Source organism: Nocardia sp. 852002-51101_SCH5132738, assembly GCF_001665695.1.
Taxonomy (GTDB): Bacteria; Actinomycetota; Actinomycetes; order Mycobacteriales; family Mycobacteriaceae; genus Nocardia; species Nocardia nova.
The window spans coordinates 114,908-158,835 of record NZ_LZML01000148.1; the positions used below are offsets into that span (position 1 = coordinate 114,908).

Below are 43,928 nucleotides of genomic sequence, written 5' to 3' on the forward strand. Positions count from 1 at the left end.
GCGGTAACGCGTCGGATGATATCGATCCGTACCCGGGAGGGGATGTCCGGCGCGAACTGCGAGAAGTACACGCGCATCCACTCCTCGTTGCCGCACAGGAACGGATAATCGGAACTGACCATGTACCGGATGGCGAGCATCGGCAACGGAGCGTCCAGCGGCTTGAATGCGGCATTCCACAGGCCCTCTTGGGGACAACCGGGATAGAACTGTCCGACCATAAGTCCGGACCGGATGAAGAGATTTTTGTACTCCAACTGCACGCTGTCGATGGCCTGAAAGTCTGTGACCTCGGGAAGTATGAGCACGACGGTCTTGAATACCACCTCGGGCCCCTTCTCGGGCGGCAGGCCAGGGAAGATTCGCGCCACCTCCGTAAGGATTTCGCCCATCGCATCGCGGTCGATGGCCGCGCCGCGGACGAACGATACGAGGAACAGGTCTTTGCTGATCGAGGGGCCGGTGAACGGGCACACGGGCCCGTTTCTGCCCAGGTCTGGATGAGCCTTACTCAGCCAATTGCGCGCCCATGACCTCACGGTTTCGAACTCTTGTTCGGTCGCAGTGTCCGGTTTCGGATCGGACAGGCGGGAGAGTGTGATCGGCTCCCGGGGCATGGTCACCACATCCTCAGTTCGGGTGAGCGCCAGCACTGGCTCTCACTGTTGGTGTTGGTCGCCGCGCGGCGTCGAGCGACTATTCAGAAGTCTAGCGTGCACATCGTGTTATGCAAGTGGTCACTTCGACGGATGACTGTGGTGTGTATGTCGAACGGGAGCGCGCCGCTGCGGGGGCCTCACTCGTCGATCACCGACGACCACGGTCGGCTTTCGTCGGTCCCGCGTTGGGGTGCCGCGAGCGACGAGGTTTCGCAGACGCCGCTGCGGGAGTTCCCGAGCTTGGTGGCGACCGAGCAGAGGGAGCGGCCGTTGGCGTAGCTTGACCTAAGGCGTCTAGCGGCGAAACGTGGCCGACGAATCTGTGAAGGTGGCTGGCGGTCTGGTCCGATCGCGGTAACCGTCATCTCCACGCAGCCCGCATTTCAACTCCCCGCGTCAGCAATACCTCTCGCACTGTGCTGAACGAGCTGTTTAGACGTTGAACAGTCTCGCGATTTCAATGCCGCTGCCCACCCCGCGGACGGATGGTCACACCGGCCTCCCGCAGCAGCTTGGTCACGGTCCGCTTGGCCATGTGGTGTTCGGTCCTCAGCTGAACCAATGATGCGCCGGCCTCGTACTTCGCGACGATCTCTGCCCGTTCGGTCGCGGTGACGTGCTTCTTGCGGATCGCTCTCGGCGGCGCGGCCGGTGCTTGGAGCACTGGTTGGTTATTGCTCTCGGCGTGTTGCGATGTCAGGACCAGGCGTTCCAGTAGGTGTGCTTGTTTCGAGTAGTTTCCTGCGAGGTCCACCACAGGCCCCTTACCTGAGCCCCAGGTGAGGGGCCTTTTTCATGCACGAGGGTAGAACTGAGGTCGTGACGCGGTATGCATACGACGCGGGGGCCGGCGCACTTGTCGCGACGTGGGGAACCGGCGGGGGAGACGTGGCCGAGACCATCGCGCCCCTGTCGCGGACGGTCGAACCCGAGGTCGCGCTCGCGCTGGCGGCGGCGCTGACGAAACTGTCGGAGTATCAGTGGCGCACCTACACGCATCCGGCGTCGGCGGCGGGGGATCCGGAGGTGCCGAACAGTGTGGCGTGGCATCGGGCCGAGGAGCGCAATCGGTTCCGTGAGGTGGAGGCGGCTGTCCGGGAACCGAATCTGCCGGACGAGGACGGGATGATGGCGGTGTCCTACAGCGTGGTCGAGGAGTCGGCGCATCGGATCGGGCGGGTGGCGCATCTGATCGGCGATGCGACGCTGGTGGACGCGCTGGTCGCCGAGGTGCGGACCGAACAGGCGGCGATCGAGGCCGCGGAACTGGGCGATCTGTCCGGGCGAGCCCGGCAGGCGGTGGAGTTGTCGCGGGCGGACATCTCGCCGGTGCAGGTGCACGCGGCCGATGCGCTGCTGTACGCCGACCCGCTCGCCTCCCTCGACCGGTTCACCGATATCGACCCGGCCGCCGCCGCGGTGGCCGCCGCGCGCTGGCTGTACCTCGCCGCTGAGGTCGCTTCCGAGGCCGCCGAGGTGCATCCGGTGCACGTGGTCGCGGAGGCCGACAATCTGGAGGCGCTGCAGGTGGAGACGCCGACTCTGGTGCTGGAGCGGTTGTGTGCGGGCGAGAGCCCGACCGCCGTGGTGGTCGACCTGATCGCCGACGCGCTCGCCGCCGCCGAGGGCCGGGTGCGCAACCCGGTCCGGATCGTCGAGGCCGCCGAGGCGATCGAAAGGCGCTTGCGCGGAGAGGAACTCGACGAGGAGGGCCTGACCGCGCTCACCGACGAATTCCGGATCTCCTGCCTCGATCCGGGCCGTCCGGCCGTCGATCTGCTGGAGGATTTGCTGGACGCGATCCGCGGCTGCCGACTGCTGTACTGCGAGGAATACGAGTCGGGGTTCGAGGACGCGGTGCGGGCCGAGGCCGACGATCAGCGCCCGCCGGTGCTGTAGTCCCGTCGGGCATCGCCACAGCGGCCCCTCACCGTGCATCGCAGGTGAGGGGCATTCCGATGCGGACGAGGGTGGCGGCGTCAGCCGAGAATTCCCAGCTGCTGCAGGTGGGTTACGTCGTCACGAACGCCCCAGTGCTCGACGACGCGCCCGTGCTGGTCGAACCGCATCCAATGCATCTGGCGGAACCGGAACGTTCGGCCGGTGGGGGCATTGCCCATGAACTCGCCGACATGGGTTCCGCTGTACCAATTGCGTCCGACGACCACGTCGCCCGCTGCGGTGAAATCCTCGAATTCGGTTCGGCCATCGGGAAATGCGGACCGCAGCATCGACACCAATGCCTTGACGGGCGCGGTGCCGTGGCGGTGAGCCTCGGGGGCGGTGTGGTTGACCATGTTCGGATCGAAGAGCTCGTCGATCAACTCGAGTCGTCCCTCGTCGAAGATTTCGCCGTAGATGCGTCGCATCGCGGCGATGTTGCGTTGCTCGATGGTGCCGGCCGTTGCCGTGTCTTCTGTTGCCATGTCTCGATCGTGCGATCCGAACGAGTGGCACGGCCATCCCTACTTCCTGGGATTCTGCGGTGCCCGGGGGGACGCTACCGTTGCTCCGTGGGTGAAACACGGCTGGCGCGGGAAGTGGTGCGCCTGAGCCACCAGGGACTCGGGCTCGACGAGCTTCGCTACGCGCTCGATGCGGCAGTGGGCCGCGTGGTGTCGTGGGATATGGCGGCCTGGTCGACGACAGACCCCGCCACGCTGTTGTTCACCAGCTGCGTGGTCAGCGGACGGGAGGAGGACCCGCGGACCGAGGCGGCCCTGTTCGACAGCGAGTTCCGTGTCCCGGACATCAATACGTTCGGGGCGCTGGCGGCCGCGTCTCCACCGGTCGCGACGTTGTATGCGGCGACGGGCGGTGAACTGCGGCGCTCGCCGCGATGGCGCACGGTGCTCGCGCCGCTCGGCGTGATCGACGAGATCCGGGCGGCGTTTCTCGACGGTGGGAGCTGCTGGGGAACGCTGGTCGGATACCGGACCCACGGAAATCCGTTCGGACCCGATGATGTTCGGGCGATCGCGCAGGTTGCGCCACTGATCGCAGACGGCTTGCGCCGCGCGATGCTGCACACCGCGGTGGACCGTGCGATCGACGAGGTGGCCGGCCCCGGTATCGCGATCGTCGATCCGGAGGGCACACTCGGCGACGTCACCCCGGCGGCCCAGCGCTGGCTTGCGGAAATCGCCGAACCCGGGGCGGTTCCCAGCGTTTTCCGCTCCATCGCCGCGGCCGCTCGATCGGCGGCCGCCGGATTGTGCGAGCGCCCCGCGCACGCGCGATTACCCCGACGCGGCGGCGGGTGGATTCTGGTGCACGGATCGGTGCTCGCCGGTTCGGGCCAGATCGCGGTGATCGTGGAGAGCGCCGCGGAAAACCACCTCTCCGACGTCCTGGTCCGCGCCTACGGCCTGACGTCGAGGGAGCGCGAAATCACGGAGCTGGTGCTCAGGGGCGCGTCGACGGACGCGATAGCCCGGCAACTGTTCATCTCGGCGTACACCGTCCAGGACCACGTCAAGTCGATCCTCGCGAAGTCGAACATCCGCAGTCGGCGGGATCTCGTCGCGACGTTCTACGGACGCCACTACGCGCCGCTGACTACGGCCGGCGCGATTCCGAGCCCGTACGGGTGGTACTTACCGACGGAGCCGGGTACGGAATCGGAGGCTCGTTCCGCTCAGGCGCCGGGCTCGCCGTAGGCCGCCGCGATCTCCTTCGATCCACTCCACCGGCTGTAGGTGGGCGATTGCGGCCATCCCTCGGGTGAGTCCTGCCATTCCTCCTGGCGGCCGTAGGGCAGCAGGTCGATCAGGGCGAAGGTGTAGCCGAGCTGTTCGGTGCCGCGGCCGTCGGTGTGCCAGGTGCGGTAGACGGTATCGCCGTCGCGCAGGAAGACGTTGACCGCGAAGCCGCCGCCGGGAGGTGCGCCGACGTCCGCGCCGAAGGAGCTGTTCGCGGTGGAGTACCAGCTCATCGTGTTGCCGACGCGTCGCTTGTAGGCCAGCGCCTCGTCGATCGGCCCCTGGGTGACGATGACGAAGCGGGCGTCCCAGTTGTCCAGGAACTCCAATCGGGTGAATTGCGAGGTGAATCCGGTGCAACCGGGGCATTGCCAGGTTTCGCCGGGAAACCACATGTGGTTGTAAACGATCAGCTGCGACTTGCCGTCGAAGACGTCCGCCAGCCGGACCGGTCCGTTCTCGCTCTCGAGGGTGTAGTCGGGCATCCGCACCATCGGCAGGCGGCGGCGCGCCGCGGCGATCGCGTCCAATTCCCGGGTCGCGGCCTTCTCCCGCCTTCGCAGCGTGTCGAGTTCACGCTGCCAGGTCTCGGCGTCGACGACGGGTGGCAGTGCTGTGGTGCTCATGGGTCCTCCCTGACCTTTTCCCGGATTGCGAGCTGTAGATACAGACGCGATGCCGCGCCGGAACTCATCGGTCGCGGCCCGTCGATTCACGAGCGGGTGCGGCGGAAGGTGGTGCGATAGTCCCCGGGGCGCTGACCGGTGTGTTCGGCGAACAGGGCGGCGAAGGTGCCCGCATCCCGGTAGCCGACGGCGCCGCAGATATCTGTGACGGTGCGGTCGGTGGTTTCGAGCAGGTGCCGGGCGCGGCGCACGCGTGCGGACTGCAGATAGTCGAGCGGGCTGCGCCCGGTCTCGTCGGCGAAGCGCCGCAGCAGAGTGCGAGTGCTCACGTGGAACGCGCTCGCCAGTGCGGTGAGGTCGTAGCGGGCGGTGAGATTGCGGTCGAGGTGACGCATCACCTTGCGGGAGAACGTATTTCCGGGCTGTGGCAGCAGCCGCGCGTCGACATACGGGGTCTGCGACGAGCGAGCGTCGTCGACGAGGGCGATCCGCGCGGTGGTCCGCGCGACCCGCGCGCCGCTGTGACGTGCGATGAGGTCCAGTGCGAAGTCGTACATGGCGCTGAAGGCGGCCGTCGTCGTCACACCGCGGTCGGTGACGACGAGTCGATCGGGCCGGATATCGGCCTCGGGGCACTGCTGCGCGAGTTCGTCGGCGAACAGCCAGGCCGTGGTCGCCTTCCGGTCCGCGAGCAGCCCGGCCCGGGCGAGCAGGAACGCGCCCACACAGATCGATACGACGGCTCCGCCCGCGGCGGCATGGGCGCGGATCGCCGCGATCTCGGCGGTGAGCGGTGGCAGCCGGGCATCCGGGTCGAGACCCGGAACGAGTTCGAAGCCCGGCACCACGAGGATATCGACCTCGCGCAACGGCGAAACCGACAGTGCCACACCGCCCGACGCCACCACCCGGCGCCGCGGCGAGATCACGGTCACCTCGTAACCGGCGCGATCAGGACCGGCGACATGCGCGGCCATCGTCAGCAGATCGGGAATCCCGAACACCTCGGAGGCGAAGCAGCCCGGATACGCCAGCACCCCCACTCGATACGCGCTCACGACCCGCCTCCTCGTCCGATGGCGAGAATACCTCCGAATATGGCGATCCCGCCGATCGCTTTCGCGCCGATTCCGGCCGAGGCTGACCACATGGATACCGACGACAACCCGATCGCCGCTTTCGCACCCCGCCTGGTCGACGTGGACGGGGTGAGCAAGACCGTCTACACGGCCGGATCCGGCCCGGCCGTGGTGGTGATGCCGGAGATGCCGGGCATCAGCCCCGACGTCCTCCGGCTCGCGCGCTGGATTCGCGACGCGGGGTTCACCGTCTACCTCCCCTCGCTGTTCGGCGCCGACGGCGCCTATCCCACGGTCGAGGAGGGCGCCGAAGTAGTCCGCCGTGCGTGTGTGAGTGCCGAATTCCGCGCGTTCGCGGGCGGCGGCACGAGTCCCGTCACCCGATGGCTGCGCGGGCTCGCGCGGCTGGCCCACGACGAATGCGGCGGTCCGGGAGTCGGCGCGCTCGGCCTGTGTTTCACCGGCAATTTCGCACTCACCATGACGCTCGAACCGTCCGTCGTCGCCCCGGTGGTGAATCATCCTTCGCTGCCGTTGGACGATCCCGCCGGCATCGAGGTGAGCGACGAGGACGCGGCCGCGATCCGCGACCGCATCCAGCGCGACGGTCTGACGGTCCTGGCCTACCGTTTCGACAACGACCGCTGGTGCACCGGCCGTCGCTTCGCCGCCTACCGGGCGCTGCTCGGCGACGCCTTCGACGGCCGCGTGCTGCCGGGCGAATCCGCCAACCCCGCCCCGCCGCCGTTCTTCCGCGACGTGGTCCAGACCCCGCACAGCATCGTCACCGCACATTTCGTCGACGAGCAGGGCCACCCCACCCGCACGGCCCGCGACGAAATTCTCGAGTTCCTCAGCGCCCGCCTGCATACCTCCGCGGAGTAGCGCCGCGATGGCGGGCGTACCTTCCGGCCGCCCTCCCCGGTAGCCGACCGCGACCGGCATCGGCGTGTTCCGTCGAGGCCTGCCGATGTGGGCGTAGTTGAGTACAGTCCCGGGTACTCGAAAGGCGACGGGGAGCGCAGACGCGGCGGAGGGGGCGACGCATGCCGGATGTACGAGGCGACGTTCGCAGGATCCAAAATCTGCTGCGCCGGGTGACGGTGCCCGACGAGCGACCGCGGGTGCTGCCGGTGCTGTTCCGCTACCGCAAGACCAGGCGAACGCCGCCGCCGATCGTCTGCCTGATCAGCAGCGCCGCACCGCTTTCCGCGGATGGCCTGCTGCGGCGCTGTGGTGACTGGCTGGCCTCCCCGGGCAGCCGCCGCGCGGTTCCGCGTGCGGTGGTGCAGATTCCGAAACTCGAGCCGTCCACGCCGGACCACCCACCGGAGGGCCCAGACGAGCTGGATCCGCGTTTCCTGGCCCTGCTGCAGGAGCTCTACAAGTGCTTCTCCAGTGACGACACGGCCATGGGGCCCATACCCTTTCCGCGCTACCGCACCGCCGATTGGCTGATGCGGCAACGGCTCGAGGGGGCCGCGACCGAGGCGTCGGCGCAATTGCGCGAGCGGTTGCCGGAACTGCTGCGCCGTGGGCCGGCCGCCGAGCATTCGACCACGGCACTCGGCGCCATCGGAGGGACCGTCTCCCGGGTGCTGACGGTGGTGCTGTCGATGTGGCCGATCGTGCGGTTGTGGCTGTTCGTGAGTTCGCATGTGCCGGGGTTGTCGCCGGTGAGCTATTGGTTCATGCATCAGCGCTATCTGACGCCACGGCTGTCGAACAGTTTCGTCGGATTCGGGGTGCGTCTCGCCGAGCCGATGCGCCGCCGGGAGAATAACGAGCAGATCGCGAAATTGCTGGTCAACGCCTTTCTGGAGGATCTGCGCGTTGCTTATCGCCGGAGGCTGTGGCGTCCGTCGAGCTGGCGTCGCACCGCATATCCGGTAGCTCTGCTCGATGGCGTCGAACCGGGGGACAGTGCTACCGGCCTGATGCGCTACGTCAACGAGATCCGCAACGAGACCGGGCTTTTCGATCCGCTCGCGCTGATCTCGCGCATCGAGGATTCCGTCGAGCACCCGCACCTGCACTTCGAATCCCTGGACTCTCGCGATGATCCGCTGAGCTCCTGGCAGGCCGATATCGATGGGCGCCGTCGCCGCCGCCGCACGGACAGCTGGTATCTCAGCCTGCCCCTACCGGATTCGCTGTCCGGCACGCTCGAACCGTTCGAGCACGCCGAGCTGGCGCAGCCGCCGGCGCCGCCGTGGGCGGCGCGACGGTCGGTGGTCACCGTGATCGCCCTGCTTCCCGTTGCCGCCCTGGTAGCCGCGACGGTCTCGGCCGTCCAGCCTCGCATCGCCGTTGGATGCACCGCGTGGCCGTGGCACGCGGGTGTCGATGTCGTGGTCCGCGGAACCGAATGCATCGGCCTGAGTGCCGGTGCCGCACAGGTTTTCGCCGACGACGAGGAACTCGCCGAGATGGAGCGCGAGGTGTTCCGCCAGAACACCGTGGCCGCGCGGTTGCGCCACGACAATCCCCGTCGTCCGCTCGTCACCCTGATCTACTTCGCCGGGATGACCTATACCGACCGCAACGTGCGCTACCCGCACGCACAGGCCGAGGAACTGGCGGGCCTCGCGGTTCAGCAGCGGCGGGCGAACAAGCAGAACGGCGAATCCGAACCGCTGCTGCGCATCGTGATCGCGAACGGCGGATCGACCATGCGATACGCGACCTGGGTGGTCGAGCACCAGATCAGCCGGCTGGTGCGGTCGGATCCGACCGTGGTCGGCGTGATCGGACTCGACCGGAGCACGGCCGAAACCCGCAGAGCCATCGCGCGTTTGGGTGAGCTGGGGGTTCCCACGATGGCGACCACCCTGTCGGCCGACGGGCTCGACGCCGTGTCGCCCACCTACTTCCAACCCGTCCCTGACAACCACGCCCAGGCCGAACTCGTCGCGGAGTACGCCGCGGGCGCGAGGAATGCGGACGGCACCCGCCGCTACGACAAGGTGACGGTCTACGCACCGACGGATCGCGACGACATCTACGTGCGGACTCTGGCCGACGACCTCGAAGCGGTACTGGCGCAGCGACATATGCTCGGCGACGTCTACACGTGGTCCGAACAGCAGCAGATCTACGGTCTGCCGCTGCCGTGCGCACCGGCGGACCCCGACGCGCCGCGGACGCTGTTGTTCTTCGCCGGCCGCAATCCGGATTTCGGGCCGTTCGTCAACGTGGCCGCTCAACACTGTGGTGACGCCCCGCCGCCGATCCTGGCCAACGACACCGCGACCCGCGCGGTGTCGGACAAGCTGGTGCAGAATGCCGCGCCGATCGGATTTCCGGTCCGATACGTCGCCAAGGGGGTACCGGCGCTGCTGGCGGGCAGCAATTGCGTGCGCGACGGCGCGCCGGACCGCATGGAGCACGCGGGCCTGAGCCTGCGCAGCCTGTGCGCGGAGCTGACGCAGTTGCGGCGCGACCTGCCGCATTTTCACGAGAGCTGGCCCGGCGACCGCACCGGAATCACCTTCGACGTCGCCGAACTGTTCCTCCGGGCCGTGCAGCGTAATCGGTCCCGGCCGGAGCGGTCGGCGGCGGACGGCGCGATCGACCGCGCGGCCATCGGCCTGGAACTGCGGCGTCCCGATCTCGACGCCGACACGATCACCGGCAAGCTGCGTTTCGACGGCCCGGGCGGAATCGCGACTGGCGCCTCGATCGGCGTGCTCGTCACCTCGGATCTGAACGATCCCGACCTGCCGCCGAAGTGCCTGGTGATGTATCCGATCGCACCCGAGCGCCGCACACCCACCGGCTGTCCCGCGGGCACCGAGAGTGACGGCGAGAAGTGGGAACAACCCACGGGCTGAGGCACCGCGCCGGTCAGGGCGAGCAGGGCGGTGCCGGGCCGGTGCGGTAATAAGGATCCATGGAGGCCTTCTATCGACCCGATCCCTCGGATCCCGTGCTGTTCCACTCCACCGAGCTGACCCGGGGTCCGTGGTCGCCGGACGCGCAGCATGCGGGGCCGCCGTCGGCGCTGCTCGGGCATGTGATCGAGCGCTGTGAGCCGCGGCCCGGTTTCCGGGTCGGGCGGGTGGCGGTCGAGATTCTCGGGCCGGTCCCGATCGCGCCGCTGCGGGCCGAGGCGCGGGTGGTGCGGCCGGGGCGCAGCGTGGAGTTGATCGAGGCCACCGTCGCCACCGACCGTGGACCGGTGTTGAAGGCGAACGCGTGGCGGCTGCGGGTGGCCGATCCGGAGGTCGAGGTGCCGCCGGATGCGGTGGCGGCCGGCGCGTATCCCGGGCCGGACACCGTGGCACAGAGTGGGGAGTTCCCCAGCAATCAGCCCGTCGGATTCCACACCGGAATCGACTACCGCTTCGTCGCCGGCTCCTTCCAGCAGCCGGGTCCGGCGGTCTGCTGGATCAAGCTGCGCTATCCGATCGTCGCCGGAACCACTCCCAGTCCCCTGGAGCGGACTCTCGCGGCGGCCGATTCCGGTAACGGCGTGAGCGCGGTATTGAATTGGGAGCGTTACCTTTTCATCAATACCGACCTCACCGTCACGCTGCATCGTGAACCGGTGGGGGAGTGGGTCTGCCTGGATGCGGTGACCTATCCGGAACGCAGTGGCATCGGGATGGCCGAATCCCGGCTCTACGACGAGAAGGGTCCGGTCGGCCGCAGCACCCAGACTCTGCTGATCGGCGACCGGTAGGCGGGCGCCGGATTCTTCCCGCCACGGGCGACCCCGAATCTCTCGGCTACCGTGGCGACGTGGACGAGTGTGGCGCTCGCAGGGCCGGAACCTGTTGATGTCGAGGGTGTTTCGCTGGACAGCGGCCGTGCTGGCGGTGGCGGCCGTGCTCGTCACCTCCGGTGCGGCGGTTCCGTCGCCCGTCACGGGCATGGACCGCTTCTACCGCCAGCGGGCCAACTGGAAGCCGTGTGGTCTCGACACCTTGGACGCGGTCGGCGGTTCCTGCGCGGCAGTGCGGGTCCCGCTGGACTACGCCGACCCCGACGGCCGCACCCTGAACATCGCGATATCCCGGGTGCCGGCGACCGATCCGGACCGCAGGCGTGGCGTCCTGCTGGCCGATCCCGGCGGGCCCGGGGCCTCGGGGCTGGACACGATCGATCTGCTGGGAGACGTTCTGGCGCCGGAGGTTCGGGCGCACTACGACCTGATCGGCATGGATCCACGCGGTGTCGGGCGGTCCGGCGGCGGCCGGAGCTGCGGCTGGCCGATCGGTGAGATGATTCGTTCCGCCGGGGTCGGGCTGGACGGATTCCTGGCCGACACCGCTCGCGCCGCGCGTCTGGCGATGGCTTGTCTGGCAGGCGATTCCGCCGCGCTGCGGCAGGTGACGACCCGCAACACGGCTCGCGATATGGAGGTGATCCGGCGCGTCCTCGGGGAACCGGCGCTGAGCTATTACGGCGTCTCCTACGGCACCTATCTGGGTGCGGTGTTCGCGCAGATGTTTCCGCGGTCGGTCGATCGCATGGTGCTCGACAGTGCGATCGATCCGGACCGGTACTGGACCGGGATGGTGCGTGACTGGGGCGCCGCCGACGAGGCGGCACTCGACGACTGGGCCGGATGGGCCGCCCGGCACGATCCGGACTATCACTTCGGTACGACGGCGGCGCAGGTCCGCGCCACCGTCCGACAGCTGGTGAACGACCTCGCTCGTCGGCCGGTCACGGTGAACGGCTTCGCCGTCGACGATCATTGGCTGCCGTTCCTCCTGCACAACCTGCTGGGCAACTTCCGGCTGAACGGGAAGGCCGCCGACACCGTCGCCGAGTTGCGGGCCGCGGTGAGCGGAACGCCCGTCACCGACCACACACCCTGGCTGGCGGATACGCTGGATACCCTTCGGCACTACGAGGATTCGGCACTGGCGTTCGTCGCCTGCGGTGACGATGCCGCGCCCGCCGATCCGGCGCGATACTGGTCGGAGATCGAGGAACGTCGCGCCACACAGCCGATATTCGGCGCACTGGCGGCGAACATTCAACCCTGCGCCTTCTGGCCCCCGCCCGTGGAAAGCGCTACCACGGTGCGGAATTCGGTTCCGGCGCTCATCGTGCAGGCGACCGGTGACCCGCGCACGCCGTACGATCACGCCCTCGCCCTGCATCGTGATCTGAGCTCGTCCCGCCTCGTCACATTGGCGAACGTGCGGATTCACATGACTTTTCGTCCCGGCCTCAGTCGCTGCGTCGGCGCGGCCATCAACGGGTACTTCGCCGACGGGGTATTGCCGGCGGCCGATGTGGTGTGCGCGCCCGACACCGAAGCGGAGCCGTAACGCCCTGGCCTGAGGTCCACCTCGCTCGAGTGGTCGCCCGGACGCGGAAAGGCCCGGCTTCCGCGGAAGCCGGGCCTTTCGCTACGCGAAATCAGCGCGGCGCCATGCGGATTGCGCCGTCGAGCCGGATGGTCTCACCGTTGAGCATCGGGTTCTCCACGATGTGGCGGGCCAGGGCCGCGTATTCGGTGGGGTCGCCGAGGCGGGCGGGGTGGGGGACCTGCGCGCCGAGGGCCTTGATGGCCTCCTCGGGCAGGGTGGCGAACAGCGGGGTGTGGAACAGGCCCGGCGCGATGGTGACCACGCGGATGTTCACACTCGCCAGGTCGCGGGCGATCGGCAGGGTCATGCCCACGATGCCGCCCTTGGAGGCGGAATAGGCGGCCTGGCCGATCTGGCCGTCGAAGGCCGCGACCGAGGCGGTGTTGATGATGACACCGCGCTCCTCGCCCTCGAGCTCGGCGGCGGCGATGCGTTCGGCGGCCAGCCGGATCACGTTGAACGTGCCGATCAGGTTGACGTTGATGATCTTGGTGAAGTCGGCCAGCGGGAACGCGCCCTTCTTGCTGACCGTCTTGATCGCATTACCGATACCGGCGCAGTTCACCGCGATCCGCAGGGTGCCCAGTTGCGCGGCGGCGTCGAGCGCGGCGCTCACCTGCTCCTCGTTGGTGACGTCGGTCGCGGCGAAGACCACACCGTCGCCCAGCTCCTTGGCGATCGCCTCACCGTTGGAGGACGGCAGGTCGATGATCACCACCTTGGCGCCTTGGCCGTGCAGCTCCTTCACCGTGGCCAGGCCCAGACCCGACGCGCCACCGGTGACCACGGCGACCGCATTCTCGAGCTTCATACGAGGTCCTTTCTGATCGGTATCGGCGTCAGACTAGTCGCCGCACCACCCACAAGTAAATAGCGGTTCGCCTCCGCGCTCGCTGGGGAGCTGGAGGCGATCCGCAGTTCGTTCCCTGGTTATACCAGCTCACGGCAATCTCACCGGGTTGTTCCGGTTGGTCGCGCAACCTGGATGTTCTGCCGAGTTCGCTATCTATCGCTGGCCGGGCAAATACTAGAACATGTTACAGTTTCGGTGGAAGCGGCGGCAACCGCCGTGGTCGGGGCCAGGGTCTCCCACAGTGTGGCGACCGCTGCGGTGACGGCCGCGCCGCCGGTGGTCCACGCGGTTCCGGCGGGCTGGGTGGTGAGTACGACGACCACGAATCGGCCGGGCTGGGCGGGATCGGCGGACACCAGACCGGTCGTATTCAGCGTCGTGGAGTCGTCCAGCGTCATCCAGCCCTGTTTGATCGCCCAGTCCGTCCCGATGAGGGCGTCGGGGATGCCGAAGTATTGATCGGTTCCGTCGGCGGCGGTGGCACTCGCCCGATGCAGGGCGGTGAGGATCAGATCGCGCGCCGGCTGCGGGATCTCGGAACCGATGTAGCGGTAGATCCGCACCACATCCGCCGGCGTGGTGAGTGTTTCGCCCCACTGGGCCGGATCGTCCGGCGGCTCGGTGGCGCCGAGACCGATGTCCGCCGCGACACGGGAGACGATGTCGGGGCCACCGCCGGTGTCCCAGAGCGCGTCGGCGATATCGTCGTCGCTGGCCGACAACATCTGCGACAGCAGGGCGGTGGTATCCGAATCCGGCTGCCAGTTCACGCTTTTCAGCTCGTCGAGGGCGATCAGCAGTTTCACCACCGACGCGGTGTAGAACTGCTGATCGGTGTTCAGTCCTGCGAGCGTGGTCCCGGTGGTGGTGTCGACCACGTCGATCCCCACCCGACTGCCGGGTTCGGCGGCGAGGATCGCATTCTGCATCTGCTGCGCCGGCGTGTTCGGCGAAATCGGCTGGGCCGCAGCGGTGGTCGCACCGGCCGCCGCCGGCGCGACGGCGCCGACCGTGGCCGTCACCACGCCGACGGCGGCGGAACCGGGATGTGCCGCGGCGGTTCCGGTCGCCATACGAACCACCGCGATCCCGGAAATCGCGAGTACGACAGCGAATGCCGCGACAGCCAGTGCGCACCGGCGCGGACGACCGGACGGAATGCTCATATCTTCCAGAAACCGCGCGCAGCTGTGTGCAGCTCGAGGGCCGGTTGGTAGAACGCTGTCGGTTCACCGTGCCGTCGCTTTCGGGCGTGTTGGTGGACTCGGGCCCGTTCCCTGCGCCACGATCGTCGGGTGACCAAGAGCTCCTATCACCACGGAGATCTGCGAGCCACGCTGCTGACGGCGGCGGCCGAGCAGATCGCCGCCGACGGTGTCGACGCGGTGTCGCTGCGAGCGCTGGCGCAGCGCGCCGGCGTCTCCCATGCCGCGCCCGCTCACCATTTCGGCAATCGACAGGGCCTGCTCACCGCACTCGCGATCCGCGGATTCGAGCTGCTGGCCGAGGAATTGCGCGGCTCTCGTGACGATTTCCGGGAGATGGCGGTCGCCTACATCCGCTTCGCGCGGCGCCACCCCGGACATTTCGACGTCATGTTCCGCCACGACCTGCTGCGCGTCGACGATCCTGAGCTGATCGCGGCCCGCACCGTATCCGGCGAGGAATTGCGTTTCGGGGTGGCCCAATTGGGTGTCGCGGAATCCGCGCGACCGGCGACCGAGCTGGCCGCCTGGTCGCTCGTGCACGGCTTCGCGTCGCTGTGGCGCGAGGGCGCGCTCACCGATTCCGATCTCGGCGGCGCCGATCCCGAACAGCTGGCCCGGCAGATGGTCGCCACCGTCGACTTCGTCGGTGCGAAAAAGTAACGACTACAACGTATTTCGACTCAGCGCTCGTGGACCATCTCGGCGACCCGTCGCTGAGCTTCGGTCGCGTCGGTGTCCACGACGGCATCGGTGGTGGCGGTTTCGCTCCGGCCCGCGAGCAGATCGCGTATTTCGATCAGCAATTCGGTTTGGGTCGGGACGGCCTTCTTCTTGCGGCTGAACCGTTTCTGCAAGGTGTTCATCGGAAGAATGAGCACGAAATACAACACCGTCGCCACCATGAGGAAATTGATTCCCGCACTGACGATCGGGCCGACGGCGATGAATGTGGCCGGTTTTCCGGCGACCAGTTGCACGCCCAATCCGAGCTGCCCGTTGGTTCCCGCCACCGCCAGCAGCGGCTCGACGATTCCCTTCGTCACCGAGGTGACGATCGCGGTGAAGGCCGTACCCATGACCACCGCGGTCGCCAATTCGATGACGTTGCCGCGCATCAGGAAGTCTTTGAACCCTTTGAGCATCTCAGCCTCACGATCGATCCGAACACATCAACGCTGTCTCGGACCGGCAGTCTAACGGCGAGCAGCGAACCAGCAGCAACTCGATGTGGGCTCGATCACGTGTTCGGATCCGAATCCGTCGGTGCCGGACGATACTCTTTCCTGCGTGGCCGAGAATTCGCCGGAGCTTTATCGAGAACGCCATTCGCGGGTGTCCACGGGCGCGATCGTATGGCAGCGGCAGGTAACGGGGGAGTCGGCCACGGTGTTGCCGGACGGCTGTATGGATCTGCTGTGGCTCGGTGGCCGGTTACTGGTGGCCGGGCCGGATACCCGCGCCTACCACAGCGGTGCCGCCGCGCAGACCGTGTACGGGATTCGCTTCGCGCCGGGTACGGCTCCGGCCCTGCTCGGCGTTCGTGCGCCGGAGCTGCTGGATCGCCGGGCCGAACTGGACGAGGTGTGGTCGTCGCGGCGGGCCCGCGCCATGGCCGACGTGGTCGCGGCGGCGCCGGATCCGCTGCGCGGACTCGAGGAGGTGGCCCGGCGCTGTGCGGCGGTGACCGCCCCGCCCGACCCGGTGGTGGCGCAGATCGTGCGCCGGCTGGACGCAGGGGAGACGGTCGCGGCCACGGCCGACACGCTGGGCCTGGGCGCGCGACGACTGCATCGGCTCTCGGTCGCGGCCTTCGGATACGGGCCGAAGGTGCTGGCCCGCGTGCTGCGGATGCGCCGGGCTCTGGATCTGAGCCGCACCGGCATCGGTTTCGCCGAGACCGCGGCGCTGGCCGGATATGCGGATCAAGCCCATATGAACCGGGAGATCCGGGCCCTGACCGGGCGATCTCCCGGCCGTATCCGAGGGGCCGCCGCGCGCGCCGAGGGGTATCAGCTCAGCGGCGCGTAGAGGTCGACGCCGTTGCCGTCGGGATCGTGCACGGTGGCGTAGCGCTGGCCCCACACGGCGTCGAAGGGCTTTGCCTCCCCCTGGTATCCGGCCGCGACCAGTTCGTCGAAGAGCGCGTCGACCTCGGCCGCCGAACCGCATTCGACGGCCAGTCCGATCCGGCCGACGCCGGCGTCCTGTGCGATGTTCTCCTCCGAGTCGAGCATCAGCCGGAATCCGCCGGGTAGCGGAGCTTCCACGTGCCCACCACCGACGACCTCGCCGAATTCGAGACCGAGTCGCCGGTAGAAGTCGAGTGCGGCCGTCAGATCGGAGACGACCACGCCGATTGCGTTGAGTTGAGGTGCCATGGCGTCACCGTAGAGCGCCGCGGCCGGTGTCGTCTTGAACGAATCGGACGGCGTGGCTGGGTTTGTCACAATTCGGGATCGAAGGCCCGGTGACCAGGATCAATCTATTACCGCAACGTGCTGACCACCACAATCGGAGTGAATTTCGGTCGAAACGCTGGTCGGAGTGATTAGCGTTTCCCACAACGTGTTCGGGGACGCGAATCAGGGCAGGAGGGATATGGGTACCGACCAGACATTGCTGCATCGTTTCGTGATCTCGCAGATGACCGACGCCGGGATCGATCGTGACCGACTGCTGCGCGAATGCGAACTACCGGAATGGACACTGGCCGGCGAAGGCGTTCATGTGCCCGCGCGGGTCTTTTCCCGGTTATGGGAGATCGGTGAGAATTGGCTCGACGATCCCGATGTAGCGCTGCACGTCGCCAGCAGATATCAGCTGGCCGCCACGCGGCTCTACGACTATCTGTTCGCCAGCGCGCCGACCGTGGGCGCCGGACTGGCGACCTGTGGCCCGTACGTCACCGCGGTCACCACCAATCACCGCTTCGATCTGGTGGTGGAGAACGAGGCCGAGACCACGCTGTACCTGGACATGATCGAGGGCGACGGGCGTGGGCGCGAACTGGTGCAGCTGTGGGGACTGGTCGCCGTGCTGACCCGCGCCCGCCGCGTGGTGGCCGCGCCGTTCGACCCGGTCCGGGTATCCCTGCGACAGCCGGCTCCGCGTCGCCGGGAGACGTTCGCCGAGGTATTCGGTTCGGCGGTGGTGGAATTCGGTGCCCCGGTGGATTCGATGACCTTTCGGTCGGCCGATATGGATCTGCCGCTGACCACCGCCGATCCGGTGCTCGCGGAGGTGTTGCAGCCGCTGGCCGCCGCGTTGCCGCCACCACCGCCGCTGGCCTCGGCCTGGCCGGAGCGGGTATCGCGGGCGTTGGCCGATGCCTTCACCGACGGTGAGGTATCGCTCGAGCAGGTGGCACGGCGGCTCGCCATCAGTCCACGCACCCTGCAGCGGCGGCTGTCCGAGGCCGGGACCACGTGGCGGCGCGAATTGGATCGAGCCCGCCTGGCCCGGGCCCAGGCCGCGGGCCCGCTGAGCCGGGAGCGGCAGGCGGCATTGCTCGGTTATGCGGACGCCGGCTCGATGCGGCGTGCGGCGCGGCGCTGGTCGATGGTGGCGCACACGCGCACTGCGGGATCGGCCGACTGCCAGGCCTGATTCACCGGATGCGGCCCCTGATCGCGGGGCAGGCGTGGCCGCGGAGCGCTTCGCTCGATCACCGGCCTCGGCGTGCGTGGGAAGCGACCGACGCCGGGGTGGGTGATCGAGCGGCACCGCGGGCCGCGCTATGCCCGCAGATTGCTCGCCGCGATACTCCAGAACGTATGCCGGTCCAGCGCCTGGAAATCCCAGCTCTCGGCGATGGCGTGGGAAGTGGCGACGATGGCCGGTACGTCGAAGTCCTCGCGGGTCGCCGTGCCCTTGGCCTCCAGTTCGGCGATCACGTACTGGGTGGCGGTTTCGAAGGTGTACAACACGGTGCTCTCCCATCGGTCGTAACTACACATCCGGAACGCGCTGCGCGTACTTTGTCAGTCTTGTCACGCTGTCACATTCGGGCCAGCGCCGAACGCGCCACATCCGGGCAAATGTGCCATTTTCACATTCTGACGGCCGCGAGGAATCTGCGTGAGAATTCTGTACCCGCAGGCGGTTTCGACCAAACTTTTCATCGAAAGTGTAGCGCCGCCGGCAAGAGTCCGGCGGCGAGCAACTCATCGGCAAAGCCGTGGCGAACCACTAACCGGTCGGTTGCGCGAGGACGTCCTCGTAGCGGAATTCCTGTGCGATCCCGGTGCCGGCGGCATGGGCGGCCTCCTCGCGCTGCCGCAACTCGACGCGGCGGATCTTGCCCGAGATCGTCTTGGGCAGTTCGGTGAACTCGATCCGCCGCACCCGCAGATACGGTGCGAGGTGATCGCGCGCGTATTCCAGGATGGCCCTTGCGGTTTCGCGGTCCGGCTTCCAGCCCGCGGCCAGCGTGACATACGCCTTGGGTACGGCCAGGCGAGTGTCGTCGGGCTGCGGCACCACAGCGGCCTCCACGACCGCCGGATGCTCGATCAGCACACTCTCGAGTTCGAACGGGGAAACCTTGTAATCGGAGGATTTGAACACGTCGTCGGTGCGGCCGATATAGGTGATGTAGCCGTCGTCGTCGCGCGCCGCCACATCACCGGTGTGGTAGTAGCCGCCTTCCATCACCGCCGCATTGCGTTCCGGGTCCTGGAGGTAACCGTTCATCAGGTTGACCGGGTGGGCACTCAGATCCAGGCAGATCTCGCCCTCCTCGGCGGGCGCGCCGGTGACGGGGTCGACCAGCACCACCGGCACCCCGGGCATGGGGCGGCCCATCGAGCCGGCCTTGACCGGTTGCCCGGGGGTGTTGGCGATCTGCAGCGTCGTCTCGGTCTGCCCGAATCCGTCCCGGATGGTCAGTCCCCAGGCGTTTTCCACCTGTGCGATCACGTCGGGGTTGAGTGGTTCACCGGCGCCGAGGATTTCGCGCAGGCCGGCCGGGCGCTCGCCGAGGTCGGCCTGAATCAGCATGCGCCACACCGTCGGCGGCGCGCAGAAGGTGTTGACCTCCGCGCGGCGGAGCTGACCGAGCAGCGCCTCGGCGTCGAACCGGCCGTAGTTGTAGACGAAGATCGTCGCCTCGGCGATCCAGGGCGCGAAGAAGCAGCTCCAGGCGTGTTTCGCCCAGCCCGGCGCGCTGATCGCGAGATGCACGTCGCCCGGTCGGACGCCGATCCAGTACATGGTGCTCAGATGTCCGACCGGATAGCTGGTCTGGTTGTGCTGCACCATCTTCGGCTTACTCGTGGTGCCGGAGGTGAAATAGACCAGCAGTTCGTCGCCCACCTGCGTCACGGCGGGGAAGGGGCCCGCCGATTCCACCTCGGCGGCCTCCGCGTAGTCGTGCCAGCCCTCGACCGGACCGCCGACCGCGATGCGCCGATAGTCGCCGGGGACCTCGTCGAATTTCGCGGTGTCGCGGGCGTTGGTGATGACGAAACGCACCGCGCCCCTGGAGATCCGGTCGATCAGATCGGCCGGCCCGAGCGCACCCGTGGTGGGCATGACCACCGCACCGAGTTTGGCGACGGCGAGCATCGACTCCCAGAGCTCGACCTGGTTGCCCAGCATCAGGATCACCCGGTCGCCCTGGCGCACACCGAGTTCGGCGAGCCAGGTCGCCACCCGATCCGAGCGCTGCGCCATCTCGTCGAAACTCACCCGCAGTTCGCTGCCGTCCTCCTCGACGATCCACAGCGCGGTGCGGTCGTTGCCGCGCGCGATGACGTCGAACCAGTCGACGGCCCAATTGAATTCGCCGGTCAGCCGGGGCCAGTGGAACGTCCGCACCGCGGTGTCGTAGTCGGTCGCCAGCTCGACCAGCCGGTCGCGCGCCTGGCGATACAACTCGGTGTTGGACGTCATCACTGCTCTCCTGTCTGTTGCTGATCCTGCTCCGGCACGCCGAACAGGCGGACCGAGGTCGCGCGGATATCGACCTTGCGCACCTTGCCGGTGACGGTCATCGGGAATTCCTCGACGACGTGGACGTGGCGCGGAATCTTGTAATAGGCCAGGCGACCGCCGCAGAACTGGGCCAGCGTCTGCGCGTCCAATGTGGCTGCGCCCTCGCGCATCCGGATCCAGGCCACCAATTCCTCGCCGTATTTCGGATCCGGGATCCCGACCACCTGGGCGTCCAGGATGTCGGGGTGGGTGTAGAGGAATTCCTCGATTTCGCGCGGGTAGATGTTCTCACCGCCGCGAATCACCATGTCCTTGATCCGGCCGGTGATCGCGACGTAGCCGTCGTCGTCCATGGTGGCCAGATCCCCGGTGTGCATCCAGCGGGCGGCGTCGATCGCCTCGGCGGTCTTGTCCGGATCGTTCCAGTAGCCGAGCATCACCGAATATCCGCGCGTGCACAGCTCGCCCGGCTCACCTCGCGGAACGGTCAGTCCGGTGTCGGGATCGACGATCTTGATCTCGAGGTGCGGTCCCACCCGGCCGACCGTGGCGGTGCGCTGGGTGATGGTGTCGTCGCGGCGGGTCTGAGTGCTCACCGGCGAGGTCTCGGTCATGCCGTAGCAGATGGACACCTCCGCCATGCCCATCCGCTCGATCACCTGCTTCATCACCTCCACCGGGCACGGTGAGCCGGCCATGATGCCGGTGCGCAGCGAACTCAGGTCGAAGGATTCGAAGTCCGGATCGGCCAGTTCGGCGATGAACATCGTCGGCACCCCGTACAGCGAGGTGCAGCGTTCCTCGGCGACTGCGGTGAGCGTGGCCCTCGGCTCGAAGGAAGCCGCCGGAATCACCATGGCCGCACCGTGACTCGTCGCCGCCAGATTGCCCATCACCATGCCGAAGCAGTGGTAGAACGGCACCGGGATGCAGATCCGGTCGGCCTCGGTGTAGCCGCACAATTCGCCGACGAAATAGCCGTTGTTGAGGATGTTGTGGTGCGACAGCGTCGCGCCCTTGGGGAAACCCGTTGTACCCGAGGTGTATTGGATGTTGATCGGATCGTCGGCGGCCAGTCGCGCTCCGGCCTCGGCCAGGCGCGCGGGATCGGCGGCGCGGCCGGCGGCGACCAGCGCCTCCCATTCGGCGCTGTCGAACAGGACCACCTGCTCCAGATCCGGGCATTCGGGCCGCACCCGGCCGATGATCTCGGCGTAGTTCGAGCTCTTGTGCTCTCGCGCCGAGATCAGCATCCGGATCCCGGCCTGGGTGATCACGTAGCGCACTTCCTCGCTGCGGTAGGCCGGATTGATGTTGACCAGGATCGCGCCGATCTTCGCGGTGGCGAACTGCACCAGCGTCCATTCGGCACGATTGGGCGACCAGATGCCGACCCGATCGCCCTTGCCGATCCCCGCCTCCAGCAGACCGAGTGCCACGGCATCGACCTCGGCGGCGAATTCGCGGTAACTCCAGCGCACTCCGGTCACCCGGTCGACGAGTGCGTCTCGATCACCGTGGATGGCCACCGTGCGATCGAGATTGGCCCCGATCGTCTCGCCCAGTAGCGGTGCATCCCATACCCCGTGCGTATAACTGACCGGCCGGACCCGGCCCATACTCGCGCTCACACATATAGGATTCACGTCACACTTTGCTCTCCACCACCCCCGGAAAGGGGTAGCGCCGATGGCCTCCGCCGATCTGCTCCGCCCGCGCGACGTCGATGCGTTGCGGGCCGAGTTGCGGCAGGTCTCGGCCCTGTCCGGGATGCCGGTGGTGTTCGGCGGCGAGGTCTGCGACGGGGCGCTGATCCTGAGCGAGTTCTTCGGCACGCGCACCGCCGCGATGCGCGGACTGGTGGTATCCCCCACCTCGGGGGTGGGCGGTGCGGCCGTGGCCAGCCGGCGTCCGACATCGGTCGCGGACTACCGGGCGGCGGCGACCATCACCCATCACTACGACGGTCCGGTGTCGATGGAGGGACTGCGCGCGGTGGTCGGGGTACCGGTCGTGGTGGACGGGAGTTCCCGGGCCGTACTCTACGTCGCCAGTCGCGAACCGGGGCCGATCGGCGATCGGATCGCCGAGCTGGTGTTGCGGTCGAGCCGGCGCCTGGCCGTGGAACTGGCGGTGCGCGACGAGGTGGACCGGCGGCTGCGCCTGCAGGCGACGCGCGGGACCTCCGAGGCCACCACCGGCCTCGCGCCGGATGCCGTTGTCGCGGAACAGCTTCGGGATCTGCACGCCGAGGTGCGCGGGATCGCGCAGACACTCACCGATGCCGAGGCGCGCAAGCGGTTGCGCGCGGTATCGGACACCCTGGTGCGGTTGATGGGCGGGCCGGAGGAGACCGTGGCCGCGGACTCCGCGCCCGCACTGTCTCCGCGCGAACTGGACGTGCTGTCGTATGTGGCCCTCGGTTGCACCAATGGTGAAGCGGCACAGCGGCTTTCGCTGCGCCCGGAAACGGTGAAGAGCTATCTGCGCAGTGCGATGACGAAACTCGGCGCGCACACCAGGCACGAGGCGGTGGTCCGGGCACGGCGGTGCGGGCTGCTGCCGTGATGCCGCGGGCGGTGATCCGGCCCCGGATACGCGACTGCCGGCCCGGAAATCCGGACCGGCAGGTGCTGTGTTCCGCTCGCCGCGGCGGCGGTGTGACCGTGGTCGGTGTCGACTAGGCCTGCGGCTCGACCAGCTGGATGTCGAGCTCGATGGCGACCTTGTCGCTGAGCATGGCGGTGGGCAGGGCCGGCGCGACGTCGAATTCGCTGCGCTTGATGGTGCCGGTGGCGGTGAATCCGGCGTGGCGGCTGCCGTCCTGGAACTGCTGCAGGCCGCCCCACTCCACGTCGAGGGTGACCGGCTTGGTCACGCCACCGAGGGTCACCTCGCCGGTGACCTCGAACTCCTCGGCGACCCGCACCGGCTCGACGGCCTTGAAGTGCAGGGTGGGGCGCTCGGTGACGTTGAGCAGCTCGGCGCTGCGGACGTGCTCGTCACGCTGGGAGTTGCCGGTGTCGAACGAGTCGAGGTAGATGGTGGCCTCGATGGTGGCCGCGCCGGAGGCGTCCACGACGAAGCTGGTCTCGAAGTTGTTGAAGCGGCCGCGGACCTTGGAGATGCCCAGGTGGCGGACGGTGAAGTTCACCGAGGAGTGGGCGGGGTCCAGGGCCCAGGAACCGGTAGCGAGAGTGGTCTGCTCGGAAGTGGTCATGTCCACCAGATTTGCGGACCATGGTCCGGTTAGCCACACCGCGGTTATCCTGGGACTGGCAGGGCGTGGATAACAAGGCCCGGACAGATACAGGATGGTGTGGTGGCACGATCGGAATTCGGCGAGTTTCTCATCGCGCGGCGGGCCCAGTTGCAGCCCGAAGATGTCGGTTTACCGGCCGGGCGCCGGCGGCGGACCCCCGGACTGCGGCGCGAGGAGGTCGCCGCGCTGGCCGGGGTGAGTGTCGATTATCTCGCCCGCCTCGAACAGGGTCGCGACACCAATCCTTCCATGGCGGTGCTGGGGGCGCTGGCGGAGGCGCTGCGGCTCAACGAGGTCGAACGCCACCATTTCGGCAATCTCGCCGTCGGCATGGAACACGCCCGCGAGTGCCCATCCTCGGGTCAGGCACGGGAACAGGTCACCGACACCGTGCAGGCCGTGCTGGATGCCATGCATCCCACGCCCGCCTTCGTGGCGGGCCGGTGGCTCGACATCCTCGCCTGGAATCCGGCATGGCGCGATTTCGCCGAACCGCTGGGACTGCTCGACGACGTCGCCGAACACAATCTGGCCACCTACTTCTTCGCGCACCCGGAGGCGCCGCAGCGGTGGCGGGACTGGCCGGTCGCCGCGGAGATGATGGTGTCGACGCTTCGCTCGGCGCGCACGCACTGGCCCGACGATCCCGGACTCGACGCGCTGGTCCAGGGATTGCACCGATTTCCGGAATTCTCCTGCCGCTGGCGGGAACACCGGGTCACCGAATTCCGGTCCGGTGCGCTGCATATCGAGCATCCGCAGCGCGGCGACGTCGAGGTCGAGATCCAAAGCCTCAGTCCGGCAATCGATCAGAGCGTGCAGGTGTGGCTGGTCGACCGGCGCGCCGTGCGCAGTCCGGCACTGCGGCTGGTGAACGAATAACTCGCGCTCGGAGGATTCTTGCGCGCCCGAGTCGGCTCAGCTGTCGATCGGGACACGGAATCCGCGGTCCGCGACTCGTGAGACACCGATCACGCATAATCCAACGTGAGGATTCCTGCCGGCCGGTGTCTATCGATTCGAGCAGCGGAGGAGGTGCTGTGTGACCGAGGCGGCAGCGGCACCCGAGGCAGCGCTGGACGACGCCACCCTGACCGGGCGGGCACGTGACGGCGATGTCCGGGCTTACGAGCAACTGGTGCTGCGCTATCAGGGAGCGATGTTCCGGTTGGCGGCACGGATGCTGGCCGATCGGTCCGAGGCGGAGGACGTCATCCAGGAGGTTTTCCTGACCGCCTGGCGCCGCCTGGCTCAACTGCAGGACGACAGCGCGTTCTCGGGGTGGTTGTACCGGATGACCACCAATCGCTGCCTCAACGTCATCCGGTCCCGGCCGGACCGCACCGACGTGGATCCCGATTCCACCGAATCGCCACAGCGTGCGACCCAGCCCGAACACGCGGCACAGGTGCACAGCCAGATGGCCGCGCTCACCGCGGCGCTACAGCGGCTGACACCCGAACAGCGCGCCTGCTGGCTGTTGCGGGAGGTGCACGGCCGCTCCTACGAGGAGATTGCCGAGATCGTCGGCACCAACACCACCGCGGTTCGGGGGCGGATCGCCCGAGCCCGGGCGCAATTGGCGGAGGTGATGAAGCCGTGGCGCTGACGGAGTTGACCGAAAGCGACTACACGCTGCCCTGCGGGCGCAGCGTCGAACAGGTCTGGGACCGCCTCGATGCCGTGGAGGCGGGCCTGGCCGACGAACACGAATCGGACTGCCCGCACTGCGCGGCCGCGCGCGAGAGCCTGCTCACGCTGCGTGCCGCCACCCGTGAACTCGTCGACGAGCCGGACCCACCGCCGCCCGCGATGTTCGACCGGATCATGTCCGCGGTGCGGGCGGAAGTCCGGCGCGGCCGGATGGTGAGCCTGGCGACTCCCCATCCGGGCTCGGTCGAGGTCAGCGAGCAGGCGATCGCTGCGGTGCTGCGCTATGCCGCCGACACCGTGGCGGGCGTGCGCGCTCGCAGCTGCCGCATCGACGACCACGGACCCGATGCCGACGGCGGCCACGCGATCACGGTGGCGCTGTCGATCTCGGTCCGGCACGGCGACACCGCGGTGGAACGCGTCGTTCCGCAGGTTCGCGAACGGGTCCGCGCGGCGGCCACGGCCCGCGCCGGTCTGGCGCTCGAGCGGCTCGACATCACCGTGGTGGATGTCTACCAGGAGGAGTCGTGAGCGCGGGATTCGCGGAGAAAGCGGAATATATCGCCTCCGATGCGGTAATCGCTGCAGTAGCGGCTCGGGCCGCGACCTCGGTTCCCGGGGTGGCGCGGCTCGAGCCCGGTGTCCTCGGTCTGCTCGGCCACCTCGCCCGGACGGGGCGGCAGTGGTGGAGCAGCCAGGACATCGCACCCGGCGCGGGCGTGCGCGTCCGTCACAGCGGTGGCTGGCTGAAGGTGCAGGTCGACCTGTCGGTGACGGGCGGATGCCATGTCGGCGAGGTCGGGCAGGCGGTACAGCAGGAGGTGGTCCGGATGGTCGCGCAACAAACCGGGATGGTCGTCGACGCGGTGTCGGTGGCGATTCTGGACATTCAACCGGATGCGTCGTGACGGCCGTGAGCGAGGACGAACTGGCCGGCGAGATCGTCACCGCGATCGAATCGGTGGCGGGACTGCATCCGGCCGTCCCGCCGGGCGTCGCCCTCGCCGATTGGGTGCCGCGGCTGGGGCCGCGCTCGGCGGTGGACGTGAGCCCGGAGATCGTCGAGATCCGGGTGACGGCCTCGGCGCTGCCGCTGCCACCACTGCTGGACAAACTCGCGGCGGCCGTGGGTGAGCTGCTGGCCGCCACCCGGTGGGCCGGTGCGCGGCTGCGCATCGTGGTCACCGATTTGGACGCGGACGTCTTCGACGCCGCGGTTACCTAGATCATCGGTCTCGCCCGTGACATTTCGCCGTCGGCGGGGTCGTATCAGTGCAGGTTCGTTATCCGCTGTACCGCAAGGGAACTGAACTGGAGGTAATCATGACCAGCACGACAGCCGGTAAGGGCGCGGAGAACGCCAGGGCCGAGACGGGTAGGGACACCGGCGCCGGTCCGAGCCAGGGCGGAGCGGCTGCCAAAGCCCCCGCCCGGACCAGCAGCGCGCTGGTCAGCGAACAGGGCACCACCAGCATCGCCGATGTTGTCGTCCAGAAGATCGCCGGATTGGCGACCCGCGAGGTGCGCGGGGTGCACGACCTCGGTGGTGGCGCGGCACGCGCGTTCGGTGCCTTCCGCGATCGCATCCCCGGTGCGTCGGCCAGTGTGGGACAAGGGGTTTCGGTCGAGGTCGGGGAGACACAGGCGGCAGTGGATCTGGAGATCGTCGTCGAATACGGCGTCTCCATCGCCGAACTGGCGCGCGCGGTGCGCCGCAATGTCATCACCGCGATCGAGCAGATGACCGGTCTCGAGGTGGTCGAGGTGAACATCAACGTCAACGACGTCTTCATCGAAGAGGACGAAGATCAGCCGCCGGTCCGCGAACGGGTGCAGTGATATGAACGCCACCACGATCTGCCTGATCTTCGGTCTGTCCCTCGGATTCGCCGCGGCGTTCGGCGGATTCGGGGCCTTCGCGGTGGTGCTGATCTTCGGCGCGCTGGGACTGGTGATCGGCCGCTGGCTCGACGGCCATGTCGACCTGTCCGGTCTGATCCGCTCGGCGCAGGATCGGGGCCGGAAATGAGCGCCGCCGCGGAGACGGCGGCGGCACCGCGTCTCTCCGCGGCCGAGTTCCGGGGACGCACCACCGTCTCCGAGCGCGCGGTCCGGCGCTTGGCGGCCCGGGCGGCGCGTGAGGTCGACGGTGTCGCCGCCGGCCCCGAGGTGTCCGCGCGGGTGACGGCCGATACCGCCGTGCTGCGGGTACGACTGCCGGTCGATTATCCGATGCCGGTCGCGGTGGTCACCGAGGCGTGCCGCGAGCACCTGATGCAGCGCACCCACGAACTGTCCGGGCTCGTGGTTCCGCGGGTGGACATCGAAGTCTCCGAACTGGTCAACACGATCGAACCCGCCGGGGGCCTGCGATGAACCGCAGGCCCCGGCGCATCACCCCGGCCGTGCTGGTCGCGGTGGCGTTGCTGGTGATCGCGGTCCTCGTGGCGGTGTCGCTGATCCAAAACCTCGGCAACACGAAGGAATTGGTGTCCTACCACAGCATCGCGGTGCACCTGCACGAGACGACCTGGCACAGCTATTGGGTCCTCGGTGTCGGCATCGGGCTCGCGGTGCTCGGTGCGGTGCTGGTGCTCGCGGCGTTGCTGCCCGGGCGCCGCGTCGTGGAGGCGCTGGACGCCGAGGAGGGGATGGACGCGGGCATCACCCGGCGCAGTCTCGACGGCGCCCTCAACGATGCGGCGAGTTCGGTCGCGGGACTCGAAGCGGCGCGAGTTCGCCGGAGCCACAAGAACATTCGAGTCAGCGGCCGCGCCGCCCACCCGGACCACGCCGATCTGGAGCAGACGGTCAACGCGACGGTCGGCGACCGGCTCGCCCGCATCGGCCCGAAATCCGCCCCGCCGGTCAGCACCCGCCTGCGCGCGGCCCAGCAGCCGGAGCGGGTGGACAAGCGAGTGCATGTCCGCAAGGAGGTGTTGTGAGCGACAATCGCGCAGCGGCTCGCGACACCGACCGGGTGCGGGTGTCCCGCAGATTACGGGAGGTGTGGTGAGTTCGAGTTCGGCCAATCGTCCGGCGCGGCTCAATCGGGCGTTGCTCGCGCTCATCGGGCTGGCGCTGATCCTCGCCGGCGTCTATGCCATCCTCGCGTACGCGGGCGTGCTGCACTGGGTCGATCGGGATGCGCCGCTGGTGCCTGGGACCGCCGAGCCGTCGCAGTGGGTGTTCGTGGCGGTGGTGGCGGGCGCGGTCGTCGTGGGCCTGGCGGCGTTGCGGTGGCTGGCGGCGCAGTTCGCCCGGCTGCCGGCGCGGATGCGCTGGCATATCGGCACGGTCGGCAATACCGGTGAGACGCTGATGGATTCGAATGTCGCCGCCGCCCCGGTGGCGACCGATATCGAGTCCTACCCGGAGGTGCGCTCGGCGCAGGCCAGGCTGTCGGGGCCGGGCCGCGCACCGCACCTGCATCTGGTGGTCACAGCGGAACCCGATGCGGATCTGACCGCGCTGCGCCGGCGCATTCTCTCCGAGGCGGTGAGCCGGCTGGAGCAGGCGCTGGAGGTGGATACCGTACCGGTGTCGCTGGAATTGCGGCTCGCCGATCGCGGCCGCACCGCGCGGGCGAGGTAGTGGCCGTTCAGTCGAGGGGCCCGAGAACCCGCTCGACATAGGCGTTGGCGAAGCGCCCCTTCGGGTCCAGCCGCCGTCGCACGTCCTGGAACCGATCCCAGTCCGGATAGCGCCCGCGCAGTGTTTCCGCGGTCTGGAAGTGTCGCTTACCCCAGTGCGGACGGCCGTGGTAGCGATCGAAAATCGCTTCGCAGGCACGGAAATACGGTTCGTAGTCCATACCTCGGTACTGGTGTACGGCGATGTAGCAGGTGTCGCGGCCCCCCGCGGGGGACAGGAACGCGTCGTCGGGCGCCACGAACCGGACCTCGGTCGGCATCGGCGAATCGAACTGCTGCCCAACGGCTTTGATTTCGCGAATGGCGTCGGCGGCATATTCGCGCGGGATGGCGTATTCCATCTCGGTGAAGCGAAACAGCCTGGGGGAGGCGAACACTCGGTAGGAGCGGTCGATCTGGCGGCGGTAGCTTCCGGCGTAGGCGGCGCCCCGGTGGATCCACGGAATCAGATTCGGCTGCCGGCGCGCGAGGCGGCACAGCGCATCGAAGGTGTGGTTGGACATGAGGATGTCGGCGAACCAGTCCACGGCCTTGGCGCGCGGTTGTTCGGCCAGCGGGACGCGGTTGTTGCGCTTGGTCATCGCCAGCGGGCTGTGCGCGAACATGTAGAACTCGAAATGCTCGTTGCCGTCGACGAATTCGTCGAGTTCGGTCAGCACCTCCTCGACCGGTACGGGCCGCTCGATGCCCTCCAGGACGAACGAAGGCACCAGTTGCAGCGTCACTGCGGTCACCACACCGAGGGCGCCGAGATTCACTCGTGCCGCGCGCCAGCCGTCGGGGTCGCCGCGCTCGTCGAGTTCGACCACACTGCCGTCGGCGAGCATCAGTTCCACCGAGTGGAGTGCGGCGGAGATGTTCTGCAGCGCCGCGCCGGTGCCGTGGGTCGCGGTCGCGGTCGCCCCGGCGATCGACTGCACATCGATGTCGCCGAGGTTGGGGAAGGCGAGACCGAGCGGGTGCAGGGCGGTGCTCAGCGCGTTCAGGGTCGCGCCCGCCTCCACCCGGACCAGGCCGGTGGCGCGGTCGACCTGCAGAATCCGGTTCAGTCCCGAAAGCTGCAGCAGAGTGCCGTCGGTGAGCACGGTGTCGGTGAACGAATGCCCGGCTCCGGCCACGCGCACGGTATGGCCCGCGCGCTCGGCCCGGGCCAGCAGTTCGGCGACGTCGTCGCGTGTGCGCGGAGCGGCGTACGTGGCCGGCGCGCACCGTTGATCGCCGGCCCAGTTCACCCACGAATTGGTCATGCGTCCAACTTTAGAACATGGCCCAACTGTGCGCCAGCCCTCGTTCGAGCTCGAACGAGTCCGATCACACGGCCACGAGTGCGCCGGGAGTACTTACGTTGCGGACGGTTCGCTCGGTAACGTTGGCGGGTGCACGGTGCCGGACAGGAATTACTTTCTGCGGCAGGCGAATACGGCTTCCTTCGCGTTGTCGACGTCGTCGTCGTTGAGGGGTGGAACCGTCAGGGGCTGCCGCGGAATGCAGTCGCCGCGCACACCGTCCAGGACGATGCTCATGTAACGCCGCCACACGTCGGGGTTCACCGGCTTGGCGAAGCTGGCGATCGCCTCGACCATGTTGATCATCGCGAAGAAGTCCGAGGCGGCGATGCCGGGTCGCAGCACGCCCTCGGCGACGGCCTTGTCGAACAGGCGGGTGACCATCGGCTTGATTCGCTCGCGGACCGAGACGAAGCGCTCCATGGCGTCGGGCAGCTCCAGCATCACCTCGCCGAAGCCGCGGTTGCTGGCCATGTGTTCGCAGCTCCACTCGAACAGCCGGGTCAGTCCGTGCCAGGTGTCGGGATCGGCGTAGGCGGCCTCGGTCGCCTCGGCCATATCGTTGACGGTCTGGTCGAAGACCTCGCCGATGAGCTCCTGCTTGTTCGCGAACCGCCGGTACACCGTCCCCACGCCGACACCGGCGGCTTCGGCCACATCGTCGAGGGTCACCTCCAGGCCGCGATCGGCGAACAGCTCTCTGGCCGCTCTGAGGATGCGCGCGTGGTTGCGGGCGGCATCGGCGCGCAGGCGCCGGGGAGCGGGAGCGGCCGTGGCGTGATTCACACCCCGATATTACCAAGTTCGGGGATTAACCGGAGGCGCTCTCTCCGTTATCGTGATAGCTTTCCATGTAAGCGGAGACGACTCCTCCACTTCAACTCCACCACAACCGTCGTCGGACAAGGGGACCCATGACTTCCGCGATCGATCTCGAAAAGAGCCGGTCGGACCTGCCGTCGAGGCAGTCCTCCGGCTCCGCGGGCCGCCGTGGCTCGCACGCAATGCGCTGGTGGGTGCTCGCCGTACTCGGCGTCGCCCAGCTGATGGTCGTGCTGGACGCGACCGTGGTGAATATCGCACTTCCCGAGGCGCAGTTGGACCTCGGCTTCTCCAATGCCGACCGCCAGTGGGTGGTCACCGGTTATGCCCTCGCCTTCGGCAGCCTGCTGCTGCTGGGTGGCCGGCTGAGCGACCTGTTCGGCAGGCGTACGACCTTCATCATCGGATTGGTCGGCTTCGCGGTCGCCTCCGCGGTCGGTGGCGCCGCCAACGGATTCGAAATGCTCGTCGTGGCTCGCGTCGCCCAGGGCGTGTTCGGCGCACTGCTCGCGCCCGCCGCGCTGTCGCTGCTGACGGTGACCTTCACCGAACCGTCGGAGCGGGCCAAGGCCTTCGGCATCTTCGGCGCCGTCGCCGGTACCGGTGGTGCGCTCGGCCTGCTGCTAGGTGGCGCGCTCACCGAATGGGCCTCGTGGCGCTGGGTGATGTACGTCAACCTGATCTTCGCCGCCGTCGCGCTGGTCGGCGCCGTGCTGCTGCTGGCCAAGCACACCGCCGAGCACCGGCCCAAGCTCGACATCCCGGGCACGGTCACGGTCAGTGCCGCCCTGTTCGGCATCGTCTACGGCTTCTCGCACGCGGAATCGCACGGCTGGTCCAACGGGCTCACCCTGGCCTTCCTCATCGGCGGCACGGTGCTGCTGGGTGTGTTCGCGTGGCTCCAGACCCGGGTCGAGCATCCGCTGCTGCCGCTGCGGATCCTGCTCGACCGCACCCGGGCCGGTTCCTACATGACGGTCTTCGTCATGGGTATCGGGATGTTCGCGATCTTCCTGTTCCTGACCTACTACATGCAGCTGACGCTGAAGTACTCGCCGATCATGACCGGCGTCGCGTTCCTGCCGATGATCGCGGCGATGATCGCCTCCTCGACCACCGTGCCCTCGCTGCTGCTGCCCAAGATCGGACCGAAGATCACCGTCGCCGCGGGCTTCCTGGTCGCGGCCGCCGGGATGGCGTGGCTGACCCGCATCGGACTGGACACCGGCTACGCCTCGCACATCCTCCCGGCGCTGATTCTGCTGGGCCTGGGTCTCGGTGGCGCCATGTCGACCGCCTTCCAGGGCTCGACCGCCGGCGTGCACCACGAGGATGCCGGTGTGGCATCGGCGATGGTGAACACCAGCCAGCAGGTCGGTGGTTCGATCGGCACCGCGTTGCTGAGCACCATCGCGTCCTCGGCGGCGGCGAACTACCTGTCGGGCCGCCAGCCCAGCCAGCTCGCGGTCGCCGAATCGCTGATCAAGAGCTACACCACCAGCTTCTGGTGGGCGACAGCGATTTTCGTGGTCGGCGCGGTCCTCGCGGCGGTGCTGATGCCCAGCACCGCACCGGCCCCGGCCGAGGGCGAGCCGGTGCTGGCGCACTGAGTTCGGCACCTGCGGCCGCGTAGAACGCTGCGGGACAATCGAATAGGGGCGGTGCCCCGGACTCGTGGAGTCCGGGGCACCGTCATGTATCGGTCGATGCCGATGCCGGCTGTGGTGCGGGTTCCGATGGTGGTGCGGGTGGCAGTGCGGGGGCGCGGGCGAGGCGTCAGGTGCGAAACCCGGTGAACGGTTCGCCGAACGCGAAGGCGGCACCGGCACGGAATACCGCGATGTCGTGGTTCTCGCGTGGTTCGTATCCGCCGCCGCGTGCTGTTCGCACGCTTGCCCCGGCCGCCGGTGGTGGTGGGCGCGACCGAAGTAGGCCGATCGGCGGTGCGTCGACGAGCCGCACCTCGTGCCCTGAGTCCCAGGATCGGCAGGTGCCGATACGAGAGGGACGCGCCCGAACGCCGTTCGGCGGCTGCCGCCGTGGACGGGGCCGCGATGCGCCGGCGTCCATCCGGGCAGAGACCGGTGCGAATTCGGTTGTTACTCTCCGTGGCGCCGTGAGCAAACCGATGGCTAGCGACAGGGCGGTGCTGGTGAAGCGGTTCGGGGTGAGTGGCATCGAGCCCTGTGCGGCCCGCCGGCCGGCGGGCACGAGCCGAACAGGGCAGGGCGAATCCGTCGCCCCGGACCTCGGCCGGTCGCGGGCGCACAGCCGGTGCGGCGAGCCCGCGTGACCCGGATGCGGGCCGCGGCTCGGTCGCTGACAGTTAGCATGGCTCCACACATTCGGTCGGGCAGGGAGGTGCACCAGGTGGGTTCGCGGACCGGCGCCACGGTGATGGACACGCCGGAGGGGCCGAGTGTCCTGCGCACGAGTTTTTGCTCGTCGCAAGCGAATCCGTTAGTCTGGACAGCTCTCTGTGGCATATGCGACCGCTGCTCCGCCCGATCGGACGACGTTCTAGACTGCACGGATCGGGTGTGGCGGGTCCGCCGCTCGGATGGACGGGCGGACGGTGGTGACAGCGCGCGGCGCGGCAGAACGGACAACTGGTACGGCACGACGACAGGGGGTTGGCGATGAGTGAAGCACCGGACGAGTCCGCGATGCAGATCGTCACCGAAGCCGATGCGTGGCAGCCGGATCCACGCTGGCGGTCCGCGGCCCGCTTGACGGTGCTGCTGGGTGAGGACGACCACTACAAGCATCGGCCCCGCTATCACGAGATCGTGCGGCGGGCTCGCGACAGCGGCCTGGCCGGGGCCAGCGTCTGGCGCGGTATGGAGGGCTACGGCGTCTCCTCGCGCATCCACACCACCCGCATGCTGGATCTCGCCGAGAACCTGCCCGTGATGGTGATGATCATCGACGATTCGCAGCTGCTGCGCGATTTCGTGGTGGCCAACGCCGAACTCTTCGAATCCGGGACCGTGACCCTGTCCGCGGTCCAGGTGTGGCAGTCGGGCGGGGTGTCGCCGTGATTGTGATGACGAGCCGGGCGCAGGTGCCGAGGAAGGGAGGCCCGAGCATGGCCCACGATCGAGCCGGCCGACCGGCGCGGGCCGGCGATCTCGAGGATCTGCCGCATCTGGTGACGGCGTACTACAGCCGCATCCCCGATCCTGCCGAACCCGCGCAGCAGGTGGCATTCGGTACCTCCGGACACCGCGGTTCGAGCCTCGATTGTGCGTTCAACGAGGCGCATATCCTCGCCATCACACAGGCGATCGTCGAGTATCGCGCCACCCGCGGTATCACCGGCCCGGTATATCTGGCTCGCGACACCCACGCGCTCTCGGAACCGGCGTGGACCACCGCGCTGGAGGTGCTGGCCGCCAACGACGTGACCGCCGTGATCGACAGCCGCGGGCGCTACACGCCCACTCCGGCGCTCAGTCACGCTGTGCTGCGCCACAATCGGGGCGGCACCCGCCATCAGGCCGACGGCATCGTGGTCACGCCCTCGCACAATCCGCCCCGCGACGGCGGTTTCAAATACAACCCGCCGCACGGCGGCCCGGCCGACACCGTCGCGACCGACGCCATCGCCGACCGCGCCAACGAACTGCTGCGCGGCGGGCTGGCCGGGATCAAACGCACCACGCTGCAGCACGCGCTGGCCACCGGTGTGCAGCGCTACGACTACCTCGATCAGTACATCGCCGATCTGCCGAACGTGTTGAATCTGGACGCCGTGCGCGGCGCCGGAATCCGGCTGGGCGCGGATCCGATGGGCGGGGCCAGCGTCGACTACTGGGAGGAGATCGGCCAGCGCTACGACCTCGAACTCGAGGTGGTCAATCCGTTCGTCGACCCGACCTGGCGGTTCATGACCCTCGACAGCGACGGCAAGATCCGGATGGATCCGTCCTCGCGCTATGCGATGGCCTCGCTGGTGGCGATCCGCGACGACTACGACATCTCCACCGGCAACGACGCCGACGCCGACCGGCACGGCATCGTGACACCCGATGCGGGATTGATGAATCCGAACCACTTCCTGGCGGTGGCGATCGAATATCTGGTCGCGAACCGGATGGGGTGGGACGCGCTGACCAAGATCGGCAAGACCGCGGTGACCTCCTCGATGATCGATCGGGTGGTGGGCGTGCTGGGCCGGCAGACCCACGAGGTGCCGGTCGGCTTCAAATGGTTCGTCCCCGGATTGTTCAGTGGTTCCCTGGCTTTCGGTGGCGAGGAGAGCGCCGGAGCCTCGTTCCTGCGCCACGACGGCACGGTGTGGACCACGGACAAGGACGGCATCCTGCTGGCACTGCTGGCCGCCGAGATCACCGCGGTCACCGGCCAGAGTCCGTCGGCGCGCTATGCCGAACTCGAAAAGCGTTACGGCACACCGGCTTACGCTCGCATCGATGCCGTCGCGAATGCCGAGCAGAAGCGGCGGCTGGCCGCGCTGACGCCGGACGACATCGCCACCACCGAAATCGCGGGGGAATCGGTGCTGTCGGTGCAGACCCGCGCCCGCGGCAACGGCGCGGCGCTGGGCGGGGTGAAGGTGACCACCGAGAACGCGTGGTTCGCGGCGCGTCCGTCGGGCACCGAGGACAAGTACAAGATCTACGCCGAATCCTTCGAGGGGCCCGAACATCTGACTCGGGTGCAGGCGGCGGCGGAGGAAGTGGTCGGACGCGCACTCGGCATCGAGGAGCCCGCGGTCGACTGATTCGCGGAAATGTGGTGAGCGATAGTTACTGTGCCGGTTCCCGGCTGCCCGCCGAGACCTGGGTGCTGATCGGCGCGGCATTCATCATCGCCCTCGGATTCGGGCTGGTCGCACCGGCATTGCCGCAGTTCGCGCGCAGCTTCGGCGTCGGCGTCGCGGCCGCCTCGGCGATCGTGAGCAGTTTCGCGCTGATGCGCCTGCTGTTCGCGCCGGTGAGCGGGCGGCTGGTCCAGCGATTCGGTGAGCGCGCGCTGTATCTGACAGGTCTGCTGATCGTGGCCCTGTCCACGGGCGCGTGCGCGCTGGCGCAGACCTATTGGCAGCTGATCGTGCTGCGTTCGCTGGGTGGAATCGGATCCACCATGTTCACGGTGTCCTCGCTGGGGCTGGTCATCCGGTTGTCGCCGCCCGGCGAACGCGGGCGGGTCTCGGGGTTGTGGTCCACCAGTTTCCTGATCGGCTCGCTGGCCGGTCCGCTGCTCGGCGGTGCGCTGAGCGGGCTGAGATTGCGCGCCCCGTTCGCGATCTACGCGGTGGCCCTGCTGGCGGCGAGTGCGGTGGTGTTCTGGAAGCTGCGCGGATCGCAGCTGGCCGAACCGGTGGGCGCGGAGCCCATGCCGGTGGTGAGTTTCGGCCGCGCACTGGGGGATCCGGTGTACCGCGCGGTGCTGTGGTCCAATTTCGCCAACGGCGCGGCGGTGTTCGGGGTGCGGATGGCGCTGGTTCCGCTGCTGGTGGTGGAGGTGCTCGGCGAGTCCCCGGGAGTGGCCGGGGTGGCGTTGACGGTTTTCGCCGCGGGAAACGCCGCGGTGCTGTTCGCCTCCGGCCGGATGTCGGATCGGTGGGGGCGCAGACCCTTCCTGATCGCCGGCACCCTCGTGTGCGCGACGGGCACGATCGCGCTGGGGCTTGCGCCGAATCTGGTGTGGCTGCTGGGGGCCTCGTTCGTGGCCGGTCTGGGCTCGGGAATGTACATACCCGCGCAGCAGGCCGCCGTCGCCGATGTGATCGGCCCGCGGGCGCGCGGCGGCCCGGTGCTGGCCGGATTTCAGATGGCCGCCGATCTGGGCACCGTGGTGGGCCCGATCGCGATCGGGTGGCTGGCACAGCGGGCATCGTTCGGATTCGCGCTCGCGGTGACCGGTGCGCTGCTGGTGGTGGCCGCGGCCGGATGGACGGTGGTGCGAGAGCCGCTGCGGCGGCATCCGGTCACCGCGACCGTCGACTGATTTCCGCCACTCGGCCGCGCGGTCCTACCTGGCGGGAGCATCGGCTTTCGATCGCCGCGACCGCCCTACCCTGTGGCCGACCTACTGGATCCACAGATCGGAGATCATTGTGCCGGCTCGTCGCATGCGTAAATCGGCTCGGATCGGCGTCGGTGCCCTGGCAGTGGGATTGCTGGCCGCCGCCTGCTCCGGGGCGTCCGATACCGATCCAGCCGCCCCTGCCGCCCTGCGCGCGGGGCAGTTGCTGACCGCGCGGCCGCTGACGAATGGCGCCGCTCTGTCCGGCGCGGCGAGCACTCGCCTGATCACCTATGTCTCCGACGATGCGCACGGGCAGCCGATCGTGGTGTCGGGCACCGTCGCGGTGCCCGCGGGAGCGCCGCCGAAGGACGGCTGGCCGGTGCTCAGCTGGGCGCACGGCACCACCGGTTACGCCGACACCTGTGCCCCTTCCGCCGACACCGCGGACGGCCCGGACCACGATTACCTGGGGCCGGTGAACCGGGTCCTCGACGCCTGGATCGCCAAGGGCTACGCGGTGGTCCAGACCGACTACGAGGGGCTCGGTACACCCGGCGGGCATCCGTACATCAACGGCACGAGCGAGGCCGATACGGTCGTCGACATCGTGCGCGCGGCCCGGGCGCTGGATCCCTCGATCGGGAAACGCTGGGTGGTCGCCGGGCACAGCCAGGGCGGACAGGCGGCCTTGTTCACCGCGCAGGCCGGGGCCGAGCGGGCGCCCGAGTTGGAGCTGAAGGGTGCGGTGTCGATCGCGCCCGGCGGGGTGGGGCTCAGCGGCACCGTCGACTACCTGCGATCGAATCGCCCCGGCGCCGAAGCCGCCGAGGCTTTCCTGCCGGTGATTCTGCTGGGGGCCCATGCCGCCGAACCGGCCATCGATCCGGACGCATTGGTGACGCCACAGGCCGCGCCGCTGCTCACGGCCGCGCGGACCGGATGCCTCGCCCAGATCCGCGCGGTGCCATCGGTGCCGCCGGCCCAGGTCTTCGCGCCGAACGCGGACGTCGGACCGCTGACCCGCTATCTGGACGCGCAGGACCCCAGCCGCGTGACGCCGACCGTCCCGACATTGATCGCGCAGGGCACGGCCGATGCCGCCGTCGCGCAACCGGGGACCGACGCGCTGGTGAAAAGCTTGTGCGGCAGGGGAGTGCACGTCGATTACCGGGTCTACGCCGGCCAGGATCATCGCGGCAGTGTGTCCGCGTCTCTGGCCGACGCCCAGGATTTCGTGGCGCGGGTGATGGCGGGCGAGTCGACGCCCGCCACCTGCGGGCGCTGAATCTCGCTGTGCCGCAGATAGCTCGCATCGACCGGGTCCCGCTGAATGAGAGCCCGAGACCGCGACTCCATGCACTGTGACATGTTCCATATGCATGTTGTTTGCGCATCACCGTCGGCCTCGTTCGGCAATTCCGCAGTGCCACGGTGAGTTTCGAGAGGAGAACCGATGAGGGCTCAACGCTGGATAGCCGGCACCACGCTCGCCATCGCGACCGTCACCGCTTCGTCCGCATACGCCACGGCCGGTCCTGTCCCGTCGGATGCCGCGGCGCCGAGCGGTACGGTGCCCGACGACGCTGTGCACTACCGGGCCGTGAATACCGGTGGCGCAGCGGAGATCACCACCGATTCCGGCTCGATGGACGTCTCGGACGGGATCTTCCGGATCAGATCCGCCTCCGGTGTGGTGCTGGCCGGAATCCCGCTGACGATTCGCGTCGACGACGTCGACTATCCGGTGGAGGCGTCGATTCGTGACCACACCGCCACTCTGACCCCGGTCGCGCTGCCCTTCGAGGACGAGGCGCCGTGGCGCACCCGCTACGAGCGGGAGCAGGCGGCGTTTTCCCGTGCGGCACTGCAGATTACGACCGCCGCGGCCGGTGGCGCTGCGGTCGGCACCGCGATCGGTGGTATCGCCGGATGTGTGGGCGGAGCGCTGGTCGGGGCCGTCGTCACCGGGATTCTGGCGGCGCTGTTCGGCGCGGGCCCCCTGGCGGGCTGCTTGGCCGGTATCGCCGTGGGGGCGGGAGTCGGTGCCTTCGCCGGCGCCTTGCTGGTCGCGGCCCCGGTGGCCGTCGCCTCGGTCGTCCAGTACTTCACCACCGTCAACGAGCCGTTCGTCCCGAAGGGCCAGCCGGCGAAGTGAGAATTGTGTTGTATCGGCGCCGAACTCGCGCCGGCGGCCACGCGGCATCCGGTGCGAGTTCGGCGCTGTGCTGTGAAAAATGCTGAGGGAGAGCATCTTTCGGCAGGTCAGCGGATGGTGCCGACTCCCGGAACGAGAGGCAGGTCGAGCGGCGTCACCCAGCCGGGTGGCAGGGCGTTGACCGCGGGGACGGCATTCAGGGCACGCATTCCGGTGGCGAGACATCCCGCCACGGCGGGCGTGCGCCCGGATCCGTCGGTGAACCGGAAGGACGTCTCCTGAGAAATGGACGGCGAGCCGACGATATCGACCCGATACACATCGTCCTTCGTGCCGGCGGGCCAGTCGGGAGCCGCGTCGGTGCCGATGCGGTTGACGTGTTCGAGGGTGATGACCTCGCGGCCGTGGTAGACGCCGTTGATGGTGAACCGGATGGCGGCGACGTTGCCGGCCGCGACGACGCCCTTCGCGGACGGGCGATCCACGGGTGTCACCCATTTCTCCCAGGTGGTGGTGACGGCGTCGAGTTCGATGCCCACGGCGGTCGCGATCATCGGCACGGTGGCGCCCCAGGCCATGATCAGCAGATCGGGGATCTCCAGCATGGCCTGGAATTCCGGCGGCCGCCCGATGCCCATCTCGACCTCGTAATCGCCTTCGTAGGCGGTGTAGTCGAGTAGCTCCGAGGCGCGTACCGACTCCACCTCGCCACACAGGCCCAGCAGAGTCATCGGGAACAGGTCGTTGGCGAAGCCGGGATCGATACCGGTGGTGAAGCAGGACGCGCCGCCCGCCGCGCAGGCCTCGGTGATCGGATCGCGCCAGGCGGCGGGGGTCTGCGCCATATCCGGCCACACCCACGGTGTCATCGCGGTGGAGCACACGTCGATTCCCGCCCGCAGGAACGACCCGATGACCCGGATGTTCTCGTCGGCGAACTGTGCGGTCGGCCCGTAATGCACCACCGCATCCGGGCGCAGTGCGATCAGTTCCTCCACCGATTCCGTGGCCCGGATGCCGGTTTCACCACCCCCGCACAGCAGTCCGGCGTCGCGCCCGACCTTGTCCGCGTTGCTGACGCCGACGCCTACGAGTTCGAAGAGCGGATGGCGGATGATCTCGGCGAGCACCATGGAGCCCACCACACCGGTACCCCAGAGGACGATTCGCTTCTTCGCGTAGGTCACCGGAACTCCTTGCAGCTGTGAGTATTTCAGTTGTGGTATTCGCCGCAGTCGACGGTGAGAATCTGGCCCGTCACGGCGGAGGCGAGGTCGGTGGCCAGGAACAGGGCGGCGCGGGCCACCTCTTCGGGGGAGGCGAGGCGTTTGAGGTCGGTCGGCTCGGCCTTGCGCCGGTAGATCTCCTCATGGGTGACGCCGTCCTGGGCGGCGAGCCAGTCGAAGTAGGCCTTGTTCACGTCCTCGTAGATGTAGGAGGGCGCGACACTGTTGACCCGGATGCCGCGCGGGCCCAATTCGGTCGCCAGCGACGAGGCCAAATGAGCGAGTGTGCCTTTCGACAGCTTGTAGCCGGCGTAGATCGGCTCGGAATCGAAGCTCACACAGGAATTGAGCATGATGATCGAGCCGCGTGTCGCGGCCAGCGCATCGGCGAACAGCGTCGAAAGCCGCAGTGGCGCGAAGACATTGGTCTCGTTCGCGGTCCGCAAGGCGTCCAGTTCGATGCCGGTGATCGGTTCCATCGGCGGGATCGCGAAGGCGTTGTTGATCAGGCAGTCCACCCGGCCGAATTCGGCGAGGGCGCGGTCCACCAGCGCCCGCCGCTGCTCCTCGTCGGTGATGTCGGTGGGCACCACCAGTGCCTTGCGGCCGTGGGACCGCACCACCTCGGCCATCTTCTCCAGCCGGCGTTCGGTGCGGCTGACCAGCACCAGATCCGCGCCCATCCGGGCGGCCTCGGCGCCCAGTGCGCGGCCCAGGCCCGGGCCGACACCCGACAGCACGACAACCTTGCCCTCGAGCAGGGGGAGTGGCCGGTACGTATCCGCGGTGGCGATCGGCTGGTCGGTAGTGGACACGACTTCTCCTCGGATTCAGCAGTTACAGAATGTAACGACTCAGATGTGACAGACTGTAACGACTGATGCTCGCGCTGACAAGGACGGTTGTGTCGTGAACGCTCGCCATCGACTCGGTCCGCATCGCGATCCGGAGGTGGATCGAGCGGTCCTCGAGGCCGCACGCGAGCTGCTGGTGGAACGCGGCTATGCCGCCGTCTCGATCGATGCGATCGCCACCCGGGCCGGGGTGAGCCGGCCCGCCATCTACCGGCGCTGGCCGTCGAAGGCGCATCTGATCGCGCGAGCGGTCTTTCCGGATGTGGGCGGCGAGGACGAGGCGAGCGATCTGATCGAGGAGATCCGCACGGTTATCCGGGGCACGATTCACCTCTTCGGGGCCCGGCCCGCGCGCGAGGCGATGCCCGGGTTGATGACCGAGATGCGAGCGGATTCCGGTCTGTACCAGAAACTTTCGGCACGACTGGATACGCCGACCCGGCGCGAACTCGCGCGGTATCTCGATTCCGGGGCCGTGCGTGGCGGAATCGACTCCGACACGGTGCTGGACATGATCGCCGGTGCCGCCTTGTTCGCCATGTGTATCCGGGATATCGACGATACGGAGGGTTTCGCCCGGTCGCTCGAGGAATTGGTCCTCTACGGGCTGGTCGGCGTGCCCGCGAGCGAGGCGGAGGAACCGCGGGCGTAGGCGGGTGAAATCCGGTTGCCGGGAAATCTGACGGCCGGATTCCGGCGACGGACCGGTTTTGGCAGAGTGGACGCCGTGAATTCCTCGGATTCGAAATACACCCCGCGACCGATGTCGAACCGCACCACCTACGCACTGGGTGCGGTGGCTCTGGTCGTGGTCGCGGTGATCGTGGTGCTCGTCGTGCGCTGGAACAGCGACCATGGTCTGACGGTGCAGGAGGACGGTTACGGCGCCGCGCACGATCCGGCGGTCCAGGCACTACTGGATTCCGACGGCGCGATCGTGCTCGGTAAGACTTCGGCCGCGAAGACCATCGATATGTTCGAGGATCCGATGTGCCCGTCCTGCGGGGCGCTCGAGCATTACTACGGACAGCAGATCGCCAAAGCGATCGACCAGGGAAAGCTCGCGGTGCGCTATCGGTTCGTGAACTTCCTGGATCCCAAGTCCAGCAGTAAGGACTATTCGACCCGCGCGGTGGCCGCGAGCGAATGTGTGGCCGATGCCGGTGACGGACCGGTGTTTTCGAAGTTCCACATGGCGCTGTTCACCACGAAGCAGCCCAGTGAGGACGGCGGCAATCTGACCAACGATGAATTGGCCGCGATCGCCAAGGATTCCGGTGCGTCAGCGGAGGTGCAGTCCTGTATCGCCAAGGGCGACCGGGTGGATTCCGCGCGCAACCACGCCCAGTCGTCGCTGGCGGCGTTGAAGGATGCGGTCGGTCAGGTGCAGACACCCACCGTGCTCGACGGCGGTAAGAATGTCGATGTGGAAAATTCGGATTGGGTCACCAAGCTCGTGAGCTGATCGCAGTCGCGCGGCGATGTCGCGCTGGTCGAGGTCCCGGCCCGGACGGTATCCCCAACCGCCCGGGCCGGAGTCGTAGAGCCGGCGTTCAACAGATTTCGTCGTCGCCGAGCAGCACCTCGTAGATGCGATTGCGGGCGTCCGCGATCGCGTTCACGGTGTCACGCAATTGTCCCGCCATGGCGGCATATCCGGCGCCCGCGGCCGTCCGGTCGAGTTCGGATTCCAGCCGGAGCCGCAACTTCTCGAGCGCGGCGATCCGTTCCCGTTCCACACCGGCGTCGATAACGGTCGGCGCGGGTGGACGATCCTGGCAAGTCATGGTGTTCGCGGTGTCCTCCGATCACTGGGGTGGGCAGTAGTAGTGGAACGAAAGTTGTTCAGCGGCGGTAACTTTCACCGGACAGGAGACAGTCCTCCGGAGTGCCCTCCGCGAGTCGTCGATGCACCAGAGCGTGTTCTCCGATCGGGTAGCCCGGGTCGAGTGTCGAAACAGGCGCTGCTGCAACGGATGTGGTGACCGGGCCGGAACCGACGACGGGCGTTTCGGAATCCCGGTGCGGAAACAGATAACGGCCTATCTCGTCGACCGTGGTGTGCACATCCCCGGTCGGGCTCGTCCACCGCAGCCGGTCCGCATCGAGCCGCCGCACCTCCCAGCGAGTCTTGTGCTGCACGGTGAGCAGCGCCAAGCGGGAATGATGGGGACACAACGTGAACCGTCCGGGGGCGCCACGCCGATGTCTCGAGCCGTGGACGGTATCGCCGGACCGATCCGCATCGGTAGTGCCCGTGCTCCCCTCCGGCACGGGCATATCGGTTGCCACCGCGACCATTACGCAGCCCGGGAATGCGCACAGTCCGTCGATTCGGAGGGCGGATTCGGCGATGGTGACCGATTCACCCCGTTCGGCGATCCGCCGAGCAAGTTCCGCGTCGATCGGCCCGTAGCCCGCCAGATAGGCGGGCTCCTCGCTCTCCCCGCTCAGGGCTTCGGCGCTGACACCGACCTGGATCAGCGGGCGGCGAGTCCGGGCTCGCCCGGACCTGCGTGGGACATTCGATGCGGATGATTCGGAACCTGTTGCGGTGCAGCGCTTTCCCCGTCCGCAGGCGCAATCGAGTCGCTCCGCGCCCTCGGCGAGGGCGACGAGTGCGTCCGCGCGGCG

At 68.1% G+C, this 43,928-nt stretch carries 46 protein-coding genes and 1 pseudogene (1 of these 47 cut by a window edge); 28 read left to right on the forward strand and 19 right to left on the reverse strand.

What is annotated here, in order from left to right:
* A protein-coding gene (locus A5789_RS22245) for a DUF6875 domain-containing protein (RefSeq protein ID WP_063013716.1) crosses the window boundary here: on the reverse strand, positions 1 to 653 show its 5' portion. 7 nt of this gene lie to the left of the window's left edge; only the first 653 of its 660 coding nucleotides appear in the window; its start codon is at positions 651 to 653; the stop codon falls past the left edge of the window.
* A gap of 463 nt (positions 654 to 1,116) precedes the next feature.
* Positions 1,117 to 1,413 carry a hypothetical protein gene (locus tag A5789_RS22255; RefSeq protein ID WP_155525622.1) on the reverse strand — a complete coding sequence of 99 codons (297 nt, stop codon included), beginning with the start codon at positions 1,411 to 1,413 and terminating at the stop codon, positions 1,117 to 1,119.
* Between the two features lie 65 nt (positions 1,414 to 1,478).
* Here A5789_RS22255 and A5789_RS22260 point away from each other — a divergent pair, with 65 nt between their 5' ends.
* Positions 1,479 to 2,558, forward strand: coding sequence for a hypothetical protein (locus A5789_RS22260; protein ID WP_197516683.1), 1,080 nt, complete (start codon positions 1,479 to 1,481; stop codon positions 2,556 to 2,558).
* Positions 2,559 to 2,638: 80 nt separating this feature from the next.
* Here A5789_RS22260 and A5789_RS22265 read toward each other — a convergent pair whose 3' ends face one another.
* Entirely contained in the window at positions 2,639 to 3,085 is a 447-nt protein-coding gene (locus A5789_RS22265) for an ester cyclase (protein ID WP_063013708.1), read from the reverse strand.
* Between the two features lie 87 nt (positions 3,086 to 3,172).
* Here A5789_RS22265 and A5789_RS22270 point away from each other — a divergent pair, with 87 nt between their 5' ends.
* Positions 3,173 to 4,318, forward strand: coding sequence for a helix-turn-helix transcriptional regulator (locus A5789_RS22270; protein ID WP_063013706.1), 1,146 nt, complete (start codon positions 3,173 to 3,175; stop codon positions 4,316 to 4,318).
* On the opposite strand, the gene A5789_RS22275 is transcribed toward A5789_RS22270, so the two are convergent.
* Together A5789_RS22275 and A5789_RS22280 are read right to left on the reverse strand one after the other, a co-directional pair.
* Positions 4,297 to 4,986 (reverse strand): DUF899 family protein, encoded by a 690-nt coding sequence (locus tag A5789_RS22275; RefSeq protein WP_064905997.1) that lies wholly within the window; start codon positions 4,984 to 4,986, stop codon positions 4,297 to 4,299. The genes A5789_RS22270 and A5789_RS22275 overlap by 22 nt on opposite strands.
* An 86-nt stretch (positions 4,987 to 5,072) precedes the next feature.
* Entirely contained in the window at positions 5,073 to 6,044 is a 972-nt protein-coding gene (locus A5789_RS22280) for a GlxA family transcriptional regulator (protein WP_063013704.1), read from the reverse strand.
* A 90-nt stretch (positions 6,045 to 6,134) separates the two neighbouring features.
* Here A5789_RS22280 and A5789_RS22285 point away from each other — a divergent pair, with 90 nt between their 5' ends.
* From A5789_RS22285 to A5789_RS22300, 4 genes are all read left to right on the forward strand, one after another.
* Entirely contained in the window at positions 6,135 to 6,950 is an 816-nt protein-coding gene (locus A5789_RS22285; protein ID WP_064906020.1) for a dienelactone hydrolase family protein, read from the forward strand.
* A 161-nt stretch (positions 6,951 to 7,111) separates the two neighbouring features.
* Positions 7,112 to 9,898, forward strand: coding sequence for an ABC transporter substrate-binding protein (locus A5789_RS22290; protein ID WP_064905999.1), 2,787 nt, complete (start codon positions 7,112 to 7,114; stop codon positions 9,896 to 9,898).
* Between the two features lie 59 nt (positions 9,899 to 9,957).
* Complete coding sequence (locus A5789_RS22295; RefSeq protein ID WP_064906001.1) at positions 9,958 to 10,749, forward strand: thioesterase family protein; 792 nt, start codon at positions 9,958 to 9,960, stop codon at positions 10,747 to 10,749.
* 97 nt (positions 10,750 to 10,846) lie between these two features.
* Complete coding sequence (locus tag A5789_RS22300; RefSeq protein WP_064906022.1) at positions 10,847 to 12,352, forward strand: alpha/beta fold hydrolase; 1,506 nt, start codon at positions 10,847 to 10,849, stop codon at positions 12,350 to 12,352.
* A gap of 91 nt (positions 12,353 to 12,443) precedes the next feature.
* Here A5789_RS22300 and A5789_RS22305 read toward each other — a convergent pair whose 3' ends face one another.
* The gene (locus tag A5789_RS22305) at positions 12,444 to 13,205 is read right to left on the reverse strand and encodes a 3-hydroxyacyl-CoA dehydrogenase (protein WP_030515530.1); all 762 of its coding nucleotides are present in this window, start codon (positions 13,203 to 13,205) and stop codon (positions 12,444 to 12,446) included.
* Between the two features lie 191 nt (positions 13,206 to 13,396).
* Entirely contained in the window at positions 13,397 to 14,320 is a 924-nt protein-coding gene (locus A5789_RS22310; RefSeq protein ID WP_193615486.1) for a hypothetical protein, read from the reverse strand.
* Positions 14,321 to 14,542: 222 nt separating this feature from the next.
* On the opposite strand from A5789_RS22310, the gene A5789_RS22315 reads away from it, so the two are divergent.
* Positions 14,543 to 15,115, forward strand: coding sequence for a TetR/AcrR family transcriptional regulator (locus tag A5789_RS22315; protein WP_063018322.1), 573 nt, complete (start codon positions 14,543 to 14,545; stop codon positions 15,113 to 15,115).
* 20 nt (positions 15,116 to 15,135) lie between these two features.
* On the opposite strand, the gene mscL is transcribed toward A5789_RS22315, so the two are convergent.
* A complete protein-coding gene (gene mscL / locus A5789_RS22320; RefSeq protein ID WP_064904409.1) occupies positions 15,136 to 15,597 on the reverse strand; it encodes a large conductance mechanosensitive channel protein MscL in 462 nt (153 codons plus the stop codon).
* A 145-nt stretch (positions 15,598 to 15,742) separates the two neighbouring features.
* On the opposite strand from mscL, the gene A5789_RS22325 reads away from it, so the two are divergent.
* On the forward strand, positions 15,743 to 16,483 hold the full coding sequence (locus A5789_RS22325) for a helix-turn-helix domain-containing protein (RefSeq protein WP_064904426.1): 741 nt from the start codon (positions 15,743 to 15,745) through the stop codon (positions 16,481 to 16,483).
* On the opposite strand, the gene A5789_RS22330 is transcribed toward A5789_RS22325, so the two are convergent.
* A complete protein-coding gene (locus A5789_RS22330) occupies positions 16,465 to 16,833 on the reverse strand; it encodes a VOC family protein (RefSeq protein ID WP_082940880.1) in 369 nt (122 codons plus the stop codon). The two genes, A5789_RS22325 and A5789_RS22330, sit on opposite strands and share 19 nt — an antisense overlap.
* 220 nt (positions 16,834 to 17,053) lie before the next feature.
* On the opposite strand from A5789_RS22330, the gene A5789_RS22335 reads away from it, so the two are divergent.
* Positions 17,054 to 18,061, forward strand: a complete 1,008-nt coding sequence (locus tag A5789_RS22335; protein ID WP_030515536.1) for an AraC family transcriptional regulator ligand-binding domain-containing protein — start codon at positions 17,054 to 17,056, stop codon at positions 18,059 to 18,061.
* A 128-nt stretch (positions 18,062 to 18,189) separates the two neighbouring features.
* Here A5789_RS22335 and A5789_RS22340 read toward each other — a convergent pair whose 3' ends face one another.
* The 3 genes from A5789_RS22340 to A5789_RS22350 form a co-directional block, all read right to left on the reverse strand.
* Positions 18,190 to 18,381: a hypothetical protein gene (locus tag A5789_RS22340; protein WP_030515537.1), complete on the reverse strand. Its 192-nt coding sequence runs from the start codon at positions 18,379 to 18,381 to the stop codon at positions 18,190 to 18,192.
* A gap of 262 nt (positions 18,382 to 18,643) precedes the next feature.
* A complete protein-coding gene (locus A5789_RS22345; RefSeq protein ID WP_063018316.1) occupies positions 18,644 to 20,347 on the reverse strand; it encodes an AMP-binding protein in 1,704 nt (567 codons plus the stop codon).
* A complete protein-coding gene (locus A5789_RS22350; protein WP_063018314.1) occupies positions 20,347 to 22,008 on the reverse strand; it encodes an AMP-binding protein in 1,662 nt (553 codons plus the stop codon). The genes A5789_RS22345 and A5789_RS22350 overlap by 1 nt, the downstream gene beginning before the upstream one ends.
* Before the next feature lie 70 nt (positions 22,009 to 22,078).
* Between A5789_RS22350 and A5789_RS22355 the strand changes: the two genes are divergently transcribed.
* Positions 22,079 to 22,957, forward strand: a complete 879-nt coding sequence (locus A5789_RS22355; protein WP_064904411.1) for a LuxR C-terminal-related transcriptional regulator — start codon at positions 22,079 to 22,081, stop codon at positions 22,955 to 22,957.
* A 112-nt stretch (positions 22,958 to 23,069) separates the two neighbouring features.
* Here A5789_RS22355 and A5789_RS22360 read toward each other — a convergent pair whose 3' ends face one another.
* A complete protein-coding gene (locus A5789_RS22360; protein ID WP_063030099.1) occupies positions 23,070 to 23,609 on the reverse strand; it encodes a YceI family protein in 540 nt (179 codons plus the stop codon).
* Between the two features lie 102 nt (positions 23,610 to 23,711).
* On the opposite strand from A5789_RS22360, the gene A5789_RS22365 reads away from it, so the two are divergent.
* The 10 genes from A5789_RS22365 (at position 23,712) to A5789_RS22410 (ending at position 28,898) form a co-directional block, all read left to right on the forward strand.
* On the forward strand, positions 23,712 to 24,533 hold the full coding sequence (locus A5789_RS22365) for a helix-turn-helix domain-containing protein (protein ID WP_030515542.1): 822 nt from the start codon (positions 23,712 to 23,714) through the stop codon (positions 24,531 to 24,533).
* A 160-nt stretch (positions 24,534 to 24,693) separates the two neighbouring features.
* The gene (locus A5789_RS22370; RefSeq protein ID WP_082857409.1) at positions 24,694 to 25,260 is read left to right on the forward strand and encodes an RNA polymerase sigma factor; all 567 of its coding nucleotides are present in this window, start codon (positions 24,694 to 24,696) and stop codon (positions 25,258 to 25,260) included.
* The gene (locus tag A5789_RS22375; RefSeq protein WP_064904412.1) at positions 25,251 to 25,835 is read left to right on the forward strand and encodes an anti-sigma factor; all 585 of its coding nucleotides are present in this window, start codon (positions 25,251 to 25,253) and stop codon (positions 25,833 to 25,835) included. The genes A5789_RS22370 and A5789_RS22375 overlap by 10 nt, the downstream gene beginning before the upstream one ends.
* Complete coding sequence (locus tag A5789_RS22380; protein WP_063018306.1) at positions 25,832 to 26,212, forward strand: Asp23/Gls24 family envelope stress response protein; 381 nt, start codon at positions 25,832 to 25,834, stop codon at positions 26,210 to 26,212. The genes A5789_RS22375 and A5789_RS22380 overlap by 4 nt, the downstream gene beginning before the upstream one ends.
* Complete coding sequence (locus A5789_RS22385) at positions 26,209 to 26,529, forward strand: hypothetical protein (RefSeq protein ID WP_063018304.1); 321 nt, start codon at positions 26,209 to 26,211, stop codon at positions 26,527 to 26,529. The genes A5789_RS22380 and A5789_RS22385 overlap by 4 nt, the downstream gene beginning before the upstream one ends.
* 98 nt (positions 26,530 to 26,627) lie before the next feature.
* On the forward strand, positions 26,628 to 27,143 hold the full coding sequence (locus A5789_RS22390; protein ID WP_063018336.1) for an Asp23/Gls24 family envelope stress response protein: 516 nt from the start codon (positions 26,628 to 26,630) through the stop codon (positions 27,141 to 27,143).
* A gap of 1 nt (position 27,144) precedes the next feature.
* On the forward strand, positions 27,145 to 27,333 hold the full coding sequence (locus tag A5789_RS22395; protein ID WP_030515548.1) for a hypothetical protein: 189 nt from the start codon (positions 27,145 to 27,147) through the stop codon (positions 27,331 to 27,333).
* A complete protein-coding gene (locus A5789_RS22400; RefSeq protein WP_064904413.1) occupies positions 27,330 to 27,680 on the forward strand; it encodes a hypothetical protein in 351 nt (116 codons plus the stop codon). Before A5789_RS22395 ends, A5789_RS22400 begins: the two co-directional genes overlap by 4 nt.
* A complete protein-coding gene (locus A5789_RS22405) occupies positions 27,677 to 28,249 on the forward strand; it encodes a DUF6286 domain-containing protein (protein ID WP_082940877.1) in 573 nt (190 codons plus the stop codon). The genes A5789_RS22400 and A5789_RS22405 overlap by 4 nt, the downstream gene beginning before the upstream one ends.
* A gap of 67 nt (positions 28,250 to 28,316) precedes the next feature.
* Positions 28,317 to 28,898, forward strand: a complete 582-nt coding sequence (locus tag A5789_RS22410; RefSeq protein ID WP_063018334.1) for a hypothetical protein — start codon at positions 28,317 to 28,319, stop codon at positions 28,896 to 28,898.
* Positions 28,899 to 28,905: 7 nt separating this feature from the next.
* On the opposite strand, the gene A5789_RS22415 is transcribed toward A5789_RS22410, so the two are convergent.
* Together A5789_RS22415 and A5789_RS22420 are read right to left on the reverse strand one after the other, a co-directional pair.
* Positions 28,906 to 30,204, reverse strand: coding sequence for a D-arabinono-1,4-lactone oxidase (locus tag A5789_RS22415; protein WP_063018298.1), 1,299 nt, complete (start codon positions 30,202 to 30,204; stop codon positions 28,906 to 28,908).
* A gap of 150 nt (positions 30,205 to 30,354) precedes the next feature.
* Entirely contained in the window at positions 30,355 to 31,029 is a 675-nt protein-coding gene (locus tag A5789_RS22420) for a TetR/AcrR family transcriptional regulator (protein WP_030515553.1), read from the reverse strand.
* 128 nt (positions 31,030 to 31,157) lie between these two features.
* Here A5789_RS22420 and A5789_RS22425 point away from each other — a divergent pair, with 128 nt between their 5' ends.
* The 6 genes from A5789_RS22425 (at position 31,158) to A5789_RS22450 (ending at position 39,214) form a co-directional block, all read left to right on the forward strand.
* On the forward strand, positions 31,158 to 32,675 hold the full coding sequence (locus A5789_RS22425; RefSeq protein WP_030515554.1) for an MFS transporter: 1,518 nt from the start codon (positions 31,158 to 31,160) through the stop codon (positions 32,673 to 32,675).
* A 1,029-nt stretch (positions 32,676 to 33,704) separates the two neighbouring features.
* Positions 33,705 to 34,106: a DUF190 domain-containing protein gene (locus A5789_RS22430; RefSeq protein WP_081879496.1), complete on the forward strand. Its 402-nt coding sequence runs from the start codon at positions 33,705 to 33,707 to the stop codon at positions 34,104 to 34,106.
* A 47-nt stretch (positions 34,107 to 34,153) separates the two neighbouring features.
* On the forward strand, positions 34,154 to 35,809 hold the full coding sequence (gene pgm, locus A5789_RS22435; RefSeq protein WP_064904428.1) for a phosphoglucomutase (alpha-D-glucose-1,6-bisphosphate-dependent): 1,656 nt from the start codon (positions 34,154 to 34,156) through the stop codon (positions 35,807 to 35,809).
* Between the two features lie 14 nt (positions 35,810 to 35,823).
* Positions 35,824 to 37,038: an MFS transporter gene (locus A5789_RS22440; protein WP_193615479.1), complete on the forward strand. Its 1,215-nt coding sequence runs from the start codon at positions 35,824 to 35,826 to the stop codon at positions 37,036 to 37,038.
* 124 nt (positions 37,039 to 37,162) lie between these two features.
* Positions 37,163 to 38,344, forward strand: a complete 1,182-nt coding sequence (locus A5789_RS22445) for a S9 family peptidase (protein WP_064904414.1) — start codon at positions 37,163 to 37,165, stop codon at positions 38,342 to 38,344.
* A 168-nt stretch (positions 38,345 to 38,512) separates the two neighbouring features.
* On the forward strand, positions 38,513 to 39,214 hold the full coding sequence (locus A5789_RS22450; RefSeq protein WP_064904416.1) for a hypothetical protein: 702 nt from the start codon (positions 38,513 to 38,515) through the stop codon (positions 39,212 to 39,214).
* Positions 39,215 to 39,321: 107 nt separating this feature from the next.
* On the opposite strand, the gene A5789_RS22455 is transcribed toward A5789_RS22450, so the two are convergent.
* A complete protein-coding gene (locus A5789_RS22455; protein WP_064904430.1) occupies positions 39,322 to 40,347 on the reverse strand; it encodes a hypothetical protein in 1,026 nt (341 codons plus the stop codon).
* 80 nt (positions 40,348 to 40,427) lie between these two features.
* The gene (locus A5789_RS22460) at positions 40,428 to 41,255 is read right to left on the reverse strand and encodes an SDR family oxidoreductase (RefSeq protein WP_227462753.1); all 828 of its coding nucleotides are present in this window, start codon (positions 41,253 to 41,255) and stop codon (positions 40,428 to 40,430) included.
* A gap of 94 nt (positions 41,256 to 41,349) precedes the next feature.
* Here A5789_RS22460 and A5789_RS22465 point away from each other — a divergent pair, with 94 nt between their 5' ends.
* Both A5789_RS22465 and A5789_RS22470 read left to right on the forward strand, forming a co-directional pair.
* Positions 41,350 to 41,946, forward strand: a complete 597-nt coding sequence (locus A5789_RS22465) for a TetR/AcrR family transcriptional regulator (protein WP_063017546.1) — start codon at positions 41,350 to 41,352, stop codon at positions 41,944 to 41,946.
* A gap of 75 nt (positions 41,947 to 42,021) precedes the next feature.
* Complete coding sequence (locus A5789_RS22470; protein WP_307617971.1) at positions 42,022 to 42,759, forward strand: thioredoxin domain-containing protein; 738 nt, start codon at positions 42,022 to 42,024, stop codon at positions 42,757 to 42,759.
* Between the two features lie 88 nt (positions 42,760 to 42,847).
* Here A5789_RS22470 and A5789_RS22475 read toward each other — a convergent pair whose 3' ends face one another.
* Both A5789_RS22475 and A5789_RS38020 read right to left on the reverse strand, forming a co-directional pair.
* Positions 42,848 to 43,081: a hypothetical protein gene (locus A5789_RS22475; RefSeq protein ID WP_063017548.1), complete on the reverse strand. Its 234-nt coding sequence runs from the start codon at positions 43,079 to 43,081 to the stop codon at positions 42,848 to 42,850.
* Between the two features lie 58 nt (positions 43,082 to 43,139).
* Positions 43,140 to 43,928: pseudogene (locus tag A5789_RS38020) on the reverse strand (hypothetical protein); the annotation flags it as partial.

What these genes read in the sequence shown, in the direction of transcription:
- A5789_RS22265 (WP_063013708.1), bottom strand. Translation starts at nt 3,085, where the DNA reads ATGGCAACAGAAGACACGGCAACGGCCGGCACCATCGAGCAACGCAAC.
- A5789_RS22275 (WP_064905997.1), bottom strand. Translation starts at nt 4,986, where the DNA reads ATGAGCACCACAGCACTGCCACCCGTCGTCGACGCCGAGACCTGGCAG.
- A5789_RS22285 (WP_064906020.1), top strand. Translation starts at nt 6,135, where the DNA reads ATGGATACCGACGACAACCCGATCGCCGCTTTCGCACCCCGCCTGGTC.
- A5789_RS22290 (WP_064905999.1), top strand. Translation starts at nt 7,112, where the DNA reads ATGCCGGATGTACGAGGCGACGTTCGCAGGATCCAAAATCTGCTGCGC.
- A5789_RS22295 (WP_064906001.1), top strand. Translation starts at nt 9,958, where the DNA reads ATGGAGGCCTTCTATCGACCCGATCCCTCGGATCCCGTGCTGTTCCAC.
- A5789_RS22300 (WP_064906022.1), top strand. Translation starts at nt 10,847, where the DNA reads ATGTCGAGGGTGTTTCGCTGGACAGCGGCCGTGCTGGCGGTGGCGGCC.
- A5789_RS22305 (WP_030515530.1), bottom strand. Translation starts at nt 13,205, where the DNA reads ATGAAGCTCGAGAATGCGGTCGCCGTGGTCACCGGTGGCGCGTCGGGT.
- A5789_RS22310 (WP_193615486.1), bottom strand. Translation starts at nt 14,320, where the DNA reads ATGGCGACCGGAACCGCCGCGGCACATCCCGGTTCCGCCGCCGTCGGC.
- mscL (WP_064904409.1), bottom strand. Translation starts at nt 15,597, where the DNA reads ATGCTCAAAGGGTTCAAAGACTTCCTGATGCGCGGCAACGTCATCGAA.
- A5789_RS22330 (WP_082940880.1), bottom strand. Translation starts at nt 16,833, where the DNA reads ATGGCACCTCAACTCAACGCAATCGGCGTGGTCGTCTCCGATCTGACG.
- A5789_RS22335 (WP_030515536.1), top strand. Translation starts at nt 17,054, where the DNA reads ATGGGTACCGACCAGACATTGCTGCATCGTTTCGTGATCTCGCAGATG.
- A5789_RS22345 (WP_063018316.1), bottom strand. Translation starts at nt 20,347, where the DNA reads ATGACGTCCAACACCGAGTTGTATCGCCAGGCGCGCGACCGGCTGGTC.
- A5789_RS22350 (WP_063018314.1), bottom strand. Translation starts at nt 22,008, where the DNA reads ATGGGCCGGGTCCGGCCGGTCAGTTATACGCACGGGGTATGGGATGCA.
- A5789_RS22355 (WP_064904411.1), top strand. Translation starts at nt 22,079, where the DNA reads ATGGCCTCCGCCGATCTGCTCCGCCCGCGCGACGTCGATGCGTTGCGG.
- A5789_RS22360 (WP_063030099.1), bottom strand. Translation starts at nt 23,609, where the DNA reads ATGACCACTTCCGAGCAGACCACTCTCGCTACCGGTTCCTGGGCCCTG.
- A5789_RS22390 (WP_063018336.1), top strand. Translation starts at nt 26,628, where the DNA reads ATGACCAGCACGACAGCCGGTAAGGGCGCGGAGAACGCCAGGGCCGAG.
- A5789_RS22395 (WP_030515548.1), top strand. Translation starts at nt 27,145, where the DNA reads ATGAACGCCACCACGATCTGCCTGATCTTCGGTCTGTCCCTCGGATTC.
- A5789_RS22400 (WP_064904413.1), top strand. Translation starts at nt 27,330, where the DNA reads ATGAGCGCCGCCGCGGAGACGGCGGCGGCACCGCGTCTCTCCGCGGCC.
- A5789_RS22405 (WP_082940877.1), top strand. Translation starts at nt 27,677, where the DNA reads ATGAACCGCAGGCCCCGGCGCATCACCCCGGCCGTGCTGGTCGCGGTG.
- A5789_RS22415 (WP_063018298.1), bottom strand. Translation starts at nt 30,204, where the DNA reads ATGACCAATTCGTGGGTGAACTGGGCCGGCGATCAACGGTGCGCGCCG.
- A5789_RS22425 (WP_030515554.1), top strand. Translation starts at nt 31,158, where the DNA reads ATGACTTCCGCGATCGATCTCGAAAAGAGCCGGTCGGACCTGCCGTCG.
- A5789_RS22430 (WP_081879496.1), top strand. Translation starts at nt 33,705, where the DNA reads ATGAGTGAAGCACCGGACGAGTCCGCGATGCAGATCGTCACCGAAGCC.
- pgm (WP_064904428.1), top strand. Translation starts at nt 34,154, where the DNA reads ATGGCCCACGATCGAGCCGGCCGACCGGCGCGGGCCGGCGATCTCGAG.
- A5789_RS22445 (WP_064904414.1), top strand. Translation starts at nt 37,163, where the DNA reads ATGCGTAAATCGGCTCGGATCGGCGTCGGTGCCCTGGCAGTGGGATTG.
- A5789_RS22450 (WP_064904416.1), top strand. Translation starts at nt 38,513, where the DNA reads ATGAGGGCTCAACGCTGGATAGCCGGCACCACGCTCGCCATCGCGACC.
- A5789_RS22455 (WP_064904430.1), bottom strand. Translation starts at nt 40,347, where the DNA reads ATGGTGCTCGCCGAGATCATCCGCCATCCGCTCTTCGAACTCGTAGGC.
- A5789_RS22475 (WP_063017548.1), bottom strand. Translation starts at nt 43,081, where the DNA reads ATGACTTGCCAGGATCGTCCACCCGCGCCGACCGTTATCGACGCCGGT.